General features: G+C 56.3%; 43 protein-coding genes (2 of these 43 only partly in view). 18 read left to right on the top strand and 25 right to left on the bottom strand.

Annotated elements, in window-relative coordinates:
* The 3 genes in view from BXP70_RS20255 to BXP70_RS20245 are tightly spaced (at most 18 nt apart) and all read right to left on the bottom strand, a layout consistent with a single transcriptional unit that may run on beyond the window.
* A protein-coding gene (locus tag BXP70_RS20255) for a RagB/SusD family nutrient uptake outer membrane protein (protein ID WP_086595942.1) crosses the window boundary here: on the bottom strand, positions 1–185 show its start. Its footprint begins 1,426 nt before the window's first position; only the first 185 of its 1,611 coding nucleotides appear in the window; it begins with the start codon at positions 183–185; its stop codon lies off the left edge, out of view.
* Between the two features lie 18 nt (positions 186–203).
* Positions 204–3,629 (bottom strand): SusC/RagA family TonB-linked outer membrane protein, encoded by a 3,426-nt coding sequence (locus BXP70_RS20250; protein WP_086595941.1) that lies wholly within the window; start codon positions 3,627–3,629, stop codon positions 204–206.
* Positions 3,626–4,663, bottom strand: coding sequence for a FecR family protein (locus tag BXP70_RS20245; protein ID WP_086595940.1), 1,038 nt, complete (start codon positions 4,661–4,663; stop codon positions 3,626–3,628). The genes BXP70_RS20250 and BXP70_RS20245 overlap by 4 nt, the downstream gene beginning before the upstream one ends.
* Positions 4,664–5,133: 470 nt before the next feature.
* Here BXP70_RS20245 and BXP70_RS20240 point away from each other — a divergent pair, with 470 nt between their 5' ends.
* Entirely contained in the window at positions 5,134–5,718 is a 585-nt protein-coding gene (locus tag BXP70_RS20240) for an RNA polymerase sigma-70 factor (RefSeq protein ID WP_086595939.1), read from the top strand.
* A gap of 229 nt (positions 5,719–5,947) precedes the next feature.
* On the opposite strand, the gene BXP70_RS20235 is transcribed toward BXP70_RS20240, so the two are convergent.
* A complete protein-coding gene (locus tag BXP70_RS20235; protein WP_218779831.1) occupies positions 5,948–6,499 on the bottom strand; it encodes a hypothetical protein in 552 nt (183 codons plus the stop codon).
* A gap of 424 nt (positions 6,500–6,923) precedes the next feature.
* Here BXP70_RS20235 and BXP70_RS20230 point away from each other — a divergent pair, with 424 nt between their 5' ends.
* Positions 6,924–7,805: an SDR family oxidoreductase gene (locus BXP70_RS20230; protein WP_086595937.1), complete on the top strand. Its 882-nt coding sequence runs from the start codon at positions 6,924–6,926 to the stop codon at positions 7,803–7,805.
* A 174-nt stretch (positions 7,806–7,979) separates the two neighbouring features.
* Here BXP70_RS20230 and BXP70_RS20225 read toward each other — a convergent pair whose 3' ends face one another.
* Together BXP70_RS20225 and BXP70_RS20220 are read right to left on the bottom strand one after the other, a co-directional pair.
* Positions 7,980–8,705: a class I SAM-dependent methyltransferase gene (locus BXP70_RS20225; protein WP_086595936.1), complete on the bottom strand. Its 726-nt coding sequence runs from the start codon at positions 8,703–8,705 to the stop codon at positions 7,980–7,982.
* A 157-nt stretch (positions 8,706–8,862) separates the two neighbouring features.
* Positions 8,863–9,810, bottom strand: a complete 948-nt coding sequence (locus BXP70_RS20220; protein ID WP_086595935.1) for an aldo/keto reductase — start codon at positions 9,808–9,810, stop codon at positions 8,863–8,865.
* A gap of 201 nt (positions 9,811–10,011) precedes the next feature.
* Between BXP70_RS20220 and BXP70_RS20215 the strand changes: the two genes are divergently transcribed.
* Together BXP70_RS20215 and BXP70_RS20210 are read left to right on the top strand one after the other, a co-directional pair.
* Positions 10,012–12,024 (top strand): M1 family metallopeptidase, encoded by a 2,013-nt coding sequence (locus BXP70_RS20215; RefSeq protein ID WP_086595934.1) that lies wholly within the window; start codon positions 10,012–10,014, stop codon positions 12,022–12,024.
* A 360-nt stretch (positions 12,025–12,384) separates the two neighbouring features.
* Positions 12,385–14,013, top strand: a complete 1,629-nt coding sequence (locus BXP70_RS20210) for a glycoside hydrolase family 43 protein (RefSeq protein ID WP_086595933.1) — start codon at positions 12,385–12,387, stop codon at positions 14,011–14,013.
* Positions 14,014–14,035: 22 nt separating this feature from the next.
* Here BXP70_RS20210 and BXP70_RS20205 read toward each other — a convergent pair whose 3' ends face one another.
* The gene (locus BXP70_RS20205; RefSeq protein ID WP_086595932.1) at positions 14,036–14,491 is read right to left on the bottom strand and encodes a hypothetical protein; all 456 of its coding nucleotides are present in this window, start codon (positions 14,489–14,491) and stop codon (positions 14,036–14,038) included.
* Between the two features lie 190 nt (positions 14,492–14,681).
* On the opposite strand from BXP70_RS20205, the gene BXP70_RS20200 reads away from it, so the two are divergent.
* From BXP70_RS20200 to BXP70_RS20190, 3 genes are all read left to right on the top strand, one after another.
* Positions 14,682–15,059 carry a hypothetical protein gene (locus BXP70_RS20200; protein ID WP_086595931.1) on the top strand — a complete coding sequence of 126 codons (378 nt, stop codon included), beginning with the start codon at positions 14,682–14,684 and terminating at the stop codon, positions 15,057–15,059.
* Positions 15,060–15,123: 64 nt separating this feature from the next.
* Positions 15,124–15,483 carry a hypothetical protein gene (locus tag BXP70_RS20195; RefSeq protein WP_143436593.1) on the top strand — a complete coding sequence of 120 codons (360 nt, stop codon included), beginning with the start codon at positions 15,124–15,126 and terminating at the stop codon, positions 15,481–15,483.
* 10 nt (positions 15,484–15,493) lie between these two features.
* On the top strand, positions 15,494–15,841 hold the full coding sequence (locus BXP70_RS20190; protein WP_086595929.1) for a hypothetical protein: 348 nt from the start codon (positions 15,494–15,496) through the stop codon (positions 15,839–15,841).
* Between the two features lie 90 nt (positions 15,842–15,931).
* Here the strand turns inward: BXP70_RS20190 and ggt are convergent, their stop codons facing one another.
* Complete coding sequence (gene ggt, locus BXP70_RS20185; RefSeq protein ID WP_086595979.1) at positions 15,932–17,701, bottom strand: gamma-glutamyltransferase; 1,770 nt, start codon at positions 17,699–17,701, stop codon at positions 15,932–15,934.
* A 268-nt stretch (positions 17,702–17,969) separates the two neighbouring features.
* Here ggt and BXP70_RS20180 point away from each other — a divergent pair, with 268 nt between their 5' ends.
* On the top strand, positions 17,970–20,021 hold the full coding sequence (locus BXP70_RS20180; protein ID WP_086595928.1) for an alpha-amylase family glycosyl hydrolase: 2,052 nt from the start codon (positions 17,970–17,972) through the stop codon (positions 20,019–20,021).
* A gap of 181 nt (positions 20,022–20,202) precedes the next feature.
* On the opposite strand, the gene BXP70_RS20175 is transcribed toward BXP70_RS20180, so the two are convergent.
* The 4 genes from BXP70_RS20175 to BXP70_RS20160 all read right to left on the bottom strand — a co-directional run bounded on the left by BXP70_RS20175 (position 20,203) and on the right by BXP70_RS20160 (position 24,626).
* Positions 20,203–20,418 (bottom strand): hypothetical protein, encoded by a 216-nt coding sequence (locus BXP70_RS20175; protein ID WP_086595927.1) that lies wholly within the window; start codon positions 20,416–20,418, stop codon positions 20,203–20,205.
* A gap of 425 nt (positions 20,419–20,843) precedes the next feature.
* Positions 20,844–22,439, bottom strand: a complete 1,596-nt coding sequence (locus tag BXP70_RS20170; RefSeq protein ID WP_245849698.1) for a family 43 glycosylhydrolase — start codon at positions 22,437–22,439, stop codon at positions 20,844–20,846.
* Positions 22,440–23,222: 783 nt separating this feature from the next.
* A complete protein-coding gene (locus tag BXP70_RS20165) occupies positions 23,223–23,699 on the bottom strand; it encodes a YdeI/OmpD-associated family protein (RefSeq protein ID WP_086595926.1) in 477 nt (158 codons plus the stop codon).
* Between the two features lie 12 nt (positions 23,700–23,711).
* Positions 23,712–24,626 (bottom strand): glycosyltransferase family 4 protein, encoded by a 915-nt coding sequence (locus BXP70_RS20160; protein WP_086595925.1) that lies wholly within the window; start codon positions 24,624–24,626, stop codon positions 23,712–23,714.
* Positions 24,627–24,831: 205 nt separating this feature from the next.
* On the opposite strand from BXP70_RS20160, the gene BXP70_RS20155 reads away from it, so the two are divergent.
* Positions 24,832–27,279, top strand: a complete 2,448-nt coding sequence (locus tag BXP70_RS20155; RefSeq protein WP_086595924.1) for a glycoside hydrolase family 31 protein — start codon at positions 24,832–24,834, stop codon at positions 27,277–27,279.
* Positions 27,280–27,359: 80 nt separating this feature from the next.
* Here BXP70_RS20155 and BXP70_RS20150 read toward each other — a convergent pair whose 3' ends face one another.
* From BXP70_RS20150 to BXP70_RS20135, 4 genes are all read right to left on the bottom strand, one after another.
* Complete coding sequence (locus BXP70_RS20150) at positions 27,360–27,722, bottom strand: hypothetical protein (protein ID WP_086595923.1); 363 nt, start codon at positions 27,720–27,722, stop codon at positions 27,360–27,362.
* 62 nt (positions 27,723–27,784) lie between these two features.
* Positions 27,785–28,774 carry a T9SS type A sorting domain-containing protein gene (locus tag BXP70_RS20145; RefSeq protein ID WP_086595922.1) on the bottom strand — a complete coding sequence of 330 codons (990 nt, stop codon included), beginning with the start codon at positions 28,772–28,774 and terminating at the stop codon, positions 27,785–27,787.
* Positions 28,775–28,948: 174 nt separating this feature from the next.
* Positions 28,949–29,797 carry a rhomboid family intramembrane serine protease gene (locus BXP70_RS20140; RefSeq protein ID WP_086595921.1) on the bottom strand — a complete coding sequence of 283 codons (849 nt, stop codon included), beginning with the start codon at positions 29,795–29,797 and terminating at the stop codon, positions 28,949–28,951.
* Positions 29,798–29,812: 15 nt separating this feature from the next.
* Positions 29,813–30,937: a hypothetical protein gene (locus BXP70_RS20135; protein ID WP_086595920.1), complete on the bottom strand. Its 1,125-nt coding sequence runs from the start codon at positions 30,935–30,937 to the stop codon at positions 29,813–29,815.
* Between the two features lie 158 nt (positions 30,938–31,095).
* Between BXP70_RS20135 and BXP70_RS20130 the strand changes: the two genes are divergently transcribed.
* The 4 genes from BXP70_RS20130 to BXP70_RS20115 all read left to right on the top strand — a co-directional run bounded on the left by BXP70_RS20130 (position 31,096) and on the right by BXP70_RS20115 (position 35,121).
* The gene (locus tag BXP70_RS20130) at positions 31,096–31,407 is read left to right on the top strand and encodes a hypothetical protein (RefSeq protein WP_086595919.1); all 312 of its coding nucleotides are present in this window, start codon (positions 31,096–31,098) and stop codon (positions 31,405–31,407) included.
* Positions 31,408–31,478: 71 nt separating this feature from the next.
* Positions 31,479–31,745, top strand: coding sequence for a hypothetical protein (locus tag BXP70_RS29980; RefSeq protein ID WP_086595918.1), 267 nt, complete (start codon positions 31,479–31,481; stop codon positions 31,743–31,745).
* A 112-nt stretch (positions 31,746–31,857) separates the two neighbouring features.
* Entirely contained in the window at positions 31,858–33,174 is a 1,317-nt protein-coding gene (locus tag BXP70_RS20120; protein ID WP_086595917.1) for a serine hydrolase, read from the top strand.
* 177 nt (positions 33,175–33,351) lie between these two features.
* The gene (locus tag BXP70_RS20115; RefSeq protein ID WP_086595977.1) at positions 33,352–35,121 is read left to right on the top strand and encodes a glycoside hydrolase family 10 protein; all 1,770 of its coding nucleotides are present in this window, start codon (positions 33,352–33,354) and stop codon (positions 35,119–35,121) included.
* A gap of 294 nt (positions 35,122–35,415) precedes the next feature.
* Here BXP70_RS20115 and BXP70_RS20110 read toward each other — a convergent pair whose 3' ends face one another.
* From BXP70_RS20110 to BXP70_RS20095, 4 genes are all read right to left on the bottom strand, one after another.
* On the bottom strand, positions 35,416–36,528 hold the full coding sequence (locus BXP70_RS20110) for an acyltransferase family protein (RefSeq protein WP_086595916.1): 1,113 nt from the start codon (positions 36,526–36,528) through the stop codon (positions 35,416–35,418).
* A 224-nt stretch (positions 36,529–36,752) separates the two neighbouring features.
* Positions 36,753–38,033, bottom strand: a complete 1,281-nt coding sequence (locus tag BXP70_RS20105; protein WP_086595915.1) for a hypothetical protein — start codon at positions 38,031–38,033, stop codon at positions 36,753–36,755.
* A gap of 35 nt (positions 38,034–38,068) precedes the next feature.
* Positions 38,069–39,616 carry a SusD/RagB family nutrient-binding outer membrane lipoprotein gene (locus tag BXP70_RS20100; RefSeq protein WP_086595914.1) on the bottom strand — a complete coding sequence of 516 codons (1,548 nt, stop codon included), beginning with the start codon at positions 39,614–39,616 and terminating at the stop codon, positions 38,069–38,071.
* A gap of 138 nt (positions 39,617–39,754) precedes the next feature.
* Positions 39,755–42,898, bottom strand: coding sequence for a SusC/RagA family TonB-linked outer membrane protein (locus BXP70_RS20095; protein ID WP_086595913.1), 3,144 nt, complete (start codon positions 42,896–42,898; stop codon positions 39,755–39,757).
* Positions 42,899–43,357: 459 nt separating this feature from the next.
* Between BXP70_RS20095 and BXP70_RS20090 the strand changes: the two genes are divergently transcribed.
* Complete coding sequence (locus tag BXP70_RS20090; protein WP_086595912.1) at positions 43,358–44,536, top strand: acyltransferase family protein; 1,179 nt, start codon at positions 43,358–43,360, stop codon at positions 44,534–44,536.
* 145 nt (positions 44,537–44,681) lie between these two features.
* The gene (locus tag BXP70_RS20085) at positions 44,682–45,866 is read left to right on the top strand and encodes an acyltransferase family protein (RefSeq protein WP_086595911.1); all 1,185 of its coding nucleotides are present in this window, start codon (positions 44,682–44,684) and stop codon (positions 45,864–45,866) included.
* A 28-nt stretch (positions 45,867–45,894) separates the two neighbouring features.
* Here BXP70_RS20085 and BXP70_RS20080 read toward each other — a convergent pair whose 3' ends face one another.
* A complete protein-coding gene (locus tag BXP70_RS20080; RefSeq protein WP_245849697.1) occupies positions 45,895–47,562 on the bottom strand; it encodes a 3-(methylthio)propionyl-CoA ligase in 1,668 nt (555 codons plus the stop codon).
* 278 nt (positions 47,563–47,840) lie between these two features.
* On the opposite strand from BXP70_RS20080, the gene BXP70_RS20075 reads away from it, so the two are divergent.
* Positions 47,841–48,251 carry an OsmC family peroxiredoxin gene (locus BXP70_RS20075; RefSeq protein WP_394334999.1) on the top strand — a complete coding sequence of 137 codons (411 nt, stop codon included), beginning with the start codon at positions 47,841–47,843 and terminating at the stop codon, positions 48,249–48,251.
* A gap of 208 nt (positions 48,252–48,459) precedes the next feature.
* Here the strand turns inward: BXP70_RS20075 and BXP70_RS20070 are convergent, their stop codons facing one another.
* From BXP70_RS20070 to BXP70_RS20055, 4 genes are all read right to left on the bottom strand, one after another.
* Positions 48,460–51,594: a glycoside hydrolase family 3 N-terminal domain-containing protein gene (locus BXP70_RS20070; protein WP_245849696.1), complete on the bottom strand. Its 3,135-nt coding sequence runs from the start codon at positions 51,592–51,594 to the stop codon at positions 48,460–48,462.
* Positions 51,595–51,807: 213 nt separating this feature from the next.
* Entirely contained in the window at positions 51,808–52,551 is a 744-nt protein-coding gene (locus BXP70_RS20065; protein WP_086595909.1) for an SDR family oxidoreductase, read from the bottom strand.
* Between the two features lie 131 nt (positions 52,552–52,682).
* Positions 52,683–53,501, bottom strand: coding sequence for a metallophosphoesterase (locus BXP70_RS20060; protein WP_179197764.1), 819 nt, complete (start codon positions 53,499–53,501; stop codon positions 52,683–52,685).
* Positions 53,502–53,523: 22 nt separating this feature from the next.
* Positions 53,524–55,137, bottom strand: a complete 1,614-nt coding sequence (locus tag BXP70_RS20055; RefSeq protein ID WP_086595907.1) for a Na+/H+ antiporter — start codon at positions 55,135–55,137, stop codon at positions 53,524–53,526.
* A 293-nt stretch (positions 55,138–55,430) separates the two neighbouring features.
* Here BXP70_RS20055 and BXP70_RS20050 point away from each other — a divergent pair, with 293 nt between their 5' ends.
* Positions 55,431–56,693 (top strand): carboxypeptidase-like regulatory domain-containing protein, encoded by a 1,263-nt coding sequence (locus BXP70_RS20050; RefSeq protein ID WP_179197763.1) that lies wholly within the window; start codon positions 55,431–55,433, stop codon positions 56,691–56,693.
* A gap of 119 nt (positions 56,694–56,812) precedes the next feature.
* A protein-coding gene (locus BXP70_RS20045) for a glycoside hydrolase family protein (RefSeq protein WP_086595905.1) crosses the window boundary here: on the top strand, positions 56,813–57,671 show its 5' portion. Its footprint extends 182 nt past the window's final position; the window shows 859 of its 1,041 coding nt (coding positions 1–859); the start codon lies at positions 56,813–56,815; the stop codon falls past the right edge of the window.

The raw sequence follows: 57,671 nt of genomic DNA, 5'->3' as shown, positions 1-57,671 counted from the left end.
AAGTACTCGCTGGAGTAAAGGCCCGCGTAGCAGGAGTTCAGCACGTTCGACGCGTCGGCGGCCTGGGTCCAGAAGGTGGCGTCGGTGGGGCGGTCGGAGGGCGTTAGGTCAAGATCTTGGCAGCTGGAAAGGCCCATGCCAAGTCCTAGCCCCAGGAGCAACGTATAGCGGAGGTGACGATTCATAGAATTGCAGATAGGGAGTTAGAAAGAAACATTAAGACCTAGGGTCACCAGGCGCACGCTCGGGTACACACGGCCACTGCTGCCGGTGCCGCCACCTAGGCCCACACTCTCACTGAACTCCGAGATTTCAGGGTCAAACCCAATTTTGCGCAAGTGGCTAATAGTCAGTAGGTCTTGGCCCGATACAAAAACGCGCAGCTGCTCAATGCCCGCTTTGCTGGTGAACGTGGCTGGCAGCGTATAGCCAAGCTGCACGTTCTTGAGGCGAGCATAGGCTCCGTTGCGCAGCCAGTAGTCCGAGCCTTGGTTGTTGTTGGTCGAAGCCGTGCCGATGGTCAGGCGGGGATACGAGGCGTCCGTATTGGTCGGCGTCCAGCGGTCGAGGTGCTGGGCGTACACGTTTTCCCAGTTATTGTGGAAGGCTTCCACGCCCTCACCCCGGATGTACAGGTTGCGCTTGCCCACACCTTGCACAAACACGACTAGGTCGAAGCCTTTGTAATCGGCCGTATAGGTAGCGCCGAAGGTGTAGCGCGGGAAGGGATTACCGAGCACATAACGGTCGTCCTGGTTGATCACGCCGTCGCCGTTGCGGTCCACGTAGCGAATGTCACCGGGGCGTAGCGCGCCGGGCGCCACAAAGGAAGGCTTAGGACCGGCATTGGCTTCTTCCAGCGTCTGGTAAATGCCGTTGGTGCGGTAGCCGTAGTACGAGTTGATGGGGAAACCCTCGCGGATGATGTTCGTGGCATCACCGCCCCGGATGGTTTCTACGCCCTTGGTATCGGTCACTAGGTTGCGAGTGTCGGCGGCGTTTAAGGTCAGGCTCTGGTTGAAGCCACGCTCGGTGCGCAGACGGTAGGTAGCCGAAACTTCCCAGCCTTGGTTGCGGACGCTCGCTGCATTCTGAGTTGGAGCGCCTGCTCCGAAAGCGCCAGCTACTGGCAGGTCAATCAGGATGTCGCTGGTGCGCTTGTCGAAGTAATCGAAGCTAACTGATAGAGCATTCTTAAAGAAGGCGGCATCCACCCCGATGTTGCCCATCGTCGCCGTTTCCCACGTGATGTCGCGGTTGGCGGTGCTGAAGTTGGCGCCTGGTACGGGTTGCTCACCAAATATATAGGCACCTGGCGAGGTGCTAATGGTGCTCAGGTAACGGTACAGGCCGATGTTCTGGTTACCGAGCTGCCCAATAGAGCCACGTATTTTTAGGTCGCTGAAGGTCGGTTGAAGGAAAGCCATAAAGTTTTCCTCCAAAGGCCGCCAACCCGCTGATACTGATGGGAAGAAGCCCCAACGCTTGTTGCTAGCAAACCGTGACGAGCCATCATAGCGGAAGCTACCTTCGATGAGATACTTGCCGGCAAAGGCGTAGTTCAGGCGGCCAAACACCGAGTTCAGCGCCCACTGCACGTTGTTGCCGTAAGTGCCATTGGCGTGGCTCACGTTGTCAGGGTCATTGATGGAGGCGTACGTGGTGCCGTTGCTGATTACCCCAAAGTTGTTGCCTGGCACATTGATGACGTGGATACCAGCGCGGTCGTCGTTGAAGTGCTCACTTGAATACCCCGCCAGCGCTTTCACCTCGTGCTTCTGGCTAAAGGTGTGCTCGTAGTTGATGGTAGCTTGGTAGTTGGTAAGCAGCGTACGCTGGGTGCGGTCGGTCACGGAGTTGTTGCCGTCGCCACCGGAGGTGGGCGAGCCGTCGAGCGTCACGTACTGGAGGCTGCGCGTAAACTCGTTCATGCGGTAGTTCCACAGGTCGCCACCCACGAGGCCGCGCAGCTTCAAGCCCTTAATGACTTCGTACTCGGCATTGAGGTTAGCGTAGCCATTGTCGTTGGAATTGGTGCGCAGGCCGCCATTACGCAAGCGATTCACCGGGTTGTCGCTCGAGGTGGCCGGCGTCACGTAGTTACCTAGGGAGTCCTGAATGGGGTAAATAACTGGAATGCGCACCGCGTCGCTGATAATCCAGTCCGTGATGAAGGCGTGCTCACGGGTGCTCACGCGGGCGTAGGAAAGAATAGCGCCCACCGAAAGCTTCTCGGTGACTTGCGTATTGAGGTTTAGGCGGGCATTGAGGCGCTTAAAGCCGTACTTATCGCCCACAAACAAGCTATTCTGATCCACGTAGCCCAGCGACATCAGATAGCGCGTGTTGCCCGAGCCGCCGCTGAGGCTAAGGTTGTGGTTTTGCTGTAAAGCCTGCTTTTTCAGCACCGCGTCGAGGTACCATTGGTAGTCGCCGTGGGCCGCGAAGTCGCGCATCTGCTGGGGCGAGAATTGTGGACTCTGCCCCGAGTTGACCAGTGCCTCGTTTTTGAGCTGCATGAACTCTAGGCCCGTCACGGGTCGGCGCAGGAAGTTAGGTGACTGCCAGCCAACCAGCGTGTTGTAGGTCAACACTGGCTTCTGATTGAGCGAGCCTTTCTTCGTGGTCACGAGCAGTACCCCGTTTGCCCCACGCGAACCATAAATAGCCGCCGAAGCAGCATCTTTCAGTACCGTGATGCTTTCAATATCGTTAGGGTTGAGTGAGTTAAGTGAGCCCGCAATGCCGTCTACTATCACCAGCGGCGAAGCATTGCCTAGGGTACCCACGCCCCGAATGTTGATGTTGAGACCAGCGCCCGGTTCCGCGCTGCTCTGCTGAATGGTGAGGTTGGGAGCGGTGCCTTGTAGGGCTTGTGCTAGGTTGGTTACGGGCCGGTTTTCGAGCGCCGGCGCCGCTACTGTATTGAGGGCGCCCGTTACCTCGGCTTTCTGCTGGGTGCCGTAGCCTACCACCACGACTTCGCTCAGCGCCTTGGCATCTTCGGCTAAGGTCACCGTCAGGCTGCTGGTGGCGCCTTGTACGGCTACTTCTTGGCGAGCAAAGCCCACGAAGCTGAATACCAGCGTGCTATTCTCGGGCGCTTGCAGGCTGAAGCTGCCATCGGGGCCGGTGCCGGTACCTAGGGTAGTACCTTTTACTACCACCGTCACGCCGGGCAGCCCCGCGCCCTTGCTATCGAATACGCGGCCAGCTACCGTGACATCTTGCGTTGCGGAAACGTTTGCAGAGGCGGTGACGCGTCTGATTTCGACAGGGGTGATAACGTAATCGTTTGCATGTAGCTTTCTGAAGCTCAGTCCTACTTGGGGGAGTACACTCGCAAGCTGGGCATCTAGGGTGGCTACCTCGCTCGGGGGAATTACGCGCTTATCGTTAACGAGCTCTGTGTCGTAGGCGATAATGCTCTTGTACTGTTTCTCCCATTGCTTTAATAAGTGCTTGAGGGGCACTGCCTCAACCGCAGTTTGCCGTGTGTGCATGCGCTGCGTGGAAGCCAGCAACTGCGCAGATGCCACCGAGCTAAATGCATTTAGCAACAGCGCACTCGCCGTGCAGAGCAGCAGGCGAGAACTGGGTCTGTCAGGTAGGGTAGGAGGTAAGTTCATGGAGTATGGTGGGAAGAAGGGTAATTAGATAAAATAAGCCGATTCTGCCGGTGCACAATCTGCAGGTGAAAGGTGGCCGCTAAGTTTTCGCAGAGGAGGTCTAGGTTATCCACGGGGAAGGTGCCGGTGAACTTGCGCTGCTTTAGGTCGGGGCTAGCTACTTCTACCTCAACCCCGTAGGTGTCCTGCAAGCGGGTGACGACATCCGCAATAGACGTGGCGTCAAAAACCATTTTGTCGTCTGTCCAGGCGGCATACGTGGCTGCCTGAACCGCTTGGTGCACCACCTTCTTCGGCTCTTTGTCGGAGGTTTGCAGGAGCTCACCTGGCTTCAGAATTACCTTGCGCCGGGTGGAGTCGTCAAACGCCACTTGCACCTTGCCCGAGAGCAGCACGACCCTAGCTTCTTCGTGCCGCCGATACACCGTGAACTTGGTGCCAAGGACTTCCACCTCGAAACCCGCGGTGGTGTGCACCACAAAAGGTTTGTGGTCGGGTAAGTGCTTCACGGAGAAGTACGCTTCCCCATCTAGCCACACCTCTCGTGGCCGCTCAGAATCGGTTGTAGCGGCGTAGCGAATCGTGGAGTGCGCGTTTAAGGTCACCTCCGACCCATCGGGCAGGCGCACAATCCGCGTCTGGCCGTAGGGTGTGGTATAGCTGGCGGTGGTGGGCACGGCCACCTGGGTACGCTCGTGCAAGAGCCACCCGGTGCTCGCTACGGCACCTACCACGGCGGCCGCAGCCGCCCAGCGCCGCCACGACGAGCCGGAGCGCGTAGGGCTAGCTACCGGCACTGCTTCGGGCTGCATACGGGCGTAGATGTTCTCTCGCATGCTAGCGTAGTCGTAGGGGTCGTTGCCGTCGGCTTTGCGCACGGGTTCGGGCTCCAGGGCGTGCTGGCTCATCCAATAGTGGGCAAGTAGCTCGTTGGCCGGGTCCGCGAGCCAAGCGCGCACTGCCCTAGCTTCCTCCAATGAGGATTCGCCCCGGGCATAGCGCAAGCAGGCTTCGTAGTCAATTTCTCTAGGCATAGGCAGGTTTGCAACGTCTCTCCAAGTAGTAAAAGCCACAAAGTGCCCATACCCCCAACGCCCCTGAAAAATTTTTTACGCCGCCTGCTTCGGAGCGCAAGAACCTAGCTTTCCTATAGCGTGGGAGCTGTTTACAACAACTCAGGTGCGCTTAAAGAAGAGGTGAAGACGCCATAATTGGAGGTTGCTCGTTGAAAAATGTCGTCTGGCACCACCTACCGCAAACAACGTTCGCAACAGTAGCTCCTTTATCTCGTTCCGGCAGCTGAAAAGCTGGCGCGACTAGCTACTAACAAGCCTCCCTAGGTGCTACTACTAATTGTGAATAGACAGAGAAGTAGTAAATTTCCTGCTCTGCCTTGTTTAGAAGCACCGAATAAGTTTTTTATTCTTGCAGTGACTTGCTCAAGGTTATTTATCTTTAAGGTACTTAGGTACATGCGCAAGCTTTTACTACTGCCTACTTTCCCTTGAAAGTCGTAAAAGAGTTCTCCGACCAACATTGCTTAGAACGCCTCCAGCAAAACGACACGGCGGCCTTCGACCTGCTGTTTGACCAGCATGCTCCTGCCTTGTGCCGGTTTGTGCACGGCTACTTGAAGAGTCATGCTGATGCGGAAGAAGTGGTGCAGGACTGTTTTTTGAAGCTGTGGGAGCGGCGGCATGCGTTCGACCAAGACATCGTTTTCAAAACCTACCTCTACACTTCCGCCTACCGAGCTATTCTGAAGCAACTGCGGCGTCAGCGGTACTGGGTGTTCGAAGACTGTGACGGAGAAGTGCTCATCGAAGAAGGTAGTCCTGGCAACCTAGTAGAGTACCAAGAGCTGGAGGAACTCTACCAATCAGCGGTGGCTCAACTACCTTCCCGGCGCCGACAGATATTCGCACTAAGCCGGCAACAAGGCTTGTCGCACGCCATGATTGCCAAGGAACTGAACATCTCGGTGAAGTGCGTGGAAAATCAGATGACCCATGCCCTGAAGTTCTTGAAGCTATACTTTCGAGCGCATGGCATGTCACTGACAATCGCCTTGTTGTTGCTGTCCTTATAGCGTATTCTGTGAGCGCATTGAGTAAGGCCGAGCTTGTAATAGTTTAGGCGCTGGCCAACAGGTAATAAGTAAAAAGAGCGTCCACCGGAGCTAGTCGAACCATCTTTACGCTAGTGGTAAGTGACTATCACTAACGTAAAGATGGTTTGACTAGCTCCGGTAGACGCCTTGGAAAGCGATAACAGGTTTACCTAGGTAGCCTAGGTACGCGCAACTGCTGCGCGACATGCTAGCGCTGAGCGGTGTCGATAGTGCTTGCGCGCCGAAACAGCAATGCTGCTCCCACCCACAGCCCAACGAAGAGTGTGGTCAGGCCCACCGATTCCAGGAGACCTAGGGCCGTAACTTGGGGTTTCCAGACCATGAGCGAAACGACGGGGACCAACACTTGGGTGAGGGCCATGGCAAATAATACGTTGGTCATGCCGCGTGCCTGGAAGCGCACAGCGAGTGCCCCCATAAGCCCGACGGCGAGCACGGCACCGTACAGCAGGTTGGCCGGATTATTCTCGCTCCCAATGAGTCCTACGGCCAAATTGGTCCAGACTAAGAAGAGCGCGGCTGCCAGCGCTAGGCCAATGGCCAAGCGATACACGCGGCTGCTGGCCTGCCGCGCAATCAACTCGTAAGTGAGTCCCGTACCGAACAGCAGGGTGCCGGCCAAAGCAAAATCGAAGAGAGACCAGGTCATTTCGTGGGTGAACTGCATGGCTACGAGGGGTATCAGCAGCAGGAACGCGGTTGCCAACGCAAGACGAAGAATGCTTTTGTTTAACGTCATGATCATGAGGCTTTTTTGTTCACGTATGGAGAAGTACTCTTGAAACCAGATAGATAAGCGCAGACGGCACGGGTTCCGCTGAGTACTAGCCGAGGCGAACTAGCAGTGACAGGGACGTCACAAAAGAAATGAAAGAACTTTGTATTTCAAAGTAAGTGTTGGTTTACTTACCGCTTTTCTTTGGGTTCTGGCGAAGCACCTAGCTGCACAGGTAGTCGGATTCTCGTTACCCTACCTACTACGAGTTGTCGAGAAGGGACCATGCTACTTGCCTAGCCGTTTCGGCAAGCCGCCTTGGGTCAGCTTCGGGAAAAAGCGGAATGTGTGAATTGTACAGTAGATCGTTTGCCTCGCGTAGTACGGGCGGTGGTTCAGTACCAGACCTTTGTGCAGAAGTTATTCACTCTTTCAAACAACGCATTGTATGAAAATTTTTGTAACGGGTGCCTCCGGCTTCATCGGTTCTGCAGTGGTGCAAGAGCTACAGCAGAATGGTCATGAGGTGCTTGGCTTGGCTCGCACCGAGCAATCGGCGCAAGCGCTGACGGCGGCTGGGGCCGAGGTGATGAAGGGCGACCTCAACGACCTCGACAGTCTGAAACGCGGCGCCGAACAAGCGGATGGTGTTATTCATCTGGCATTTAATCACGACTTCTCGCAGTACCAAGCCGCCGCCGCTACCGACAGCCACGCCATCGAGGCGATGGGAAGCGTGCTGGCGGGGTCCAACCGACCTTTGGTCATTACTTCGGGCCTGGCTGGTTTTGCACTGGACCACATTGCCACCGAGCAAGACTCGCCCGGGGTTGGGGCTCGCACTTCCGAGCAAACAGCGCTGGCCCTGGTGCCACAGGGTGTACGGGCCTTGGTTGTACGACTGGCGGCATCAGTACACGACAAAGGCGACTACGGCTTTGTGCCTTACCTCATTCAGGTGGCCCGGCAAAAAGGCGAATCGGCCTACATCGGCCATGGCCTGAACCGCTGGCCGGCCGTGCATCGGCTCGATGCGGCCCACTTATTCCGGCTGGTAGTGGAGCAGGGCGCGGCGGGGACATGCTACCACGGTGTGGCCGACGAGGGAATCGCCCTTCGCGACCTAGCCACTATTGTCGGGCAGCACCTGAACGTGCCGGTAGTGTCGAAGTCAGTAGAGGAAGCCGCCGCGCACTTCGGCTGGATGGCGCGTTTTGCCAGCCTCAACCTAGCCGCGTCTAGTACGCTTACGCAACAGTGGCTGAACTGGCGCCCAACCCACCCTGGGCTGCTGGCCGATCTGGAGCAAGGGCATTATTTCGCAGGCTAGGATGCTGCCTGTGGTTCAAAACTGCTTCCAAGCCTTTGTTGAACCCCGAACAGCAATCCAACTAGTGCTCCTTGCCAGGTAGAAGTGGTAAAGTAATAGCCGCGATAAGAAACGGTGAGGTAAGGAAAAGCCAAGCTCTACGGCCTCTTGCAAGTGGTTTTGTTTACGGCCGATTTAGCCAGGCTTCTGCGCAATAACGAGCACCGATTTGCCGAAGCGGTGCTGGACAATCTTGTCCGTCACCTTGGAGACAGGAACCAGCATGCTGTCCCAGAATTTAATTTGCTTTGGAGTAGGGTTACTTTGCTTAAGAAGCACCTTGTTGGCGCTCGAAGCTAGCAAGCCAAAACTATCTAAGTACCAAGCATGTAGAATTTTGCTTTGCGGTGGCATCGCCTTCAGGAGCATTGAGCGGGTGTAACGCCGGTAATGACCAATGGCTTTGTCGAATGGGCTATATAGCCACTGGTACGCAGGTACCAGCACAATCAAAACTCCCTTAGGGGCTAGGTGCTCATACGCCAAGGCTAGCTCGCTGCGGTCATCCTCGATGTGCTCCACTACATCAATGTACATGATGGTGTCGAATGGTGCTTGTGGCGGCAAATCTGCCAGTGTACCAACGTGCAGATGGCAGCAATCAGGCAGCTTCTTTGTCTCTAGAAGTTTGGATATATCACTAGCTAGAGAGGCATCGGGCTCCACACACAGCCATTCTTTCTGCGAACCATCGCAAAGAGAGAGCGTTGTGCCACCAATACCAGCACCCACTTCCAGCACCCGATTCTTGAGGTAAGGCTTCAACTTAGAGCCGTAGTATACTTTCCAGTTGACCGCTTTTTCGAAAAGCGAAAGCTCATTGCCAATATAATGTTCGGTGCTGAGAGGCAGAGAATCCATAAGAAGAGACAGGTAACAAAAACAAGAAAAGTATTATTGATAAGCGGGAACGTACCAGAATAAGGTTTCAAAGTAGAAAAAAAGCCCCGGCTAGCAAAAGTAGCCGGGGCAATTACGACAATACAAGCGGATTAACTGGCCAAAGACGAGCTAGTGTTTAGGCACTGGCCTGGGTTAGCTGATCAATGGCGGCTTGGTCAAGCTTCAGTTCAGCCGCCTTGGCTAGGTCTTGAAGCTGCTCGAGCTTGGTGGCGCTGGCAATCGGTGCCGTGATGCTAGGCCGGGCAATGAGCCACGCCAGTGATACTTCGGCGGGTGTCGCGTTGTAGCGCTCGGCTACTTCATCCAAGGCTTTCAGAATGCGGAAGCCTCGGTCGTTCAGATACTTTTTCATACCGCCGCCGCGCTGGCTTTTCTTGAAGTCGTCTTCTGAACGGTACTTGCCGGTGAGAAAGCCGCTGGCCAGGGCAAAGTAGTTGATAACCCCTAGGTTGTGCTCCAGGCACAGGGGCTCTAGTTCCCGCTCGAAGTCGGCGCGGTCGTAGAGGTTGTAGTCGGGTTGCAGGGTTTCGTAGCGCGGCAAGCCTTGCTGCTGGCTAATTTCGAGGGCCGAGCGCAGACGGTCCGCGGTGAAGTTGGAGGCGCCAATTGCCCGAACTTTTCCTTCTTTAATCAGCTCGGCGTAGGCGTGCAGAGTTTCTTCCTGCGGCGTATCGGGGTCGTCGCGATGCGACTGGTAGAGGTCGATGTAGTCGGTGCTGAGGCGGCGCAGGCTGTCCTCTACGGCCTGGCGGATGTATTTGGGCGATAAGCCTTTCTTATCCGGGCCCATTTCGCTGCCTACTTTGGTGGCAATGATGAGCTGTTCGCGGTTGCCGCGCTGCTTAAGCCAGTTGCCAATGATGGTTTCGGACTCGCCGCCCTGGTTGCCGGGCACCCAAGCCGAATACACGTCGGCAGTATCGATGAAGTTGAAGCCGGCGTCCACGAAGGCGTCCAGCAACTGGAAAGAAGTAGGCTCATCAATCGTCCAGCCAAAGACGTTGCCACCAAACGCCCAAGGGGCTACTTGTAATCCTGATTTTCCTAATTCACGCTTTTCCATGAGGGGTGTTGTAGTAGTTCAAACGGAATTAAAAAGCCCGTACGGACTCATAATGTTTGTACCGAGGAGCTGCAACACCTCAGGTAGAGGCACGGGTAGGGGGCACTACCGCCCACAGGCAGCCGGTGAAAAATAGAGAGATGAGCAGCTTTTAACAGGATTTCGTGTTCTTGACTGCACCTGTTCTCTCAACCCCTCACTATGAAGAAGCATCTATTACCGGGCCTGCTATTGGGCGCCGGGACGCTCCTGTCTACGCTAGCAGCAGCGCAACAAACGGCGCCGCCGGTTGCTGGGCCCCGCTACGACGCGCGCGCGCTGTTTTCGCCCACGTTTCTGGCTGAACGTGGCCCAGCTACGCGCACCGCGGGTGGCCAGCCTTCCGCTACGTACTGGCAGAACGCGGCCGACTATAAAATTGCGGCTTCGCTGGATGAAAAGCAGGCTAGGTTGAGCGCCACGGCGGATATTACTTACACCAACAACAGCCCCGATCCGCTGCCTTTCGTGTGGGTACAGCTTGATCAAAACCTATTTGCACCAAAGTCGCGCGGAGCGGCTACTACGCCGATTTCAGGGGCCCGCAACGGCAACTCGGCCCCAAACTTCCAGGGCGGCGATACGCTGCAAACCGTCAACATCGAGTTTCACGGTAAGAAAACCAAGGCTCAATACCACGTGTACGACACGCGGATGCAGATCATCTTACCTGAAGCCATGAAGCCACACGGCGACAAGCTCAAGATTAGCATCGCGTACGCCTTCAACATTCCCCAGTACGGCTCCGACCGCCTAGGTCGCCTCCAAACCAAGAACGGCGAGATCTTCGAGCTGGCGCAATGGTACCCGCGTATGGCCGTGTACGACGACATTGAAGGCTGGAATACGCTGCCGTATCTGTCGGCGGAATTTTACCTGGAGTACGGCAACTTCGACTATACTATCAACGTGCCGGCCAACTTCATTGTGGGCGGTTCGGGCGAGTTGGTGAACAAGGCGGAGGTGCTCACCGCTGCCCAGCAGCGTCGCCTAGAGCAAGCCGCTGGTTCCGACAAAACCGTTATCGTGCGCGGTGCCGATGAGGTGACGCAACCTAGCTCGCGCCCAACAGGGAAGAATGGCCGCCTGACCTGGCACTTCCGCTGCCAGCAGGCGCGCGATGTGGCCTGGGCTGCATCGTCGGCTTTCGTGTGGGATGCGGCCAAGATGAACCTGCCCAGCGGCCGGAAGTCGCTAGCAATGTCGCTCTACCCAGCCGAGGTGGCGCAGGATACGGCTTGGAACCGCAGCACCGAGTACGTGAAGAAAAGCATCGAGTACAACTCGAAGCAGTGGTTTGAATATACCTATCCGGCCGCTACCAACGTGGCTGGGATTGTGGGCGGTATGGAGTATCCGGGCATTGTATTTTGCAGCGCCCGCTCTACCAAAGGTCGTCTGTGGGGCGTAACGGACCACGAGTTCGGGCACAACTGGTTTCCGATGATTGTAGGCTCGAACGAACGCAAGTATCCGTGGATGGATGAAGGCTTCAACACCTTTATCAACATCTTATCCACCAAAGCCTTTAACAATGGCGAGTACAAGGCTTCAGCCGACGTAGAAGGTCGCACGGCGCCCGGTATCATACGCGCCATGCAAGATCCTAATGCTGATGTGCCCTACACGGTGCCCGATGTGACGCAGGCCCGCAACCTAGGTTTTGCCGCTTATAGCAAAACGGGCTACGGCTTGTATCTGCTGCGCGAAGTAGTCTTAGGTCCTGAGCGCTTCGACTACACCTTCCGTAGCTACATCAAGCGCTGGGCCTTCAAGCACCCCCAGCCCCGTGATTTCTTCCGCACCATGAACGAGGTAGCCGGCGAAGACCTGACGTGGTTTTGGCATGAGTGGTTCTTCGAAAACTGGCTGCTCGACCAAGCCGTGACCGGCGTAGCCTACGTGAGCCAAGATCCGGCGAAAGGCGCACTTATTACCCTCGAAAACCGTGGCCAAGCAGCGATGCCCGTCATTGCCGAAGTGAAAGAAGGGAATGGTAAAACCACCACCGTACGCCTGCCCGTCGAGATCTGGCAGCGTGGCGGCACTTGGACCTTCCGCCATAATTCGACTTCCCCAATAACGTCGGTGGTGCTGAACCCTACCAAGCTCCTGCCCGACATCAACGCCGCCAACAACACGTGGAAACCCGTGGAGTTTTCGGATGCTAAGTAAGCGCTAGGTAACAGTTTTGGTCCGACGAGGCTAGCATCTGGCCAGTGTCGCTGAACGAGCGTCAGCTTCGCGCTGACGTACAAACCCTGGCAGGGCACCGAGCCGCTGTCAGGGTTTTTTGTTGAAATATTTTTCAAGTGGGCTAGGACCGTAGTCGCGCGGTTATGTCAGAGCGGAGTAGGAGCCACCGTATTCCGCAGCCCATTTGCCGTTTTGTGCGGCAGTCTGTGCCGCGCTGGTTATTATTGCTGCGCATTGCAAACGCTCTATCTACTTCTCGTGCTACTACACACTCCAGAATCTCAGCCGCATACTACGAAAGATAAAACGCTGCTTAGGCGCCCGAGACTCTTACGAGCTGTGAAGCAAACGCTTGCTGTGCTAGGTATCGCGCTGGCTGTTCCGCTGCACGCCCAAACCCCAACGCCTATTTCTAAGGTATGGGTGCCCGACCTCGGCAATGGCACCTACAAGAACCCGGTGCTCTACGCCGACTACTCCGACCCCGATGCCATCCGGGTAGGCGACGATTTTTACCTGACATCCTCTAGCTTTAATGCCGTACCAGGCCTGCAGATTCTGCATTCAAAAGACCTGGTAAACTGGAGCGTTATCGGGGCCGTGTTCAAACAGCAACCTCCGCTGGCGCGCTACCGGGAGCCGCAACATGGCAACGGCGTATGGGCGCCTTCTATCCGGTACCACAACAAAAAATTCTACATCTTTTACCCCGACCCCGACCTAGGCATCTTCGTGACTACTGCCACCAACCCGGCGGGGCCGTGGTCGGCGCCCGTGTGCCTGAAAGAAGCCAAGGGCTGGATCGACCCGTGCCCACTCTGGGACGAAGATGGTAAGGCCTACTTGGTACACGGCTTTGCCGGGTCGCGCGCCGGCATCAAAACCATTCTGGCCGTGAGTCCCATGTCGCCGGACGGCCTGCAACTGCTCGGCGACGATGCGCTGGTGTTCGATGGGCATCTAGCTCACCCCACGCTCGAAGGCCCCAAGTTTTATAAGCGCAACGGCTATTACTACATTTTTGCTCCGGCGGGCGGTGTGCCTACGGGCTGGCAGCTGGTGTTGCGGTCCAAAAACGTGTACGGCCCCTACGAGGAGCGCATTGTGATGGACCAGGGCAAAACCCCAACCAACGGGCCGCACCAGGGTGCCTGGGTAGATACCAATGCCGGGGAAGACTGGTTTTTGCACTTCCAAGACCAAGGACCCTATGGGCGTGTAGTGCACTTGCAGCCCATGGTATGGAAAAACGACTGGCCCATCATTGGGGAAGACCCCGACGGTGACGGCAAAGGCCAACCCGTGCTGACGTATCGCAAACCCAAGATCAAGGGCAAAGCCCAGCCGCTCGCTACCCCGCCCACCTCCGATGAATTCAGCAGCAACACCCTAGGATTGCAGTGGCAGTGGCACGCCAATCCGCAGGATTATTGGGCCTATCTGAACGGACCACAAGGCTATTTGCGCCTGTACTCCGTGTTATTGCCCGAGAATTACAAGAACCTCTGGCAGGTGCCCAATTTGCTGATGCAAAAGCTGCCCGCGGAGGTATTCACCACTACTGCCAAACTCACTTTTACCCCGCGCGTGGAAGGGGAAAAGCTAGGGTTGCTGATCATGGGCCTCGATTACGCCTACCTCAGCCTGACCAGCCAAGGTGGCAAGCTCTACGTCAACCAAGCCGTGTGTCAGAACGCCGACAAGCTGACGGCCGAAACCGTTTCGGCCCCGCTTGAGCTACCTGCCACTGCGCTTAACCAACCCCTTTACTTGCGCGTGGCGGTGCAAGCCGGAGCCAAGTGCCAGTTCAGTTACAGCCTCGATGGGCAGCAGTTTCAGCCGGTGGGAGGCGTGTTTCAGGCTCGGGAAGGCAAGTGGATTGGAGCGAAAGTAGGGCTGTTCTGTACCCGCACCGCCAAGTTTAACGACGCTGGCAACGCCGACATCGATTGGTTTCGCGTGGAGTAACGACTAACCCACACAGAGGTGCTCAGTTGAAATCGCGCAGGCGTTTCTTGCTCAGCTCATAGCTGATGATGGCCGGAATGTAGAAGGTAACGTCGGCAGCTAGCTTGGCCGCCAGGATGCCGCCCGACAAACTGCCCAACCACAGCGGCAGGTAGTACATCAGCAAGGGGCGAATGATGAAGCTGTCGAGCACCTCGGCCGCGCCGAACTCAACCACTAGCGCCCGCAGGTTTTTGCCGAGCGTGCGGGCAGTGTAGCGCTTGCCCGCGGCGCGGCGGCTGCGGCGCGTGGCCCGAACATCTTGCAGGAGAATACAGCCAAAGTACGCCACGTTGCCGGCCCACGTAGCGGCCAGCGCCGTGGCCGTGCGGTCGTGCGCGAGGGCGAAAGTAGCGCCGCCCGCCGCCAGCGTCGCGGCGAGCGACAACACCTCGGCGGGCAGGTAGCGTTTGACCCATTCGGCTAGCTTTTTCCTCATACCAGTATAAAGACGCAAAACTGGGTAGCCTGTTGTCGCTGAAGCGCGAAAAGCTAGGGCTAGGCGGCTTGGTGGTCCTGGGTTGCTAGGTGCACTCGAAAGTGTAAGATGCTGGGTCTTTACAACGAGGCTGCGCTGGAAGGCGTAAAGAGCAAATCAGTACGCTCCCTCACCTAAACTTTCTACGTTCATGGCCCTCAACACAGATAACCTCAACGACCATCTGTACGCAACCAATCTGGCGATTTCCGACACCATCAATAATTCGCGCAACCCGCAGGTGGCGTTCGATTATTTTGATACTTGGATTCCGTTTCTGCAAAACTCCAACGTCGCGGCCCTGACCGCTATGGGTTCCGACCTACAGCGGCTGCGCGACTACGTGCGTAGCGGCGACCAGGCTAACACCCATGAGCTGCTACAGCGCCTTGGCGAGCAAACGTCGCGGGCCGCGAGCAACATCCACACCTGGGCCGGCGACCACCTGCACAACGGCATCGGCGACCAGCTGCGCCACTTAGGCCAGCTGCTCGTAATAGCCGCCGGCAACACGAAGGCTTCGTTGTAATCATCTGATTGTTCACTGAGAGCTAAGTCGAACTTAGGCTTTGCTCTACCAAAACACCCGCTTCATGCCTACTAACCCATCCGATCCGTCGGCTAATTTGCGCTCTACCAACGACATTTTGAGCGGCAATTTGTACGCCGCTGCCCTGGAGGCTCCCATCGTTATCGACAGCTGGATTGATGCCCTACGCACCTTTGGCGTAACCGGCGGCAACGATATGGTTGAGGAGTTGCAAAACCTCAAAAACTACCTCAACGATAAGGATACTGACCGCATCAGCGCCTCCCTGCAGCGCCTCGGCGAAAGCACCACCAAGGCAGCTGACCAAGCTGGCGAAGAATACCAAGAACAATTGCAACGGCTCGGCCAAGTGCTATTGCGTGCCGCCGACGAGGTAAAAGTGCCCTTAAACTCACCCGAATAACTTCATCGCTATGTCTATTGCACATTCAACTAGCGCCAAACAGTTTGAAACCACGTTAGCGGCGCTCGGTACGGAAGACCTAGGCCAACTCGCCGCTGCTGCTCCCGAAAAAATCGATGGCTGGATTGAGCTGCTGCGCGGTGGCAGTGGCACTAGCTACGATACGCTCATCGGCGACCTGGTTGCTCTAAAAGGCTACCTAGCCGGCGGCGACGCTGCCCAGATTTCGGCTTCCCTGCAAACTTTGGCAGAGAACATCAACGCATTGGCCGATGGCGCCAACCCTATTTTCCTGGATAGTTTGTACAAGCTAGGTCAGAAACTCAGCGACATAGCCCGCGAGTTAAAGCAGCTGTAATAAGCGGTTTGAAAAAGAGCGTCCTGCCGAGCTAGACTACCTAGCTCAGCAGGACGCTCTTTTTATTCTTTTTCCGGCCGGATTAACGTGCTAATACCCTACTGCCGTATCATCACCCCGCGGGTCGGCGCCACCCTGCAAACGGCCATCGGGCAAAACCCAGATGATTTCCATGCGGCCCCAATGCCCGCCAGTTTTGATGGGGTAGCCGCGGCGCTGAAGGGTGTCTTGGGCGGCAGGGAGCAGGGCATTTTCCTCAGCGTCAATGCGGTCGGGGAGCCACTGGTGGTGTAAGCGAGGGGCTGCCACGGCCTGCTGAGCGTTCTGCTGATAGTCGATAATATTCAGGATGCCTTGCATCACGCTGGTAATGATGGTGCTGCCGCCGGGCGTACCCACCACCATCGCTAGCTTCCCTTTCTTGGTGAGAATAGTGGGAGTCATGGAGGAGAGCATGCGTTTGCCGGGCGCTATGGCATTGGCTGTGCCGCCTACCAAGCCGTACATATTCGCTACGCCCACTTTGGAGGAGAAGTCATCCATCTCGTTGTTAAGCAAAAAGCCCGCACCGGCCACTACCACTTTGCTGCCGTAGGAGCCGTTGAGCGTAGTCGTGCACGACACGGCGTTGCCTTGGGCATCTACAATGTTGTAGTGCGTAGTCTGGTCGCTTTCGTAGCCGGGCAAGCCAGCGCCGGCGGTCACCTCGCTGCTCGGCGTGGCCCGGCCGTCGCGGCGGATGGTGGCCATGCGGTCCTTGTTGTACTTCTTATCCAAGAGCTGCGACACTGGCACCCGCCCGAAATCAGGGTCGCCGAGGTACTTGGCGCGGTCGGCATACACGCGGCGCTCGGCTTCCGTAATAATATGAACGCCCTGCGGCGAATGCCAGCCCAAGGCACCTAGGTTATACGGTTCCAGCATTTGGAGCATTTGCAGCAAGGCTACTCCGCCGCTGCTCGGCGGCGGAAAAGCTAGCACATCGTAGCCGCGGTATTGACCGTGCAAGGGCGTGCGCCACTTAGCCTGGTAGTTTTGTAAGTCTTGCTTGGTAATCAGGCCACCACCGCGCTGCATTTCGGCCACAATGAGGTCGGCCGTTTCGCCCTGGTAAAAACCGTCGCGGCCTTTGTCGCGGATGCGCTCCAGCGTATGCGCTAGGTCGGGGTATTGAATAAGGTCGTCCTGTTGCCAGGGGCGCGTTGCGCCGTCGGGGCGTACGTAAGCAGGGGGCGTTTGAACGTTATACTTCAGGAAGTTTTCACGGTTGCTGTTTAGGCCAGCGGCTTCTTTTGCCGTAAGCTTCAGCCCCTTGGCGGCTAGGTCGACGGCAGGCTGCACGAGGTCGGCCCAGGGCAGCTTACCTAGCTTTTTGTGCAACGCCTCCATGCCCGCCACCGAGCCTGGCACTCCCGAAGCCAAGTGCCCCGCCGTGCTGCGTCCTGGTACCACGTTGCCTTGCGCATCAAGGTACATGTCGCGGGTAGCGGCGGCTGGCGCCATCTCGCGAAAGTCGAGGGCTCCTTCCTGGCCATCGGCGCCATGGTAGAGCACAAAGCCGCCCCCACCGATATTACCAGCCGTGGGTAGCGCTACCGCCAGCGCAAATTGCACGGCTACGGCCGCATCGTACGCATTGCCGCCCTTTTGTAAAATAGCCAGCCCAATGCGCGAAGCCTCCGGGTGTGCCGAAATAACCATTGCTTTGCTTGCCGTAGCGGCCGCCGTAACGGCGGGTGGTGTAGCAGCTAGCGTATTTGCCGTCGGCACCGTCGGCACGGTCGACGCGGAGGGGCGCGTAGCGGTGCTAGTGCAGGAAAGCAGGGCGGCGAGAGCAAGCGGGTAAAGGTGCAGTTTCATGCAGGTTAGGATAAGGGCTGCTACCTTGCGCGGCAACAGAACTTTCAAGAAAGCCAACATTACGGTAAGAGCCTAGCCGAAAAGGCAAATTGTCATTCCCGGCCAAGCAAAAAACCTGAGTTACTTGCCTGCCGCATGTTCCTAAGCGCCGCTGTTCGCCCTGGCTGCTAGCAGGCTACCTAGGTGTTGGCCGGTCAGAAATGTTCTGCTACTAGTTCAGCCGCAAGTCACTCGTTATCGTAGCTTTAAAGCCAAAATCTCCCGCACTATGACTCTTGAAACTACTCCCGCCCCCACGCTCGCCCCTGTATTGCCGCTCGTGGAGCAAGATCCTTGGCTGGCACCCTACGAGCCCGTCTTGCTGGCCCGTCAAGCACGCTTAGAAGCACGCCTGGCCGTTATTCGGCAAGAGTACGGCTCCTTGGCGAAGTTCGCTACTGCTCACCAGTGGTTAGGGCTCAACTACGATCCTCGTCGCCGGGGCTACTGGTATCGGGAGTGGGCTCCGGCTGCCCAGGCCCTGTACCTCATTGGCGACTTCAACGGGTGGGACCGGCAAGCGACGCCGCTGCAAAAAGGCCCCAACGGGGTATGGGAGGTGTTTTTGCCCGATAAACAATACAGCGAAGCGCTCAGCCACTACAGCCGTTACAAAGTACACGTTGTTACCCAGCACGGGGCGAAAGATCGCCTGCCGGCAACGTTGCGCCGCGCCGTGCAGGACCCGCACACCAACGATTTCTCCGGGCAGGTGTGGCGGCCGAGCACTTCCTTCACCTGGACCGACCAAAAGTTTCGGATTCCAAACTGCGTGCGGGAGCCGTTCATCTACGAGTGCCACATCGGCATGGCTTCCGAAGAAGGCAAGGTGGGAAGCTACCTAGAGTTTGCGGAAAATATATTGCCGCGGGTGCAAGCGCTCGGCTACAACTGCTTGCAAATCATGGCCATCATGGAGCACCCTTACTATGGCTCCTTCGGCTACCACGTTGCTAATTTCTTTGCTGTTTCCTCGCGTTTCGGTACGCCGGAAGAACTAAAGCACCTAATTAATGAAGCCCACAACCGCGGCATTGCGGTGTTGCTCGATGTAGTGCACTCGCACGCCGTCAAGAACGAAGCCGAGGGCCTAGCTGATTTCGACGGTTCCGGCGGGCAGTATTTCCACGAAGGCGCTAGGGGCGACCATCCCGGCTGGGATTCCAAGCTGTTCAATTACGGCAAGTCCGAAGTGCAGCAGTATCTGCTGTCTAACCTACGCTATTGGCTGGAAGAGTTTCACTTCGATGGTTTCCGCTTCGATGGGGTAACCAGCATGCTGTACCTGCATCACGGTGAGGGCGTAGCATTTAGTACCTACGATCAATACTTCGGCCCCGAAGCCGACGACGATGCCATTTTGTACTTGCAACTGGCGGCTTCGCTGGTGAAAGAGCTGAAAGCAAGTGCCTTGCTTATTGCCGAAGATATGAGTGGCATGCCTGGTTTGTGCCGTCCCATTCAGGAGGGCGGCATTGGCTTCGATTACCGCCTGGGCATGGGCATTCCCGATTATTGGATCAAGCTGCTCAAGCACACCCCCGACGAAGCCTGGAACCTAGGTGACCTGTGGTACACACTTACCAACCGCCGCCAAGGAGAAAAAACGGTTGCTTACGCCGAGAGCCACGATCAAGCCTTGGTAGGAGACAAAACGCTGGCCCATTGGCTAATGGACGTGGCCTTGTACACGCACATGCGCCAAGACGACCCCGACCCCGTTGTGGCCCGCGGCGTGTCGCTGCACAAAATGATTCGGCTGCTTACGCTTTCATTGGGCGGCGAAGCCTACTTGAACTTCATTGGCAACGAATTCGGACACCCCGAGTGGGTTGATTTTCCGCGGCTAGGTAACAACTGGAGCTACCAACACGCGCGCCGGCAATGGTCGCTGGCCGACAACCCAGACCTGCGCTACCAGCAGTTGCAAAACTTCGATGGGGCCATGATTTCCACGGCCAAGCAGCGGCGCTTACTTGCCGCCGGGCAAGCAAAGCTGCTGAATAATGATCCGGAAAATCAGGTCTTGATCTTCGAGCGGGCGGGGCTGATTTTTGTGTTCAACTTTCACGTGAGTCGTAGCGTGCCCGATTATCGTTTCTTCGTGCCCACACCGAAGCGCTGCCGCTACCGCATTATACTCACCTCTGATAGTGGCCGCTTTGGAGGCTTCGACCGTATCGATGATACGCTGACGTACGAAACCTTCGGGGAAGACGGCGTTGAGAAACTAAGCCTCTACGTCACGAGCCGAACTGCACTGGTGCTCGCAAAAGTATAAAGCTAGGTATAGCAGGAGTTATGTTGTATTACACATCCAACCTGTTCGTGGATTTTCAAGCAAGTCACATGTTATTCTGATAAAGAGTGGTAGGTAGTTGTGCGCACCTAGCCTCAGACAAGCGAAGGGCGCCACGGAAGATTTCCGTGGCGCCCTTCGCTTGTCTGAGGCTAGGTGCTACTCAATGTTTTGCAGTACCACCTTCTTGGTTGCTGTCCTCTTTGGTTTGATCCGCATCGTTCATGGCGCGTTTCGTGTCGTCGCTGCCCGTTTCCTGCAAGGGCTGTTGGCCTGGCTTCTTCTTAATTGGAAATTCGTTTTGTCCGCTGTGCGCCATGCTCACGCGCTGGGCACCGCTCGATTCCTCATTGCTTGGGGCTGCATTCTCGTTGTTCATAGCTTGGTTGTGCTTGGGTGGAAAGAATCGTAAAAGGTCAGCACTTATAGCATGAACGTGGCTCGCACATACCTCACAAAAGCTTGGCTGTGATCTGGTTGAGCTTGCTGTACTATTTGCGCCAATAATCGTTTTTACGGACTTACTTCCGATGATGATCAACTTAGATTCAGCTTTTTTTCTGGCGCTTTACCGTTTCGCCGCGTAGTGTTGAGTTTGTTGCAAAGCTCGTAGGTTGAGCGTGAGGAAGTTGTTGTTAAATGAATTTTTTGACGCTGTTGAGCTATTAATAGGAAGCAGAAATCACTACAGTAGAGCTAACCTAACTCTCAGCAGGAGCTGTTCAGTACTACATAGGAAAGCCCCACGACTCCGACAGTTCTTATTGCCGGAGTCGTGGGGCTTATAAGCTAGGTCGGGAAACGCTAGCGTTGGTTGCGAATGGTGAAGCTATCAAAAGCTACCGTTACGTCTTCTGGCCCTTGTGCCAGCAGTCCTACGCGGATACCCCGATCCCAAGGTGGCAGGTACGTGCCGTTCACAGCGAAGGTATCCATCGGCATAGGCTGCCACGTTACGCCGTTGGTGCTGTAAGAGAAACGGTAGCGCTGACCGCCCCACGTCTCAACGCGCAAACCTAGGTTACGGGGTAGCTCTAAGCTTACTTCCGTCAGGCATTGCGTTTTTCCCTGTTTCACGTACCAGAGCTGCAACTTACCGTTGCCAGCCATGAGTGCAAGCGCGTTGTGCGGATCACCAACAGCCGTTAAGCCAGCGAACGTGCCAGTAGGAAGAGCAGCGGCGTTAAGCGAAGTAGTTGCTTTGTAAGTAGCTGCGTACGTGCGCTGGGCTACCATAGAGCCTAGTTGCTCTGGGCAAGCCGACAGCAACAGCTGGCCATCACCCACGCCCACTACGGGGCGCTTGCCAATAGGCCACTGCCAAGTACCAGCCAACTGATTGCTAGAGAAGTGGTCGGTGAGGTTGAGCAGGCCAACGTTGTGCAGCGGTGCAGCCTGTGGGCTATTACCCTCAAACTCCGGCCAGCCTTCCTCATTCCAAGTAAACTCGCTCAAGATGCCTTGGCGGCCTACAAACTCGTGGCTGCTGGCATGATAAGCGTGGTGTAGCAAGAACCAACGGCCGTCATACTCTGCAACGGTACCGTGGCCGGGGCAGCTCCAAGTCTTATTTTTCTTCAGGATAGGATTCTGCGGGCATTTCTCCCACGGACCTAGCAAGCTGCGCGAGCGAGCTACCCCGGTGGCATATGTGCAGCCGCTACCGCAGCAGCCGTTTCCAGCGTAGAACATGTAGAAATAACCACCGTGCTCTACGAAAGCTGAACCTTCTACGAGGTTGCCTTCCCAAGGCGCGTCGTTGCGGAATAGCTCATGCTTCTTGCCGATCAACTTCGTGCGCTGCTCGTTCATGCGCTGAGCCCAGATGGGGGTAGGCTTGCCATAAGCGTTGCCGTCCTCTTTCCACACTAGGTACAGCACGCCGTTCTCGTCGCGGAGCGGGAAGCCGTCGATAGAGCCGCGGCGCTGACCTACTAGCGGACCATGATCTACGTACGGCCCAGCCGGATCATCGGCACTGGCAATAGCAACGCACAACGGACCGCCTTTTTTGCGGGCTGTGTAGCAGATGTACGTTTTTCCGTTCTCGTGGCTGATTTCGGGTGCCCAGAAGCTAGTCTCGGCCCACTCAGGCTTATCCATGAACACGTGGCTCACTAGTTCCCAGTCTACCAGGTTCGTCGACTTGAACAATGGGAAAACAGGACCCCACTCGGCAGAGGTAGCGCTTGCCCAATATGTATCTCCAACTTTCGTGATAGTAGGATCCGGGAAGTCGCCGGGCAGCACTACGTTAGCATAGGTGGTCCGTGGGCGGGCAGTTACGGGTGGCGCAACGCTAACTACGGCAGTAGAATCAATGGGGGCTTGCCCCTGGCATTCCGAAGAGAGATCAAACAGAGCCGGGGTGAGGGCTCCTGTTTCCAAATCAAAAGACACAGTAGGGAAGAAAAAAGGGGTGGAACGAGGAAGAATCTAGGAGAAAGTCTATCGAACTAGCACAGTACAATTTGTGCGCCCATACCTATCACGAAGCAACTTGCAGCATGTAAAAGCATAAGCGGCATTGGGAAGACCAATGCAGGAAAGCGCGAAACATGCGGGAAGTCTGTGCGGGATGGGTGAGGAGAGAACGGGCTAAGTCGGGTTCTAGTACTCGATCAGACTAGAGAGCCGTTTAGGCGAAAGCAGCTATTCGTGTAAAGTGTACTTTTCTGCTAAGCGTAAACTTTTAATATCAAAGCTCGTACCAGCTTGCAAATAGGTACTAACTAAATGATGTATTAAGAAAACGGCCAGTTACTAGAGCTAGCCGTAGCTTGCCAATACTGCAACGATCCGTTACAACCAACGCAAGTTTAGAAACGTTTTGTATAAATTAAAGAAAATACACCAAGTTTTATTTGCGATATATTTTTTAAAGTATTTATAAATATCAACGAATTATAAAAGCATGTTACTGTTTAGCAAGACGTTGGCTTACTTTAATGTTTTGTTATATACCATAGAAGATAGTAAATGCTGCAAGCATAATAACTGGTAAGTATCAGTTGCCTTTGCAGGAGTTGTGCCAATATTATTCATTAGGCAGGGATATTAAGTCTAAAAGCCTTTAGTTACGGAAATAAAGCAATGGTTCTCCTATAAGTATTAAATAAATAATATATAAAAAGCCGCCACCTAGCCTAACTAGATGACGGCATAAGATATTTTGAGCAGAAATTAACTCAGCTTTTTGCCTGCTTTAATTAATTCTAACGCCTCATGCAGACGCTTCATGCGGGTTTCGGCTTTTTTTGCGCGCTCAATCCACCGCGCATATTCCTTGCGGTGCGCGTAAGCAAGCTGGTCGAAGGCACTGTTCAGGCCTGCCTTGTTGAGAGCGTGTGCTAAATCGTCGGGAATGAGAACGGAGCGCTCTTCGATATCCGGCGCCATGACCACGTGCACAATGGTTCCCCAAGTTTTGTCGATGGCGTTGCGGATTTCTTTGCGCACCACCATAATGTGTTCGCCTTCACCGTTCGGGACCAAAGGTAGTCGAAACGGAAATCCATCGATGGTGCCGCGTACATGTAGTTGGCCGCGGGTGCCAAATACCTCGGGTACGCTGAATGGTACGGTAAGGAAAACGCCGCCATCAGCGCCGTGCAATTCTAGCTCGGCGTCGAAGGCCTGCTGGGGAGCATCAATGTTCATTCGACAAAAGTACTAAGAAGCTAGCCCAAGTGGCCGAACGGCGGCCAGCAACGCTTCATCGTCGTAAGCGGCTACCACGCGTACTTGCTCCGCCGACAGATCATATTCCGCAATGAGGCGCTGGGCTACGGCCTCCGAATCAGCTAAAACCAGATCGGCGCGGCGCAATGCTAAACGCTCTAGCTCCAGGCCCCAGCCACGGTCGGCGGGCGTGTCGCGGTCGGTGGCGAGGGAGTGCACGTGCAACACGAGCGGGCGACCGGTGGCCTGACGAATCTCCAAAGCCGCTAGCCACACAGGCCAATCCATGGCGTAAATAACGGCAAACTGCTCGGCTAAGGCTAGGCGCGTGGCAAACCGGGCGTACTGAATAACCCGAAAATTTAGGTCGTCGCCCTCGATGGGAGGAGTCCGCAATGTTTCTAGGGCTTCCGTCAGGGTAGCGCGGTCGTGCGAAAGCATCAAGGGCACGAACGAAGTGCCAGGAGCTGTCGTGTCAGTAGAGGTTGATGCAGTATATTCTCCTAGGTCCTGCGCTTCTTCGGTGCTTGGCTCCGCTGCCTCAATCGCAAAGCTATCTTGGTTCAGCAGACCACCGGCCACCGGAATCTCTTCTTGACTTTCTTCTACGTTGTGGGTAGCTCCTACGTAAGGAGCTGCAGGGGCTTCCCATGCTCCAGCCGGTCGATTAATAGGGGCGCCGGCGGCGGCTTCTAGGTCAGAAAGCTGAAGATCGGCAAGACCAGTGATGTGAGCATGCGGTATTTCTTCGCCAGAGGAGCCAGGTAAATGCGGCAGGATAACGGACAAGGTAGCTTGAGGAGAAAGGCTGCGAGCTAGCTCAAGCGGAGCCGGTTGAGGCGAGCCCGAATGCTGCGGCGTATCATCCCAGCCTAGTAATAACAACGTAAAATTTTGAGAATTCATGAAAAAAAGCGCTGGCAAAGAAAAATATATAACAAGCTGAATTTCTCGCTAAAAAACCGCTGGCCTAGATTTTGGGTAAGGCCTTCTGAATGATAGGCAAAAATCGCGGCAATGATTTTTACCTTGCGAACTTAACTGTATCTCTCCGGTTGAACTAAAATTTCTTTTCAACCTCACTCTCTCAGCCCTCAAGCCCTAGCTGCTTATGATTCAGGAAAATAACTACATGATCAATGATCTGGCCGCAAAAGCCAAGCAGGAGCTGTTTCCTGCGCAGGTTGTGCGAAGCCAGCAGCAAGGTCATGACTTTCTTTTTGTTTGCGAAAATAGCGTTCAATTACAATTACAAGTAATCACGGACAAAATTCTCCGGTTTCGTTACGCAACAGAAGTAGGCTTCACTCCCGATTTTAGCTACGCTATTCCGGCTGACCGACCGCGGCAAGCGCCGCAATTTCTGGAATTTCGCGAAAAACCTGATCATTTTCGGATTACGACCGACCGGCTTATTTGCACCATTGCGAAGGCCGACTTGCATGTGCGCATTCTCGACCGCTCGGGCACCATCTTGAGCGAAGATGATAAAGGCTTCCACTGGCAACACAACGACGACACCGGCAACGACATCGTGAAGATGAGCAAGCAGGTGCAAAGCGGCGTATGCTACTACGGTCTTGGTGATAAGCCCGAGAACATGAACCTGCGCGGGAAGCGCTTCATGAACTGGGGCTCTGACACCTATGGGTACGTGAAGGGCTCCGACCCACTTTACAAAAACATTCCCTTTTACCTAGAGCTACACCAGAAGATTGCGCACGGCATTTTCTTCGATAACAGCTTTAAGGCTTTTTTCGACTTTGCGGCAGAGCGTGCCGACGTGACCAGCTTCTGGGCCGAAGGCGGCGAGATGAATTATTATTTCATCTACGGGCCTACGCTCACGGAAGTAACAGAGGAATATACACGCCTGACGTGCCCACCCGAGCTGCCACCGCTGTGGGCCCTAGGGTATCATCAGTGTAAGTGGAGCTACTTTCCGGAAAGCAACGTCAAAAAAATTGCGGCTGGCTTCCGCGAGCGGCAGATTCCGTGCGACGCGTTGTACCTCGACATCGACTACATGGACGGGTATCGGTGCTTTACGTGGAGCCCGACGCACTTCCCCGAGCCCAAGCGCATGATCAAGGAGCTAGCTGACGATGGCTTTAAGCTCGTGGTTATCATCGATCCAGGCATCAAGATTGACCCAGAGTACAGCGTATATAATGAGGCGCTGGAGCAAGATTTCTTCTGCCGACGGGCTGATGGCCCGCTGATGCGCGGCTCTGTATGGCCGGGCCTATGCAACTTCCCCGACTACACCAAGCCAGCAGTACGCGAGTGGTGGTCGGGCTTGTTTAAGGGCTTGATTGCGGAAGACGGCGTGCGGGGCGTGTGGAACGACATGAACGAACCCGCTGTGTTTGAAAAAGGCACCTTCCCCGACGATGTGCGCTTTCACTACGAAGGCCATTCGGGCTCGCATCGGAAAGCTCACAACATTTACGGTATGCAAATGGCGCGGGCTACGGCCGCGGGGGTGAAGCGCTTCTCGTACCCGAATCGCCCCTTCACCATCACGCGTAGCACCTACGCGGGTGGGCAACGGTACTCCTCGGCCTGGACCGGCGACAACATTGCGAGTTGGGAACACCTCTGGCTGGCCAATATTCAGTGCCAGCGCCTGAGCATCTCCGGTTTCTCGTTTGTGGGCTCCGATGTGGGCGGTTTTGTGGAGACGCCAGATGGCGAGCTGTATGTGCGCTGGGTTGCGCTGGCCGCTTTCCACCCATTCTTCCGCACCCACAGCTCCGGCGACCATGGCGACCAAGAACCTTGGTCGTTTGGCGAAGAGTATATGGTGCTGGCGCGTCACTTCATTTCGCTGCGCTACCGCCTGCTGCCGTACATGTACACCACGTTCTGGCAGTATGTGCAAAACGGCACGCCCATGTTGCGTCCGCTCGCTTTCATTGATCAGAACGACACGGATACATACCTGCGCATGGCGGAGTTCTCGCTCGGCGACCACCTGCTTGTGTGCCCCATCACAACGCCTGGCGTGGATGGCCGCTGGATGTATCTGCCGAAAGGACAGTGGTATTACTACTGGACGAATGAACTGAAATCGGGCGGAGCCGAAGTGTGGGCCAGCGCCAACCTCGATCGTATTCCGCTGTTTGTGCGAGCTGGAGCTGTTATTCCTTTCTACCCGCTCATGCAGTATGTGGGCGAAAAAGTAGTGGAAGAAATAACCCTACACGTCTATTATAAAAAGGGGCAGGAGGCCAGCGTGCTCTACGACGACGGCGGCGAAGGCTACGCATACCAGGAAGGCAAAAGCACTACCCGTCGTTTCACCGTGTTGGGTACCGACACCAGCCTCACGCTAAAGCAGGAGATAGAAGGTGAGTATAAACCTAGCTTCGCCACCTACAACGTAGTGTTGCACGGCTTGCCCTTCGAAACGACAAGCCAAATCGTTGATGGCGAAGCAATGAACCTCGATGAGCACATCACCGACACGGGCCTGACGCTGCCGAGCATGATCGTTGGTGTTGGCTTCGGAGAAGTAGTGCTGAAGGGCAACGTCATTCCAGTAGTGGTCAGCTAGGGTACATACCAATTGATATATAAATACAAACGGCCCGCAGATAGCTCTGCGGGCCGTTTTGTTATGAAGCTAACCTAGGTTTAGGCTGCTTGAAAGCCAGAGGCTTGGCGCAAGGTGCGCTCGTTGCCAGTAGCTGGGTCAGCATAGCTACGGTCGCCAACTTCAATGGAGACTTTCTTGCCAATTAGCTGCTTGGTATCGAGGTCCTTACCTGCTTCGTGTGCAATACCTGCGGCTTCGTACAAACCTAGGATGATAGGCAAGCCAGCAGGCGAATTGTAGAAGCGCTGGTTGACAAAGCCATCTTCATTTTCAAAGCGAACGGCAAAGAAAGGCACGTTTTGGTGTTCGCTCGTGCCTTCTTCGATGTCCGTAATTTCGACCGTGTGGCGGCCATCGGGTAGGAATGCTTTGTCCTGACCCTCTTCAACTTGAATTTTCATAGCGTTAGGTGGTTTTCCCACTGCTAACGCAAGGTCCTATGGTTCGGTTGACCTAGCTTCCTTTATTGAAGCTGAAGCTTGCGTACTACCACGCCCTCGGGTGTATCTAAGCGGAGTAGATACACGCCAGCGGGCTTGCCGCGCAAGTCGAGTTGTCGTCCGTTGGCGGCGCTAGCAGGCGCGGCGGCTTGCTGCAGCACTACTTTACCGAGAGCATCGGTTACGCTGAGCGGCGCCGTTGCTACGCTAGCTTTTTGCAAGGAAGCTAGCGAGAAGACGCCGTTGGAGCTAGGGTTGGGGTAAACGCTGAGGGTTGCTGCTACAGCTGGGCTGGCGTTTGCCGTCGTGAAGGAGAAGGAAACGTCGTCAATGGTCAAAGCTGCGCTAGAGGAGAACACCTGGTTGCCGCCAACGCTGAAGCCAAGTCGCAGCGAATCAGGTGCTTCTGTAGAAGTGTACGTAATAGGAACACTAAACTGCTTGTAAGTCGTTGTGCCTGGCGTAATTAAGTTGGTAGTTGTGCTGCTAGCGGCACCAACAATAAACCCACCATTCTTCAAATTTCCCTTACTAAGTGCCAAGGCAACCTGCGCCTGATCGGTGCTTATGCCTGCAAATTTGTACCAGAAAGTAAGTTGGGCTGGGCGAGCTGTGTAGGGAACACCGCGCGAGCGACTAATGTCAGCTACAGCCTCGGGATTAGTGAGGAGTTCATCTATCGTAACCCTAAAACGGTCACCTAGTAGCAGAATAGATGGAACAGGTCGCGCAATAAAAAGAGTAGTAATTGTTTTTGGAGTAAGTTGGGCAGCAAAAGAGCCAGCGTGAGTGTCAGTGGACTTCGTAACCAAACGTGTTGCATTGGGCGTCAAAGGAGTTAGCAGCTGGTTTAGTATATCATCCGCCGTGAGCCAACCTTGCGGGCGTTCGTTGTTCAACGGACGCGTTTCCCAAGTCTCAAATCCTGCATTGGGGACAGCAGTTTGGGCGGCAGCTTCGCCGGCGTATAGTAAGCCAGCAGCGCAAAGAAGAGTACGTAGATGATTTTTCATACAGGGATGGATGAGAAGCAAAAAGGTAGAAGAAAGTAGGTGAATGAGAAGCACCTAGGCTACTCCGGTAAATATAGCCTGTACTGTATTGAGGAAAGATAGGTTTGAATTTTATTTGTGTGTGAACAGCCGTAATTGGTATGCAAAACGCGAAGGAAGCGTACTGCGGTGCCGTTAGTGTTCACCAACAGCTCTACGAGGCATAAGCACACCAATCAGAACACCCGTGAGCAATCCGCCAAGGTGAGCAGCATTATCCGTGTTGCCAGCGCCTTCTAGCCCGGCCAGCAAGCTGGAAAGCATGAGGTACAGCAGCAGGCCAAACAAAGGACGACGGTGCTGCTGGCTTAAAGGCGTGTTCTTTGCAAAAGCAATGGCAAGCAGCAGCCCATAAAGCCCGAAAATAGCACCAGAGGCACCTACGGAATTAACGCCATTCGGCATGTGCCACCATAAGCTAGCTAGGCTACCGCCTAAGCCGCTCAACAAGTATCCGAACAGCAGGCGGGCGCGCCCAAGCAACGGCTCTGCGAGTAAGCCAAGCACCACTAAGGTGCCCGCATTGAGTAGCAAGTGAGCTGGCCCTCCGTGCAAAAAGCAGCAAGTGAGTAGCCGCCAGGGCTGCCCATGTAAGGTAAGCGGCGAGAAATTAGAACCCCACGCCACCAAGTCGGCGGAACGTGGCGCAAGCAAGTTGCCCCCAGCAAGGCCCATCAGGAGGTAAACCACCAGGTTTGCGTCGAGCAGGAGGGAGGTAACGACGTGGGAACCAGTGGGCCAGAATAGGGTCCGGGCGAGGTCCCTTCCTTCGTCGAGCCAAGTCCGTGGCGGCGGCGGTATAGCCGATGAAGGCAACACGTGGCCTGGCAGCTCGGCCGGGATAAGCTCCCGGCGTTGTAGCTCGCGCACAGCAGCTTGCACCAGCGGCGCCGGATAGCGGCGAGCATACTGGGTGAGGTAAAGTAGCTCAGCGTCCGTTTTGTGGGCTAGGGGCTCGGATGAGGGAAGTGGGTCGGCCTCCATTACCTAGGATGTAGATTAGTCTGCTGGGTGGCTTGCGATGAAGCGCAGTGTTCCTTTGGTGAACACCACGACGGCGCCGTCGTGAGCTTGTGGCCCAAAGTAGCGTACGGCAGCTGTGGGCTGCACCACCAAAATTCGCCCTAGCGAGTCGGTGGGTAGGTATCGTATTTCGGCCGGGGGCGCCCCGCTAGAAGGGTCGCTGTGGAACAGCTTGCCGTTGAGGATATACACGGGGTTGGCGCCGGCCTTCGGCTCCGGCAAACTGGCGACTAGCTGCGCGCCCTCGGGAAAATCACCTCGCTTGGGAGTGTCCATGGGCGTGAGGCTAGTCAGCCTGCGGTGGCTGGCAGGCACCCCGAGCAACACCTGACGCAGGTAAAAGGCTGAGTCGCGGTGCGTGTGCGTGGTGGGAATGAAAGCGGGCAAGCCCTGCGCCTGCTGAAAAGCCATTTCGTTGATCATGTACGCGCGCAGTGTCGCGGCATGCGCTATCACGGCCAGTTGCTTTTGCATAGTCGGCTGGAGCTTGTGGTCGTATTTGAGCACATAGGAGAGACTGCGCCACTGTTCGCTGTTCATCTTCAACAAACCAGAAAATCGATCATCGGTTTTGTTTTGGATGGCTTGCTTGTACAGGTCTTCTGCTTGATTTTCGGCTGCCCAGTAGCGCCTAGCCAGCAGCAGGTACTTGCGCGTGGCCGTTGTGTCGGCCCGTTCGGTGGCAGGCAGCAAGGCTTTTTGACGCAGCACTTGCGTGATAATCAGCGAGTCGAAGGTTTGAACTGGGCGTAGCGCCACGGCTTTGAGTGCTGCTGGCGCTGCCTTCGGCGCTTTTCTGGCGGCTGGCGCAGAAGCGTCATACTGATGCCAACCGAGCAGGGCCAGGACCAGCAACCCTAGGCCTAGGGCAGGTGCTACCCAACGTCGCTCCGCTGGCAAATCAGCAAACTCTGGCTCGGTGGCGGTACCCGCTGAGGTTGACTCGGGCCGCGTGTCGAAGCCGCGCTGGTGCAGCTCGCGCCGGGCGGCGGCCACTACATCGGGATGATAAAACTCGGGGTGTTGGATAAGATAACGCAGTTCCGCTTCCGTTTTCTGGCGGAACGAATCGGCAGGGTTGGCAGCCGGAGAGGAAGACATAAATCGAAAAAAATCGGCGACGCGAAAAAGTAGAAGATAACTTCCCTAAGTTGCGCAAAAGCTGTGCAACATTCGTACAAGCGCAAAACCACCTTGCTAAGGCCGCGTATATCGTGTGCTACTTCTCACCTCATACTCGTCAGACAGACGCTAGGACTATGGCAGAAAACAAGGAAATTCCCACCGATGCCCAAGCTATTGAGCAAGAGGGCACAGCACAGCCCAACCAGCGTCAGCCGGAAGGGCGCCAGTTCCCCGACAATCACTCCGACGCGCTACGAGGCCTCAACGCCGACGACAGCTCCGGCAGCGGCGGCACCGAAGGAGGGCATGAAATCGAGGGGAAAAATGTGAGCACCAGCACCCACTACGAGAAGCCCGGCAACGCCGATGAAGGCGACGTAGGCGGAAGCACCACCTCCAGCGGAACGGGAGTTTCGGGAGGTGAAACCGGCAAAGTGTCATTGTAAGTAGTACCTTTCTGCCGCCGGCAGCAACGTGCGGCGGTTTCTTTCTTATCCACTTTTCTCTTGTTTCACTTATGGCTATTAAAACCCTGAACAGCCCAGCAAGCGGTAGCCAAACGGCTTTCGCGGACGACGATGTGTACACCCTAACGGCCCGCGCTACCCAAGGCGGTCCAGATGATGACGACGACCTCGACGATGACGAGGACTTCGATGATGATGACGATCTGGATGTTGACGATGACCTAGAAGATGATGATCTGGATGATGTTGACGACCTCGACGACGACTTCGACGATGACCTCGCCGACGAAGAGGACGATGACGACGACCTAGCCTAGGTTATCCACCAAGTTAGCATGTTGCATTTGGCGACCTAAAAGGACCGCCACCACCCGTGGAAAACGGTAGCACTGTAGCTCAGAAGTTTGGGATAGACTATCTTCCCAACCCATGAATACTTTGCTTTCTGTACGCCGCTGGTGGTGGCGGTCTTTTTTTGTAGTGGCGGGCTTACTCAGCAGCCAAGTAAGCAGGGCGCAGCTAGGTAGTCCTCTGCGCCGCGTGTTGCGCGCCGATACAACGGTGTTTGGCCGCATCCTGCGGCAGCCGGACCGTTATCGGGTGCAAATTCTTTACACACGCATTAACCGCGACGCCCAAAACCGGCCGCACTTTCGCACCTACGGCTACCACGTACGGCCCCACGAGTACTTCTACCCAGCCAGCACCGTGAAGCTGCCGGCCGCCGTGCTAGCCCTGCAGAAGCTAGGTCAGCTGCGCCCGCAAGTGCCCGGACTAACACCTGATTCGCCGTTGCGGATTGATTCGGCGTTTGCTGGCCAATCCAATGTGCGGCGCGATACCAGCGCGGCCAACGGGCGAGCGAGCCTGGCGCAGTACATTCGCAAGGTGCTGCTGGTGAGCGATAACGATGCGTTTAATCGGCTGTATGAGTTCGTTGGGCAAGGGCCGCTCAATGAGGAGCTGCACCGGCGCGGCTACAGCTCGGCGCGCATCATTCACCGGCTCTCCGTAGGCGACCAGGAGCCCGGGTCCCGCCACACCAATCCCCTGACGTTCTACGCCGATACGGCTCTGCAACGCCCTTTGTACCTCCAACCGGCGGCGTTCAACGAGAAGCCTTTCCCAACCGTGCGGCGCGACAACTTGCTCGTTGGCAAGGCTTATATGCAGGGCGACAAGCGCGTGGATGGTTCTGAGAACACCGTTCGGGTAAATAAGCCGATGGACTTCGCCACAAAGAATTTTATTTCCCTGACCGACCTGCAAGGCGTCCTACGTGCCGTGCTCTTCCCCGAAGCGGTACCCGCAAAGCAGCGCTTCCAACTGGGTGAAGAAGATTATGCCTTTTTGCGCTGCTACCTGAGCATGCTACCCCGTGAAAGCGCGCACCCGCGCTATAAAGTCAAAGAGTTTCCCGACAACTACGTGAAGTTTTTGTTGGCAGGTGGTCCGGCGGGGCCATTGCCGATGGGAGTACGTATCTTCAACAAAATTGGGCAGGCTTACGGTTTTCTGATCGACAACGCCTACATCGTGGACCTAGACCGCAACGTGGAATTCATGCTCTCGGCGGTGATTTATGCCAACTCCGACGAGGTGCTGAACGACGACCACTACGATTATGATACGATTGGTTTTCCTTTTCTACGCGACCTAGGTCGGACCGTGTATCAGTATGAGCTGCAGCGCCCACGCCGTCACAAGCCTGACCTTAGCCGTTTTCGACTGCGCTACACTGAGTAAGGTGCCGAGTAGGGTACTTCAACTAGTACCATCGGGCGGAGTACGATTTGCCGGACCTAGCTAAAGCAATTGCAAGAGGAAGCGTTTTACCGGTACAAACGGGATTTGACGGCAAACTTTTGCTCCGCAAGCGAGGCGCTTGTGCGTAATTTGCACCACGTTTCTCTTTACGCGCTGATGCTCCGATCTTTTCCCACCGTTTGCTCTACTTTATTTTGTGTTGTTTGTAGCCTGTTGCTGGGGCTGTCCTTTTCCACGGAGGCGCAGCAGGTGCCGCCCAAACGCGAACTGCGCGGCGTCTGGATTGCAACGGTTGAGAATATCGATTGGCCGAGCGCCCGTGGACTGCCGGCCGAGCAGCAGCGCCGCGAGTACCGCCGTCTGCTCGACGCGCAGCAGCATAATGGCATCAACGCGGTATTTGTGCAGGTGCGGCCGTCGTCGGATGCGTTCTACCAGAGCGAAATGGAACCTTGGAGCAAGTGGCTGACGGGCCAGCAGGGCAAGGCACCTAGCCCGTACTACGATCCGCTGCTCTTCCTCGTAGAAGAAGCGCACTTGCGCGGCATGGAGTTTCACGCTTGGTTTAATCCGTACCGGGCCTCTACCGACACGGCCACGCGCAAGCTAGCCCCCAACCACCCATTTCGGAAGCACCCCGAGTGGTTCCTGCGCTATTCGGGTAAGCTGCTCTACAATCCTGGCCTGCCCGCGGTGCGCGAGTACATTACGCAGGTGATTCTAGACGTGGTACGGCGCTACGATATCGACGGGGTGCACTTCGATGACTATTTCTATCCGTATCCAGAAGTCGGTCAAGTGATTCACGATGAGCTAGCTTTTGCGGAGTATAATCCTGATGGATTGAAGCTGTCCGACTGGCGACGCCAAAATGTGAACATCCTCGTCCGGGATTTGCATGCGGCCATTCAGCAAAACAAGCGCTGGGTGAAGTTTGGCATCTCACCGTTTGGCGTGTGGATGAACCAGAACGAAAACCCCGAAGGCTCCGCCACCAAGGCTTTTCAGGGCTACACGGGCCTGTACGCCGATGCCCGTGAGTGGATGCGCCAAGGCTGGGTCGACTACATTTTGCCGCAGCTGTACTGGAGCACCAACTTCCGGGCGGCCGCTTATCCGGTGCTGGTCGATTGGTGGGCGCGCAACCACTTTGGGCGGCACCTCTACATCGGGCACGGGGCTTACCGCATGCAGGAAAGCACGCGGTCAGATACGACGTGGCGCAACCCGCGTGAGCTACCTAGGCAGGTGCGCCTCAACCGCAAGTATCCGGCAGATGTGAACGGAAGCGTGTTTTTCAGCGCCCGCTCGCTTATGGCCAACGCTAAAAAAACCACCGACTCTTTGCGCTGGCACGAGTTCCGCTACCCGGCTCTCGTACCAACTATGCCGTGGCTGGACGAAGTGCCGCCGCGCCCCGCTCAGAACGTAGTGCTCACGCGCACGGGCCCCACGGCCATGCTCACGTGGCAGCCAGGCCCTGCTGCTGCCGACGGCGACCTAGCCCGCTATTACGTGGTATACCGTTTTGCCCAAGGAGAAACCGTGACGCCCGACGACCCGCGCTACATTATCGGGCTGGTGCCGCAGCTGCCAAGCCGCGCGCCGGTGCTAGTAGATACCTCGGCGCGGGCAAATACGGCGTACGCGTACTACGTAACGGCTGTCGATCGGCTGCACAACGAAAGCGCTCCGGTGCGTGTCCTTACGACGGGCCGTTCGGCCGAGATTATCGTAGCCCAGGCACCTAGCCCAAGTACCGCGCCCATGCCAGAAGTGCCGGCTCCCACGACACGCCCCGCGCCACCCCTGCGTCCTAATGCTTCGTTGCGCCCAACGCCTTCGAATAGCACGATCAAGACCAAAGTTAAAACCAAGCACCGCAAGCGGGGTGGTTTCTTCCGGCGCTTATTTGGCGGTCGTTAGACTATCACCTCGCTCTTGGTCAGATAATTGGGAGCTTGTCTAAATCTAAAAGCCCTCTTAGCCATGTTGGTTAGGAGGGCTTTTTTAGTTCTGTGTGGATTGTTTAGGAGGCGAAACTGGCAGCTAACTTATGGCTGGAAGAACCTTTTGGTTACTGAAACAAGCCAGCCAAAAACCTAGGTAAGAACAAGCCATTGCGGGCGGGGTAGGGTGGCTACAGAGGCCTGCCACAAACAGCAGGTTCAGTTACTCTTGCACTTCAATACCGTAGTTGACTTCCACTTTTATCCTTTCTCACCCAAGTTTCGTTCTCAGCCATTTGCGAACTGGCTCATCATACCATTTCAGACTGGCATACGCTAGCGTAATACCACCTAGCAAGATCAACAACGCAGAAGGCCAAGCTTGCACGAGGGTCACGCCTTGATGATTGCTGATCCAGGCGACATAAAAATAGACCAGCGGATAATGCACCAAGTAAAGCGGATAAGAGATATCACCTAAGAATTTGCATATCCTACGTTCCGCTTGGGTATGAATCACCCCGCTTGCCCCCAGATACACTATGAGCGGAAAAACGATGATTATACACACAGATTCATAGACTCCATTCATCCAAACATGGTCAGTACCACCTATGCGCGGCATATATAAGACACTAGCAATCAAGAAGCTACATCCTAGGAAAGCATGTTTGATGTGGGTGGGTTTTGCTGTCCGTGAAAGCAACAGACCAGCAAAAAAAGGGTACATCGTTCGCGTAATACCCACGCGTACCTGTTCCGCGTTGAGTGTCCAACCGCCGCTGACATCTCCAGCAGGGCTTGTGATGGCCAAATGAGCAAGCGCTACAGCCGCAATTAATACCAAAAGACCTAGCGCTGTTTTGGAGAGCTTTCTGATGCCGATGGCGTACAGGATATTCGCAATGTATTCAAAGAACAAGGACCAGCCTACGCTATTAAGCGGGTGCATTTCCTGCCAGCCTCGTATATCTAGGGCTAAGGGAACGGGTAGGATCGTGCAACCGATGAGCAGCACCAGCAGCATTTTCCACAGGGGAATGGTATGGATGAGTGGCCAGATCGTGGAATCTGTGAAATAGAACCCGATGGCCCCAAGGACCATCCCTAGTACCACCATCGGTTGAAGCCGTTCGATCCGGCGCTTAAAGAAAGTACCGATGGTCATGTTGTGCCAGCGGTCGTCATACGCATAGCCGATCACAAAGCCGGACAATAGAAAGAAAAAGTCAACGGCCAGATAGCCGTGGTTGACTAAGATATCCAGGTGCCCAGTTCCTAAGGGCTCGGTCAGGTGAAAGGTTACAACGATAATGGCTGCGACACCACGTAAACCATCCAATATGGGGTAATGCGGCTTTGCGGAAAGGCTATCATTATTCACTGGCCCTTGGGTATAGAACGTAGAGTGTAGTAATGAAATGGTGAAAGTTTGCGCTGTATCCGTTCAAGAACGCCTTCATGTTGTCGCCCTGGATCATGCTTATTGCTAGGATACAGGATCAGCGGCGAGCAGGAGGTGCTTCATGTGCGGTGAAGCTAAGAAAAAGCCCCGACTGGGTAGGCTTGGCCTTACTCAATCGGGGCTTTTCAACTAATAACCTGTTGTTAGAGCGAGCGGTACTCGAATTTCACGCGCGCAATGGAGCTATTCGTACCGAGGCGAACACCGGTAATGCGCAGCAGCATTACCTCGCCCGTGCCACGTACTTTCACGGCGTACACGCTGCCGACGGCGGCGCTACCTAGGTCTGCTACGAGCGTGTTTTGGAACACGAAGTTGCCGACGGTATTAGCCGACGATTGCGTGTAGTAGGTAGCTGGCACCAGCGAAGCGGGAACTTGGAAAACCCGCGTGGTGTTGCCGGCGGCCAGCGTGACGCTGGTAGCCGTGGAACCCGTAGCAATCAAGTCTTTGGCTGTAGCCGCGTTGGCGGCGGGTTCATTCTGACCTAGCTTTAGGTTGAAGGCCAGCGAGTCGGGGGAGGAGCCGGGGCCGAAGCTCACGGACCCGCGCCGCACCGTTGGCAAGGGCGTTGGGGCGGCCACCGTGATGGCCGGCGTTACTACGCTGGCCGCGTAGGGCTGAGAGCTAGGTGCTGGTTTGGAGTAAGCGACGAATACAAACTGAACAGACTGACCCGTAGTGGCGGCCGTCGGAACGCGCAGGTCGATGGTGCGGGTGTTGGCGGCGCCCGTTGTGGGGTTGCGTACCGAGCCGATGCGTACGGGCGTCTGCGTTCCGATTTGGTAGAAGTACGATAAGCTATCCACGGCCTTAAACAGCGTCGACGTGGTTGGCGTGGTCGGGACGGTGGCAATACCGCCTTCATTAATCACCAGCGAATATCCAACTAAGTCGTTGGCGCTTTGAGCCGTTGCGGCTAAGCCGTTGCGGTACGTAATCGGCGCTGTAGCTGCTAGCTTAAGGGTAGGTGCGGCGGCCACGTTGTAGGTGAAGCGGCGCATCCGCGAACCGCCGTTGGTGAAGTTCGTCGTCACGTCAACCCGCACGGCAGTTTTGTTGGCTAGGTTTGCCGGTACCACGTATTCTATTGGCTGGATTAGCAGCTTAGAAGTAGGATCTACAAACGGGTTATTCACGGGATACGTGCCTACTACCATCGAATCCTGATTGGCCACGACCTGAAAGATGGTGAAGTCGCGCACCTGATCCGTTTGGTTGTAGCCCATAAAAATCGTGATGGTTTCGCTCGGTGCGTACTTGGTGATAGTCGTTACGTTGGCGCCGAGCAACGCTAGGCCCGGCTCCGATTGCAGCTGGTAGTACGTATCGACGGGCTCTTTTTCGCAGCTCGCCAGCCCGTAGGCGACGAGGCCAAGCAGCACGAACGAGCGCAGGGTCGTGAAAAGTTGAGAGTATGTCATGGAGATAAAGCAGAGAAGCGTCAGCGAAAGGACAGTTAGGGCTGGTCGAACCACATAGGCCGCGTGATGTAGTCGGGGTCGTTGCCGCCGATGCGCGCAATCTCATTGGGGTTATACAGCACCTCGGTTGCGCCCGGCAACAAACGCCGTGGGAAGCGGTCCTTATAATCTGGCTTGCTCGCCAAGGTGGAATTCACATTGAGCGTGGGGTACACGAAGTTCACGTAGATCGTCGGGTCGAAGTCCAAGCGGCGCAGGTCCGACCACGAATCTGGGTTCAGGAACATCGCAATGTACTTCTGCTCCATAATGCGGCGTAGCGTCAGGTCAGTTTCACTTACCGTTTGGGCCACTGCGCTACTCGCTAGGTACGCCGTAATCTGCGCTTCGCTGATGGTGGGAAACGTAACGGCCGGTGCCGAGAACGTGCCGCCGACGCCAATTTTGCGCATGTGCGCCTGAATACCAGCCCGGTACGCCGCTAGTGCCCGCGTCTTATTACCAGCTCGGAAAGCGGCTTCGGCTTCGATAAACTTCAGCTCGTGGTAGGTGATGACTTCAAAGTAACCTAGGTCGCGGGCGTACCAGCTAGCGTAAAAGTCAGTGATGGTAGAGCCGGGCGTTAGGTTCGTTGTCGTGCCCGCGCCGGGGTCGGCCCCGGTGCTGGTGGTAGGCGCCATGATGCCAAACCGCGGATCGACGACGCCAGGATAGGTGGTGCCGTTCAGGTACTTGATGATATTCGTGGAGAACGTGGCCGTTCCAAAGTTCGCCCGCGTCGTGCCGAAGATATTAGTGGTATTAGTCAGCGGCGAAACGGCCGTTTGATACTGAATCTGCGCGTCGTCGGCTGTGGAAGTGAAGGCTTTGTCGCACAACGCGAGTACTGCGTTTGGGTTATAGCTACTCTTCTTTGTTAGATGTTGCAACTGCCGGGCCTTCAGGGCGTAGCATAGCTTCACCCATTTTGCCGGGTCGCCTTTATACAGAATGTCGCCACTCTCGCTGGGGGTGGTGCTGTACAGCGCCCGGAAGTTTTCCGACGACGGCCGGCTCATTTCCACAATGCCCTCGTCGAGCAACTGGTTGATGTTGCCATAGATCTGTTCCTGCGGATCGTACTTGGGCGTGTAGTTGGCGCCGCCTTGGTAGGCTTCGCTGTAGGGCACATCGCCGAGCATGTCCGTCACGTGGGCCAGAATCACAGCCTGCATGATCTTGCCAGCCCCCACGTAGTACGGCGAGCCTTCTTCCTGCGCCGCCTTAATCATGGGCGGAATATTGCCCCCCGATTGAAAGTAGGAGTAGTTGAAGGTGTTCGTGCTGTTGGCGTTCGTGAGGTAGTACTGGTCGTTGCCGCCGCTGTTGCGGGTGCGGCTCACGAGGTACTGCGTGATGTAGGGCGTGCGCAAGGCCGTGAACATCTGCGTTTGAATGCCATTGCTGATGATGCCCGGCAGCAGGAAGTTCGGAGTAGACGAAATGGGGTTGTTGGGGTTGTCGTTTACGTCGAGGTACTTCTCGCACGACGTGAGCGTGCCGCCCCCCAGCAGCAGCCCCAGAAATAGAAGATATTTTTTCATGAGTTGAAGTTGATCCTTGGTGGCTAACCGACCTAGGTCCTGCCGCTGCTTTGGTACCGGTAGTAAAAGCGCCGGTGAGCGGATGAATTGCGCGGAATAGCAGAGCCAAACCACCTAGGTCGATGAAAGCCTATGTAATTAGAAATTGACTCGCAGGCCCATGTCCACCCCGCGCGTGGCGGGGATGTTGCCGTAGTCGAGGCCACCCGAACCACCGCCGCGCACGCCGGAGCCAGCTGTGGCCGTTTCGGGGTCGGTACCGGTGTATTTGGTCAGCAGCACGAGGTTACGGCCCGTCACGCTCAGCTCCACTCCTTTAATAAAGGTGCGGTTGGCGAGCAACGAAGCAGGCAGCGCGTAGCTCAGCGTCACGTAGCGCAGGCGAGCCCAGGAGCCGTCTTCAATGAAGGCAGTACCCACCCGACCTAGGGTCGAAACGAAATAAGCTTGGGTCAGCTCCACGGGCCGCGTGTTTTGCACGTAGCTGGTGGTGCCGTCGGCGTTTTTCTGCGCCACTACGCCATCGAATACGGTCTGCTTGTAGCGGTCCAGTGTGCGCTTGGAAGTACCAGTGGCCGTTTGGTACAAGTCGTTTCCATTTACTACTACACCACCCTTGCGGAAGTCCATGAGCGACGTCAGCGACAAGCCTTTGTAGGTGAAGGTGTTGGTGAGTTGTACCGTGTACTTCGGAGCCCGGTTGCCAGCGTAGATGAAGTTAGTGTTCACCGATGGGTAGCCGCTGGCGCCAATCAGGATTTTACCAAACTCGGGGCTATTCGTATCGGTCACGCGCACAAAATCGGTGGCGGCAATGCCCGAAATAGACCGGCCGGGGAAGGCGCCCCCTTCATGCACATCTGTAACAAACGCATCCGACTGGTACACCACCGTCAGGGGGAAAGGCAGCGACTCAACCCGGTTAGTATTATGGTAGAAGTTAGCTAGCACATCCCAGGTAAAGCCGCTGTGCGTCTTGATCGGCGTGCCCGATAGCGCAATTTCCTGGCCTTCGTTCGTCACGACGCCCCCGTTGATGTATTGCAAAATGAAGCCAGTAGCCTGACTCACGCGCGGGGCAATGAGCTGGTCGCGGGTGCGGGTATAGTAGTAGTTGAAGTCGAGGCTGAGGCGGTTTTTGAAGAACTGTAAGTTCACCCCGCCTTCGTAGGAGCGGGTGCGCTCTGGCTTGAGAATGGGATTGGAGCCGAAAAAGTCGTTGCGGAAGCCTCCTCCGATGTAGGTGTTCGTGGTGAGCGGCGACTGCACGCGGTACGGTCCCGTGTCGCGGCCCACTTCGGCCACCGACGCCCGAACCTTGCCGTAGTTCAGGATTGGGTTCTGCTCCAGACCTAGGATCTTGGTGAACTCATACCCGAGGCCCACCGAGCCATAGGCGAAGCCTTTGCCGAAGATCTTGCCTTCGTTGGGGCGCGGCAGGGTAGAGGATTTGTCGTAGCGAATCTGCGCTTCTAACAGCAGCTGATCAAACACGGCCATGTTCAGGCGCGCAAAGGAGCCGATCAGCCGGCGAATAGAATTGCGTTCCAGTGCCCCGCGGTTTACCGTGTTGTTGATGCCGACAAAGTTCGGGTTCTGGAAAATCAGACCTAGGTAGTCCACAGCATCCACGCGATTCTGCTCGATGGTGTTGCCGAGCAGCAGCGTGCCCCGCAGGTTTTGGCTGAACTGGTGGTTGAAGTTCGCAAGGGTCGTGGCCGTCAGCTGGCGGGTCTGGTCTACCGTTTGGGCGATGCCGCCGTTCTGGTTGCCTACCTGTGAGGTGCCCACCGCCCGCACCGACTGCGTACGGGCCGTGTAAAAGTCAGTACCAATGTTATGGCTCAATGTTACCCATTTGAAGGGCGTAAAGCTCAGCTGCGCGTTGCCGATGAAACGGTTAGTGCGGTCAGTTTGCGGGTTTTTCTGCACCGACCAATACGGGTTGTCGGCGTCGTTGTCGGTGCCGTTGCCGAGTGCCAGCAAACGGCGGCGCGAGCCATCGGGGTTTAGGTAGTTGCGGGCGTCATCGTTGCGGGGCCAGTTGAGCAAGCTCAGCAGAAAGCCGCCCGACGAGCCAAACAAACCAGGGCCTTGCAGTGGCCGCTCAGCACCCGAGTTAAGGTACTGCGCGGAGCCAGTTACGCTGAACTTCGGCGAAATTTGGGCCGTGCCCGATACGCGCACGGTGGTCTTGTCATACTTGCTCTGTGGCGTTACGCCGGTTTGCTTCAGGTTGGAAGCCGACAACGCAAAGGTGGCTTTCTCCGAGCCACCCGACATGTTCAGGAAGTTCTGGTACGAGTAGCCTTTCTGAAAAAAGTCCTCTAGGTTGTTGTACACGGTTTGGCCGGGCGCAAAGCGCGGGCCCCACGAGTTGCGTGTGGTAGCGTCAAAAACACCGCCGGAGCCCTGCTGGTACTGATCCTGCAACTTGGGGAAGCGGTTTACTTCATCCACCGAAAACTGCGTCCGGTAGTTGAGGGTAGTCGTGCCTGCTTTGCCCTTCTTCGTGGTAATCACGACGGCGCCGTTGGCCGCGTTCAGCCCGTAGATAGCGGCGGCGGCGGGTCCTTTCAGCACCGTGATGCTGGCAATGTCTTCGGGGTTGATGTCGCCGGCCCGGTTAGCCGAACCCACTGACCTACCTAGGAGGCCGTTGAAAGCCGACCCACCACCGGGCGCGGTGCTTTCCTGGAATGACGAGTTATCCATGATCATCCCGTCAATCACGAACAGCGGCTGGTTGTTGCCGTCCAGCGAGGTGCCACCCCGGATGACGATAGAGGCCCCTTCGCCGGCGCCACCGCCCGAGCTAGTAATGTTTACGCCCGCTACTTTGCCCTGTAAGGCATTCACCACGTTGGGCTGCCGCGAATCAATGATGTCCTTGGATTGCACCGTTTGCACGCTCGACACCAAGTCTCGCTTGTCTTGGGCCACGCCGTAGCCGGTCACTACTACCTCGTCGAGGCTCTTGGTGTCGGTTGCTAGGCTCACGTCGATGGTGTTGTTATCGACCTTGCGCTCAACGGCAGTGTAGCCAATAAAGCTGATAACCAGCGTGCTGCCTTCCGGAACATTAGGCAGGGTGTAGCGCCCTTCGCCGTTGGTCTGGGTGCCGTTGGTGGTGCCTTTCACTACCACGTTCACGCCAGGCAGCGGCGTGCGGTCGGCGGCACCAGTTACCACACCCGTAATGGTGCGCGTGGTCTGAGCAAAACCGTGGCTGGACCACAGGAACACGCTCAGGGCCATGAAAAACCATAAAAGTTTTTTCATTGGAAATGGGTAAGAATGAAGAAAAAGAAATAAAAAAGGAGCGGCCGGAACTACGCTACATACTGTAGGATTCCGGCCGAAAACGTGCCTGCTAGTGAGAGAAGAATAAACAACAGCAGGTAGTCATGGAACGCAGCAGAATAGAGACTAAATACACCAGCTTAGCGCCTCAAGATCAGCCGCTAAAAACCTCAATCTAAAAAGCTGACCTAGGTTAGTCAACTATATAAGCGATTCGCAATGTTGATTTTAGCTGATCTTACAGGTTAATTGAGCGCAGCGAAACCTAGGGATTGTTCATAATAAATTGATAATGTGCGCTATCCATAATCTAGATTCGGCTGGTTGCCTTCTTAGTTCCAGCCACAATTTTTGCTGAGCAGCTTCCACGCTAAAAAGCTAGCTTAGCGAAGTGGTGGCTAGGGTAGCTGCCTAGGCATCTTTCTCTTCACGCTCCTTATGCAAGCTACTACTCAAGCTGCCGTGCAGACTACCGCTAGCGTCCCGCTGGTGGAGGCCTCGCAGCCCGGCCGACTCGTGTCGCTCGACGTGTTCCGCGGTATCACCGTGATGGCCATGATTCTGGTGAACAATCCCGGCGACTGGGGCCACATCTACGCGCCACTGGAGCACGCCAAGTGGAACGGCTGCACGCCTACCGACCTGATCTTTCCCTTCTTTTTGTTCATTGTGGGCGTGTCGCTGGTGTATGCGCTTAGCTCGGCCAAGCAGGCGACGCAGGGGCAAAGCCAGGTCGTGATGCGCATCGTGCGGCGGGCGACGGTGCTCTACGGGCTAGGGCTGTTTGGGGCGTTATTCCCGAGCTTCGACTTTAGCACCGTGCGCCTCCCTGGCGTGTTGGCGCGCATTGCTCTCGTGTTTTTAGTTTGCGGCATCCTCTTTCTAAAAACGAATTGGCGCACCCAGGCGTGGCTATTGCTCGGCATCCTCGTAACTTATAATGTGCTGATGCAGCTCGTGCCGGTGCCGGGTTATGGCCCCGCCAACCTCAACCCCGAAACAAACCTAGGTGCCTGGCTCGACCGCCTTATGCTGGGCGAAAACCATCTGTGGAAAAGCAGCCGTACCTGGGACCCCGAAGGCCTGCTAAGCACCCTGCCTGCCGTGGGTACCGGCCTAGCCGGTATGCTCACCGCCCAGTGGCTACGGCGCTCCGACCTCGATGCCGCCACCCGAGTAGCATGGCTGTGCGTAGTGGGCGGCACAGCGGTGGTGCTCGGTATGATTTGGAATGGCTGGTTTCCGATCAATAAAGCGTTGTGGACTAGTTCCTTTGTGCTTTACACGGGTGGGTTGGCCGCTGCTTCGCTAGGTATGCTCTACTGGCTCTGCGACGTGCACGGCTTTCGGGGCTGGATCAAGCCATTCTTGGTGTTTGGGGTAAATGCCATTACTGTGTTCTTCCTGTCGGGCTTGGTGCCCCGGCTACTCAACATGATCAAGCTGCCGGGCGCCGATGGCACGCCGACGGGGCTGCGCACCTGGCTTTACGACACATTCTTTGTGCCTTACTTCAGCCCGATCAATGCCTCACTGGCCGGCGCTATTGTTTGCGTGCTGATTTGGCTTGGCATCTTGTGGGTGATGTATGAAAAGCGCATCATTATTAAGGTCTGAATAAATACCCCGTAACTCGGCAGCGCATCTGAACAAAGAGAAAGGCATAAGAACCCGCCCAGAATAGTCTTTGCTGGGTTCAAGGGAAAAGTACGGCGCAACCTCTGGCGCTGCCACTCGCTTCATTATACTATCACGCTTACGTATGCCTACTACCACCCAAGCCGCCCAAGCGACTACTGGCGCTGCCCCGCTCGCCGAAGCTTCGGGACCTAGCCGCCTGTTGTCCTTGGATGTGTTTCGGGGCCTGACGGTGCTGCTGATGATGCTCGTCAACTTCGCCGGCGACTGGCGTTATTATTATGAGCCCATCATGCACGCTCCCTGGAACGGGTGCCGCCCCAGCGACTTAGTATTTCCGGGCTTCGTGTTTATCGTCGGGGTATCGTTGGTGTATGCCCTCGCCTCTACCCGCCCCGACCCCGCCCGCCACAAGCAGGCATTGGGGCGTGTAGCTCGCCGAGCGGCTATCATGCTGGTGCTAGGCATGCTCATCGCCTTGCTGCCGCACTTTTACTTTACGAGCTTCCGCATCCCCGGGGTGTTGCAACGCATTGCGCTCGTCTTCCTAGCGTGCAGCATCCTCTTCCTGAAAACGAGCTGGCGCACGCAGTTCTGGACGCTAGTGGGTTTGCTGGTGGGCTACAACGTCCTGATGCAATTGGTGCCGGTGCCGGATTATGGACCCGCCAACCTCGACCCCGAAACAAACCTAGGGGCCTGGCTCGATCGACTACTATTTCGGCCGGCTCACCTGATGTCGGATCAGGGGGGCTGGGATGCGGAAAGTCTGCTTGGTACCTTACCCGCCATCGGGACGGGCCTGCTTGGGGTGCTGGCTGGCCAGTGGCTGCGCCGCCCTGGCGTGAGCCCAACCAACAAAGTCGTGTGGCTATTTGTGGCGGGCAGCTTCGCTATCGTGTTAGGCCTGATTTGGAACGGCTGGTTTCCCATCAACAAGAACCTGTGGACCAGCTCTTATGTGCTTTACTCGGGCGGCATTCTTACGCTGGTGTTGGCTACACTCTACTGGCTCTGCGATGTGCAGGGCTTTCGCGGCGCCTGGACCACATTTTTTCGGATCTACGGCGTGAATGCCTTCGCCGTGTACTTTCTCTCCGAAGCCGTCGATCGGGTCATTTCGCGCTTAAAACTGCACGACGCCACCGGCGAAAAAGTATACATCCGCGACTGGCTCTACACCCACTACTTCGTGCCACACTTCACCGATTTGCACCACGCCTCCCTGGCCTGGGCCCTAGCTTATCTGGTGCTTTGGACCTTGGTGCTAGCGTGGCTCTACCGCCGCCAAATTATTATTAAGGTGTGAAGAAAAATAAGAACAGGACCTAGCTTCCCTAAAACACATACCCTGCAAAATCCTGCCGGAGCTTGGTTTTGAGCAGCTTGCCGGTGGCGGTGTGCGGCAGTTGTTCCACAAACTCCACAGCATCGGGCTTCCACCAGTGGGCTACTTTGCCTTCGAAAAACTGCAACAGCTCTTCCGGGCTTACGTCCAGGCCGGGTTTGCGCACAACTACCAACAGGGGCCGCTCGCTCCACTTCGGGTGCGGGATGCCAATCACGGCGGCTTCGGCCACGGCGGGGTGGGCCACGGCTAGGTTTTCGAGGTCGATGGAGCTGATCCACTCGCCGCCCGATTTAATCACGTCCTTCGAGCGGTCGGTGATTTGCATGAAGCCGTCGGGGTCGATGGTGGCCACGTCGCCGGTGCGGAACCAGCCGCTGGCCGTTAGCTGGCCAGGGTGCGCCGTGCCGAAATAGTCGCCTACGATGAAGGGGCCGCGCACCAGCAAGTCGCCGAAGGCTACGCCATCGTGCGGCAGTTCCTGGCCTTCGTCATCTACGATCTTCATATCTACGCCGAAGATCAAGCGGCCTTGCTTGGTTTTGAGGGCAAACTGCTCGTCTTCGGAAAGCTGGAGGTTTTTAATCTTGAGCGTGCTCACGGTGCCGAGCGGACTGGTTTCCGTCATGCCCCAGGCGTGCCGAATCTCAATGCCTAGCTCTTGGTCGAAGGCTTTTAGCAATGTGGGTGGGCAGGAAGCGCCGCCCACGATCATGCGCTTCAGGGTGCCAAACCGCAGCTTTTTCTCCCGCATGAAGGTGAGCAGCCCAAACCAGATGGTGGGTACCCCAGCCGTGAACGTCACGCCTTCCTGCTCAAACAATTCGAATAAGCTAGCGGCGTCGAGGCCGGGACCAGGCAGCACCAGCTTGCAGCCATTAAGCGGCGTCATGTACGGAATGCCCCAGGCATTGACGTGAAACATAGGTACCACGGGCAGAACCACATCCCGCGAGGAGCAGTTGAAACAGTCGGGCAGGGAGGCGGCGTAGCTGTGCAGCAGCGTGGAGCGGTGGGAGTAGAGCACGCCCTTGGGCTCGTCGGTGGTGCCGGACGTGTAGCAGAAGGAAGAAGCGGTGTTTTCGTCAAACACGGGCCATTCATACGCAGTGCTTTGAGCCGCCAGCAGCTCCTCGTAGCAGTGCAAAGCAAAAATGGCCGCGTTGGCGGGCATGTGGGCGCGGTCGGAGAGCAAGATCCAGCCTTCCACAGCAGGGCAAAGGGGGGCCAGCCGTTCTACTAGCGGCAAGAAAGTTAGGTCGAAGAAGATAAACCGGTCGGCGGCGTGGTTGATGATGTACACTAGCTGCTCCGGGAACAGGCGCGGGTTGATGGTGTGGCACACCGCCCCGAGCCCTGACACGCCGTAGTACAGCTCAAAATGGCGGTGGGTGTTCCAGGCCAGTGTCCCAACCCGGTCGCCGGTCGTGACGCCGAGCGCCAGCAACGCGTTAGCGAGCTGCTTGGCCCGCTCGTGGGCGGCGTGGTAACTGTAGCGGTGAATGCTGCCTTCGGGCAGGCGGGAGACAATTTCAGTATCAGCGTGCCACTTCGCCGCGTGCTCCAGGAGCCCGGCAATGCGCAGCGGCTGATTCATCATCAGACCTAGCATAGGTGGAGTGGGTGGGGTGGAATAGATCAGGTTTAAAGTAGCCATTTTCCCCGAACAACCACGCGCTGCGTGCTGAGCCGAATGCAAAACCAACTCATCAGCAGGCATACGAGGGCATTCAGCACCAACGGAAGTAGAAGCACATGAACTAATGAAGGTGCTAGTGGTTGAGCTTGTAGGATGCGCGAAAAATTATATTTTTCACAACCAAAGCGAGGCGCGGGCTAGAGGCAAATGACTGATGCTCGCTACGCTTCTGCTTCCAATGGATAAGTATTAACAAGCTACTATACTAGCACGTATTAAAATTGCAGCAGATGACTATGAAGCGTTCCGCTACGGCGCATTGGATTGGGTCTGGCACAGCAGGGTTGGGCCAGCTCACTACTCCTAGTAACGTGTTGAAGCAGGCACAGTATTCTTATTTAACGCGCTTTGCCAATGGCGTTGGAACCAACCCCGAGGAGCTGGTTGCGGCGGCACACGCGGGCTGCTTTTCGATGAAGCTAGCTTTCAACCTGCAAGCGCTGGGTGTTGTGCCTACTTTCATCAATACCCAATGTGAGGTAGTGCTCGAAAACGGTACGATCATCAGCTCGCACCTGCGCGTGGAAGCGGTGGTGCCCGATTTGTCGTTGCAGCAATTTGAAGAACTAGTTGCTGATGCCCGGCAGAACTGCCCCGTGTCGAAGCTGCTGACTATTTCCACTACTTCGGAGGCATTACTGAAGTAGCTTTCCGCGTCGGCTGCCTACGTCGGCTTACTAAATACTGGGAGGCGAGGGTGACCATGGACCTAGCCCCGTGGGCAAATCTGTGAAGGGCGAAGGCAAGAGAGGTGCTTCCTACTGGAACTCAAACGAGAAATCCGTTTACGCAAAATCGCCCTGTGAACTGCAGCTCGGGCCGTTCACAGGGCGAAGGAGTAGAAGCAAACCTAGCTTATTGCTTCGTCGGCGCCGCCGAGCCCACCGTGGTTTTACCGGGGTTCTGCGCTGCCTCGATGGCTACTTGCAGAATGTTGGTGCGCACGTTCAGCGCCGAAATCTTGTTGTTGCGCCGCGTTGGGTTCACACGGTTGGAGAGGAACACCACCACTAGGTCTTCCTTGGGCTCCACCCACCAATACGTGCCGGTGTAGCCCGTATGCCCGAAGCCGCTTTGCGAAGCGTTCTTCGAAGCATTGACGGCTGGGTTTGCCGCGGGCCGGTCGAAGCCGAGGGCGCGGCGGTTGTCGGGGCAGAACTGGCACCGTTCGTACTCGGCTAGCGTTTCGGCTTTGATGAGTTGCTGCCCACCGTAACGGCCGTTCCAGGCGTACATCTGCACGAGCTTCGCTAGGTCGTTGGCGTTGGCAAAAAGCCCCGCGTGGCCCGACAACCCCCCAAGCAGGGCTGCGCCCTCGTCGTGCACGGTGCCGTGGAGCTGCTGGCGCCGGAACAGCGAATCGTATTCCGTTGGGGCAATGCGGGCTAGGGGGAAGCGGCGCGTGGGCGTGTAGCCGAGCGTGGTAGCACCGAGGGGCTTGTAGAAGTTCTCGTACGCAAATTGATCCAGCGGCTTACCAGACGCAGCTTGTATAAACACCGGGTACATGATGAAGGACAAGTCGGAGTATACGTAGCCCGGCTTCTCATTCAGCGGCGATTCGCCAATGGCCTTGTGAATGCGCTTGGGAAAGTCTTTGCGGGCCCACAGCTGACGCGTGGCCGGCAGCGGAAACCGGCTCGACGAATCGGTGCGGAAGAAGCGCCGACGCAGGGTGCCATCCTTTTTGGTGTAATCTTTCCAGAACGGAATCCAGGATTTCAGGCGGGCTTGGTGCGTGAGCACGTCGCGCAGCTTCAGGTTGCTCTTATTCGTTTCCTTGAACTCCGGGAAGATCTGCCCCATGGTCATGTCGGGGTTGAACTTGCCTTCGTCTTGCAGCTTCATTAGTGAAGGCAGCGCCGCCGATACTTTCGTGAGGGAAGCTAGGTCGTAAATGTCGGTGTTGCGCACGGGGCGGCTGGGTTTGCCAGCCTGGAATGGGGCATCGGCAAAGCTGTGCGTGCCATAGCTTTTGCGCAGCACCACCGTGCCTTTGCGAGCAATGACCACTTCGGCACCAGGCAAGGCTTGGGCCGCAATGGCACCGTTGACGATAGAGTCAATCCTAGCTTCAAGGTTGTTGTTCATGCCCATGGCCTCGGGGTAGCTATAAGCTAGGCGCTGGCCACCTTGTGTGATGATGCCCGACCCGATGACGAAGCGGGGGCTCACCGTAACCGGCAGCTTGCCTGTGGCACCTAGGCCCCCAAAGACGATTTCGGCCGTCACTTCCTGGGCGTTCTGACTTTCCTGATAGGCGAGTAGCACGGCGTCGGCGCGGTCTAGGTCGCGGATGCGGGCTAGGGAGTAGGCGTTGCCAAACACGCTCACAATCACCTTCTGCTTCTGGCCTACTAGCTCGTGCAGCAGCACGTTGGTTTCGGGCGTCACGCCGAAGCTAGTAGCGGGCAAGTTGGTCATGTTGTTCACGCCCACCAGCACCGTGTTGTAGGGCTTCAGGGTTTCGCGCATGGTCGTCAGCTCGTTAAGCGAGGCGTTGGCCGGCAGCCAAAAGTGCCGCACGGGTGCGTAGTCGGCTACCATGCGCTGAAAGGAGGTGGTGTCCTTGGTACCGATGGTGAGCGTGGCCAAGCGGAGCGTATCGAGGCGCTGCAAGGGCAGCAAGTTACTTTGGTTGCGCAGCAGCGTCACGCTTAGCTCCGAAAGGCGGCGCGTAAGGTAGTTGGCGTGCGGCGTATTTAGGTCCTGGTACAGGTTTTTGAGGTCGATGGGCTTGTAGTGGTTAAGGCCTGACCATTGCTTCAACGCCAATACTTTGCGGCAGCGTGCGTCAATCTCTGCCTGGCTGATTTGGCCTTGGTTGATGGCTTCGCGCACCATGCGCAACGCCAGTGGGATGTTGCGCGAAAACTCCAAGATGTCGTTACCAGCCAAGATGGCGCGCAGGTCCGCGTCGCCGGGCGGGTACTTGCTGATAACGCCCTTCATGTTCATGGCATCCGTGAAGATCACGCCCTGAAAACCTAGCTTTTGCTTGAGCAGGTCCGTCACGATGGGTTTGGACAAGGTAGAGGGCATGCCGGTGCTGTCGAGGGCCGGAATGTTGAGGTGGGCAATCATAACGCCCCCTAGGCCGCGGCGCATCAGGCTCTTAAAGGGAAATAGCTCCAGCGTATCGATGCGGCGCTGATCGACGCGAATGAGCGGCAGCGCTAGGTGCGAGTCGGTGTCGGTGTCGCCGTGGCCGGGGAAGTGCTTGGCCACGGCCAGCACGCCCGCGTCCTGCATGCCCTTCATGTACTGGTAGCTTTTCTCGGTCACGTTTTCGCGGTTTTCGCCCCACGAGCGAAAGCCAATGACCGGGTTGCTAGCATTGTTATTCACATCGACCACCGGCGCGAAGTTGACGTGCATGCCGAGCCGCTTGAACTGCCGCGCAATCTCCTGCCCCATTGTGTACAGGAGTTGGTTGTCGCGGATGCCGCCCATGCTCATCTGGTAGGGGAAGCGCGTGGTACTGTCGAGGCGCATGCCCACGCCCCACTCGCCATCCATGGCCACCAACAGGGGCACTTTGGCCTGGCTCTGATAGCGGTTCACGAGCTTGCTCTGCCGCACCGGCCCGCCTTGAAAGAAGATTAGGCCGCCTACGCCATACTGCTGCACCAATGTCGACACGGAGTCTTCGTCGATGCGCTTGCGGTTGGAGTAGGCCGCTACCATGAATAGCTGGGCCACACGCTGGTCGGGCGTGAGCGTTTTCATCACCGAATCGACCCAATGCGAGCTAGCTACTTGCGAGGCAAAGGGCACCGGTGCGTTGCGGGCTTGGGCAGCGGCCAAGGCTTTCTGGGCGGCCGCGGCTTTGGCACGAGCAGCCTTGCTCAGGGGTGCGGTAGTCGCACGCGTAGAACGCGTTGTGCGCTCGCGCTGGGTAGCGGTGCGCGTGGCTTTCTTTTTCGGAGTTTGTTGTCGGGGCCGTTGGGCCGAGCTGACAACAGCGGTCAGCAGGACAAGCAACAGCAAAAGCGAGGCGAGGGAGCGGGATAACGACAAGGCAGTTCGCAGGGTTCAGGTAGTGTGAATTGCGAAAATAGCCTAATTGCTGGGAAAGGTTAGAAAAAACAAAGGTGCTGTATCATATACTAAAGCGTCAGGCTGCGCTGGGTGAAGAGGAGGGGTGCTTCACCCAGCGCAGCCTGACGCCCTGCATTATTGCTAGAAGCTTAGCTGGAAACGTTACGAGGCATTCATTTTCTTGAAAAATGCATCGAGCTCCTGGCGCGAAGCATTGCGTCGCTCCTCTGAAGTGCCATAGCCGACTTCCAGCTCTCCCGCTGCTACGCGTTGCATCACCGAATCGGTAAACTCATTGAGCGGTACCCCTTGCGTGTGCAGGCCGGCGCCCCCTAGGTCGGTGTTCACGGCGGGCGGTATGATCTCAATGACCTGAATACCTGTGAGGGCCAACTGGTGTCGCAACGACAGCGTGAAGGAGTGCAAGGCCGCTTTCGTGGCACTGTAGACGGGCGCAAAAGCCGCCGGCGTGAAAGCTAGCCCCGACGACACATTAATGATAGCCGGGTGCTGCTGCTCCCGCAGCAGCGGAATAAAGAGTGTGGCTAAGTGAATAGGCGCATCGAGGTTTGTGGCAATTTCCTGGCGGTGGCCGCTCCAGTCCTGAGCCTGCTCGTCGTTGGCCAGGTGTAGGCGGCGCTGAATGCCGGCGTTGTTGACGAGCACATTAAGCTGTGGTACTTCGCTCTTAACCCACTCAAACAAGGCCACGCGGTCGGCTTCGTCGGCTAGGTCGCAGGCGCGGGTCCGCAGCTGAGGGTATTGTTGCTGCGCTTCTTGGAGCTTCTCCACGCGCCGGCCGCAGATGACGACGTTGCTGCCAGCTTTCAAAAAACGCTCGGCTATGGCCCAGCCAATGCCGGAGCCGCCACCGGTAATAAGAACGGTATTGCCTGCTAAATTCATGAGGGGATATTCGGAAATGGATGAGAGAAGAAATAAGGTGCTTCACAACCAGCAAAAGCTAGGTCTGGTGGCGGCGCTGAGAGCTGATGCCAGCAAGTCAGCAGCTAGGTTCGGGCGAGCAGAAGCTTCCGTTACAAGTCTACCGTGAACAAGGCGACCTCCGCGCGAGGCCCGAACCGAATGGGCAGGGTGCTGCAACCAATTCCCCGCGATACGTACAGGGGCGGCCCGGCGGCGTACCAGCCGCCTACGTAGCGCCCGGTGCCCAGCGGCAGCAGCGGCGCAAATCCCCAGAACGTAATTTGGCCCCCGTGCGTGTGTCCGGCCAGCACCAGGTCGATGGGCGGCGTGCCCGTGTACTTGGTCCGGATGACGTCGTAGTACTGCGGGCAATGCGTGAGCAGCAGGTGATAGTCGGCTGGCTTGTAGCCGGCTAGCGTTTTGGTGTAGTTGGCCGTGCCCTGCATCAGGTCGTCGGTGCCAGAGACGGCCACGCGCTTGTTTTGCAGCACAAACGAAGTGGATTCGTTGATGAGAAGCTGACAGTTGTGGCGCGCGTACACCTGCCGCAGTTGGGGCACGTCCACGTGCCGCTTGTATTCCCAGTTGCCCAGAATGGCTACTTTCGGTACGGCAGCATCCAGCAGACCTAGCAATTCATCTAAGCAATTAAGCTTGGTTGGGTCGTCTAGGGAGTCGCCCGTGAACACGAGCAGATCGGGCTGCCACTGGTTTAGCTGCTGACACAAGCGGCGCAGGCCAAAATGCACCGATTTCAGATGGAGGTCGGAGAGATGCGCGATTTTGAGCGCTACCGTAGGCTGCGGATTCTTGCGTAGGCGGAAAGGGCGATGCTTAATAAAGAAACGGTCGAAGAAAACCGTGCCCGCGATGCCTAGCGCGGCTAGTGGAGCTACAGTCCGAAGCAGAAAATGACGGTTGAATAGCATAAAGAATACTATACGAGGCTTGCTATGTGGTGCTGAGTTGGGCCTGTAAGCTGATATCCAGGGCATCTAACTCCGCTTCCATCTTACGGATGGTTGCTTCGCTGTACTTGCCTTCTTTATGAAGTTGCACGAGCATAGCGCGCTGGTGCTCTACAACTTCCAGGCGTTTGTGTAAAAACTGCTGAAACAAAGCTTGGTCATTGGTATCCTCTTCTTCATCGTTGTCAGCGGCCAGCACCCCGTTCAGGCGGCTGATCTGGCGCTGAAACCTAGCTTTGAGCTCTTCTAATGCCTGCTCATCTTCGCCCTGGGCGAGCTCGGCTTCCAGAAAAGCCATGGAGCCTTCCGCCATTTGCAGCCGTACTTTCTGCTCCTCAGTCACGGTCTTTTCCTCCGACTCCTGCACGTCGAGGCGGCGGATAAGCCACGGCAGCGTGAGGCTTTGCAAGGCCAGCGTGATTAGAATCACGATGAAGGTGATCATCAGAATCTCGTTGCGGTGCGGAAATGGCTGCCCGTTGCGCAGGGTAAGCGGCAAGGCTAGCGCCGTGGCCAGCGACACCACCCCGCGCATACCTGCCCACGAGGTGATAAACAACGACTTTAGGTTGAGCGTGGCTTTTTTCTTCTTCCGACCTAGCAGCTTGTTGAACAGCAGCAGCAAGTAGGAAGTCGGATACACCCACACGATACGAATGACAATAGCGACGAAGCTAATGAGCAAGCCGTAGCCGATGACGACGGGCAGCGTCAGCTCGTTGAACCCCCTAATAATAAAGGGCAGTTGCAAGCCGATCAGAATAAACACGAAGCCGTTCAGCAGAAAGCTAAACACGTCCCAGAAGCTGTTCTTCTGCACGCGTGTGTTTGTATCGTAGATTTCGTAGGAGCGCCACGACACCACCAGGCCCGTGAACACCACGGCCAGCACCCCCGACGTGTCGACGTGCTCGGCCGCGGAATAGGCCACGAAAGGCACCAGCAAGGTAATAGTGGTGGAAATGGTGGGGTCGGAAATGCGCTCCTGCAAGCGCGACACAGCGTAGCCGAGCAGCAGCCCAATGCCAATGCCGCCACCCGCCACCAGTAAGAAATGCCACCCCGCATCCCACAGCGAAAAAGTGCCACTTACTACCGCCGCCACGGCGTAGCGGTACGCAATCAGGGCTGAGGCATCGTTCACTAGGCTTTCGCCCTCCAAAATCGACGTAATTTTCTTGGGCAAATTGAGCCCCCGCGTAACGCTGGTAGCTGCTACTGCATCGGGCGGCGACACGATGGCGCCGAGCACAAACGACAGCGGCCAGCTAAAGCCGGGAATGAAATAGTGGGCTAGGCAGGCCACGGCCGTAGTAGTGAAAAATACCAGCCCGATGGCCAGCATAGAAATCTGCTGGCGGTAGGCTTTGAAGTCGTGCCACGACATGTTGAAGCTAGCCTCGTAGAGCAGGGGCGGCAGGAACACGAAGAACACAATATCAGGGTTCAGCGAGATATTCGGCAGCGCCGGAGTGATGCCAATGAGCAAACCCGCAAGCACCAGCAGCACCGGATACGGCAACTTAAAACGTTGCGCCACCGCCGACAGGCCAGCCAGCACCGCCATCAGCATAATGACGATTTCGAGGTTTTTCATGCAGAGAATACGCAAGCGACCTTGCTTCTAGCTATGCCTTTCGCAAACAATCTGCTGGCGGCGCTGGAATGGGGGCTCCGCTTGGGTTTGGCATTGTTCTGGTGCGCGCCCCAGCGTCTTGCCTAGGTTTGGGGGCAGCTAGGCCGCAGGCCAAGCTTTTGGCCCTGCTCTACTACCTAGGCAACGGCTACTTTTACGTCAGTAGTATATGCGGAAAGCCGCCGCCTACGTTAGAAAAACACCTGATTATTTTTCATCAAAATCTTTTCGCCTTGCATATCTCACTCGTTCGAATGAAAACCGGGTTGTTTCTTCAGGCTGGCAAGCGGTTGGTCGCTAGCTTCTTATTTCTGGTGTTGCTGCTGGGGCTAGGGCACACGGCGCGGGCCCAGTACCAGGTGCGCGGCGTTACGCTAGACAAGGAAACCAACCAGCCACTCCCGTTCGTCAGCATTGCCGTGAAAGGCACGACCCTCGGTACGGCCAGCAACGAAAACGGCGAGTTCAGCCTGAGCCTGCCTTCGCTGCCGCGCACGCTCATCGTGTCGGAAATTTCGCACGTGCGGGATACCGTGCGAGTGACCAGCGCCGACAAGCCATTGCAGATTGCGTTGGCCTCGGCGTCTATCACACTGCCGGAAGTGAAAGTAGCTAGCTATGCCTTCCAACTTGCCGACCGCGCTTACGAGCAAATGCGCAAGAACTACGAGCAGAGCTTCTACGGCAAAGCCTTCTACCGCCAAGTGACGCGCATCGACAACGAGCCCACCGAAATACAGGAAATGGTGTGGAACGTGAAATCGAACAATGCCCGCATCCAAGGCACCAGCATTGCGCAGGGGCGCTACGCGGCCAAGCAGGCGCTCATGAGCTTCAAGGATTTTTCCTTTTACACCAAAGCGTACGGCCTCTACGACCCCGGCGTGGACAGCACTACCTCGCTCTCGTTGCTAGGTCCAAATACGGTGAAGAACTACTACCTAGAAATTGTGGGAATTCTGGAAAGAGGTGAGGGCGGTATTGCGGAAATTAGCTTTGAAACGCGCCCTGAGGTAAAGAACTACTATGCCAAAGGCACGATTTGGGTTGACGTGGATACCTACAAAGTAGAGCGCTTCCGCATCACTACGCCGAATTATTCGGGCAAATCCAACAATCCGGCGTTCAAGTTCAAAGACAAGGAGTTGCAAATTGACATGTCGTTTCAGAACACGGCCGACGCTGCTTCGCCCCTCGATCATATCAAGACGACCCTAAACTTCGTCATTGAGCGCCCCGGTAAAGTGCGGACGAAGATGAACGTATCGGCCTTCACCTTCTTCTACGACACCAGCCGAAACCCAACCAACATTGAGTACGATCGGGCTTCGCTCGATACCAAGGACCTCGACGAAATACGAAGCGTGAAATACGACCCCGAATTCTGGGCCAATAATGCCGTCGTGAAGCGTACACCAGTGGAAGATGAGGTCATCAAGTCGTTTGAGGAGAAAGGTGCGTTCGGCACGATGCTTCCTCCCAAACCTACCAAGGCGCCCACCAGAAAACTTCAGTAAGACGTATAAGAAGTAACGCGAACCGGCGGAAGACGTTAGCCAAACGCCTTCCGCCGGTTCGCGCTATTAGCGGGCGGTCCGCCGTAGCATACGACCGTGTACCTCCATAACTTGCAGGCATGAAAGTCACCCTAGCCTATCTGTTACTCCTATTGTTACCCCTGAGTACATTAGCACAAACCAAAATCAACCAGAAAAAGCCGAAAGGCAAGCTAGCTCCCAAGCCGCTCTACCAGGACCCGATTTACGACGGCGCCGCCGACCCCGCTATCGTCTGGAATAAGAAGGCGAAGAAGTGGTACATGTTCTATACTAATCGCCGCGCCACCGACCCCAACGCCAAGGGGGTGACGTGGGTGCATGGTACGCGCATTGGCATTGCTACCTCCCGCGACGGCGCCCACTGGACTTACCGCGACACGGCCAATATCGACTACCGCCCGCAAGCTGGCTACACGCACTGGGCCCCCGATGTGGTAGAGGACAAGGGCGTGTACCACATGTACCTAACCTATGTGCCCGGTGTGTTTACCGACTGGAACCACCCCCGGCAAATCTTACACCTCACCAGCAAAGATCTTCGCAACTGGCACTACGAGGCTACCTTACCGCTGGCCAACGATAAAGTGATTGACGCTAGCGTGTACCGCATGATCGATGGCACGTGGCGGATGTGGTACAACAACGAGAAAGACGGCAAATCCATCTACTACGCCGACAGCCCCGACCTCTACCACTGGCAGGATAAAGGCCTTGCCCTCAAGGAGCGCGGCGAAGGACCCAAAGTGTTCTGGTGGAAAGCTCAGTACTGGATGATCATTGACAAGTGGCAGGGCCTAGGTGTGTACAGCTCCACCGACCTCAAAACGTGGCAGCTCCAAAACGACCGGCTGTTGGAAAACCCCGGCACTGGCCGCGACGACCAAGCCATCGGTGGCCACTGCGACGTGGTTGTGAGCGGCGACCGGGCTTACTTGT

The organism is Hymenobacter crusticola, from assembly GCF_002154225.1.
GTDB classification, from domain to species: domain Bacteria; phylum Bacteroidota; class Bacteroidia; order Cytophagales; family Hymenobacteraceae; genus Hymenobacter; species Hymenobacter crusticola.
This window is presented reverse-complemented; position numbering and strand designations above follow the sequence as displayed.

Bases quoted from the DNA above. Each gene is read 5' to 3' on its own strand.
- BXP70_RS20250 (WP_086595941.1), bottom strand. From the start codon at position 3,629: ATGAACTTACCTCCTACCCTACCTGACAGACCCAGTTCTCGCCTGCTG.
- BXP70_RS20245 (WP_086595940.1), bottom strand. From the start codon at position 4,663: ATGCCTAGAGAAATTGACTACGAAGCCTGCTTGCGCTATGCCCGGGGC.
- BXP70_RS20235 (WP_218779831.1), bottom strand. From the start codon at position 6,499: ATGACGTTAAACAAAAGCATTCTTCGTCTTGCGTTGGCAACCGCGTTC.
- BXP70_RS20230 (WP_086595937.1), top strand. From the start codon at position 6,924: ATGAAAATTTTTGTAACGGGTGCCTCCGGCTTCATCGGTTCTGCAGTG.
- BXP70_RS20225 (WP_086595936.1), bottom strand. From the start codon at position 8,705: ATGGATTCTCTGCCTCTCAGCACCGAACATTATATTGGCAATGAGCTT.
- BXP70_RS20220 (WP_086595935.1), bottom strand. From the start codon at position 9,810: ATGGAAAAGCGTGAATTAGGAAAATCAGGATTACAAGTAGCCCCTTGG.
- BXP70_RS20215 (WP_086595934.1), top strand. From the start codon at position 10,012: ATGAAGAAGCATCTATTACCGGGCCTGCTATTGGGCGCCGGGACGCTC.
- BXP70_RS20205 (WP_086595932.1), bottom strand. From the start codon at position 14,491: ATGAGGAAAAAGCTAGCCGAATGGGTCAAACGCTACCTGCCCGCCGAG.
- BXP70_RS20200 (WP_086595931.1), top strand. From the start codon at position 14,682: ATGGCCCTCAACACAGATAACCTCAACGACCATCTGTACGCAACCAAT.
- BXP70_RS20195 (WP_143436593.1), top strand. From the start codon at position 15,124: ATGCCTACTAACCCATCCGATCCGTCGGCTAATTTGCGCTCTACCAAC.
- BXP70_RS20190 (WP_086595929.1), top strand. From the start codon at position 15,494: ATGTCTATTGCACATTCAACTAGCGCCAAACAGTTTGAAACCACGTTA.
- ggt (WP_086595979.1), bottom strand. From the start codon at position 17,701: ATGAAACTGCACCTTTACCCGCTTGCTCTCGCCGCCCTGCTTTCCTGC.
- BXP70_RS20180 (WP_086595928.1), top strand. From the start codon at position 17,970: ATGACTCTTGAAACTACTCCCGCCCCCACGCTCGCCCCTGTATTGCCG.
- BXP70_RS20175 (WP_086595927.1), bottom strand. From the start codon at position 20,418: ATGAACAACGAGAATGCAGCCCCAAGCAATGAGGAATCGAGCGGTGCC.
- BXP70_RS20165 (WP_086595926.1), bottom strand. From the start codon at position 23,699: ATGAACATTGATGCTCCCCAGCAGGCCTTCGACGCCGAGCTAGAATTG.
- BXP70_RS20160 (WP_086595925.1), bottom strand. From the start codon at position 24,626: ATGAATTCTCAAAATTTTACGTTGTTATTACTAGGCTGGGATGATACG.
- BXP70_RS20155 (WP_086595924.1), top strand. From the start codon at position 24,832: ATGATTCAGGAAAATAACTACATGATCAATGATCTGGCCGCAAAAGCC.
- BXP70_RS20150 (WP_086595923.1), bottom strand. From the start codon at position 27,722: ATGAAAATTCAAGTTGAAGAGGGTCAGGACAAAGCATTCCTACCCGAT.
- BXP70_RS20145 (WP_086595922.1), bottom strand. From the start codon at position 28,774: ATGAAAAATCATCTACGTACTCTTCTTTGCGCTGCTGGCTTACTATAC.
- BXP70_RS20140 (WP_086595921.1), bottom strand. From the start codon at position 29,797: ATGGAGGCCGACCCACTTCCCTCATCCGAGCCCCTAGCCCACAAAACG.
- BXP70_RS20135 (WP_086595920.1), bottom strand. From the start codon at position 30,937: ATGTCTTCCTCTCCGGCTGCCAACCCTGCCGATTCGTTCCGCCAGAAA.
- BXP70_RS20130 (WP_086595919.1), top strand. From the start codon at position 31,096: ATGGCAGAAAACAAGGAAATTCCCACCGATGCCCAAGCTATTGAGCAA.
- BXP70_RS29980 (WP_086595918.1), top strand. From the start codon at position 31,479: ATGGCTATTAAAACCCTGAACAGCCCAGCAAGCGGTAGCCAAACGGCT.
- BXP70_RS20120 (WP_086595917.1), top strand. From the start codon at position 31,858: ATGAATACTTTGCTTTCTGTACGCCGCTGGTGGTGGCGGTCTTTTTTT.
- BXP70_RS20115 (WP_086595977.1), top strand. From the start codon at position 33,352: ATGCTCCGATCTTTTCCCACCGTTTGCTCTACTTTATTTTGTGTTGTT.
- BXP70_RS20105 (WP_086595915.1), bottom strand. From the start codon at position 38,033: ATGACATACTCTCAACTTTTCACGACCCTGCGCTCGTTCGTGCTGCTT.
- BXP70_RS20100 (WP_086595914.1), bottom strand. From the start codon at position 39,616: ATGAAAAAATATCTTCTATTTCTGGGGCTGCTGCTGGGGGGCGGCACG.
- BXP70_RS20095 (WP_086595913.1), bottom strand. From the start codon at position 42,898: ATGAAAAAACTTTTATGGTTTTTCATGGCCCTGAGCGTGTTCCTGTGG.
- BXP70_RS20090 (WP_086595912.1), top strand. From the start codon at position 43,358: ATGCAAGCTACTACTCAAGCTGCCGTGCAGACTACCGCTAGCGTCCCG.
- BXP70_RS20085 (WP_086595911.1), top strand. From the start codon at position 44,682: ATGCCTACTACCACCCAAGCCGCCCAAGCGACTACTGGCGCTGCCCCG.
- BXP70_RS20080 (WP_245849697.1), bottom strand. From the start codon at position 47,562: ATGGCTACTTTAAACCTGATCTATTCCACCCCACCCACTCCACCTATG.
- BXP70_RS20075 (WP_394334999.1), top strand. From the start codon at position 47,841: ATGAAGCGTTCCGCTACGGCGCATTGGATTGGGTCTGGCACAGCAGGG.
- BXP70_RS20065 (WP_086595909.1), bottom strand. From the start codon at position 52,551: ATGAATTTAGCAGGCAATACCGTTCTTATTACCGGTGGCGGCTCCGGC.
- BXP70_RS20060 (WP_179197764.1), bottom strand. From the start codon at position 53,501: ATGCTATTCAACCGTCATTTTCTGCTTCGGACTGTAGCTCCACTAGCC.
- BXP70_RS20055 (WP_086595907.1), bottom strand. From the start codon at position 55,137: ATGAAAAACCTCGAAATCGTCATTATGCTGATGGCGGTGCTGGCTGGC.
- BXP70_RS20050 (WP_179197763.1), top strand. From the start codon at position 55,431: ATGAAAACCGGGTTGTTTCTTCAGGCTGGCAAGCGGTTGGTCGCTAGC.